Annotated in this window: 52 protein-coding genes (1 of these 52 running past the window's edge); 22 read left to right on the top strand and 30 right to left on the bottom strand. The window is 45.3% G+C overall.

The genetic code is table 11. The annotated features are described in order from the left end of the window. The 8 genes from hisC to LZ23_RS01215 all read right to left on the bottom strand — a co-directional run. Positions 1 to 58, bottom strand: the 5' end (the start) of a protein-coding gene (gene hisC / locus LZ23_RS01250) for a histidinol-phosphate transaminase (protein WP_045210888.1). It extends 1,043 nt beyond the left edge of the window; only the first 58 of its 1,101 coding nucleotides appear in the window; it begins with the start codon at positions 56 to 58; the stop codon falls past the left edge of the window. After that, positions 51 to 365, bottom strand: a complete 315-nt coding sequence (locus LZ23_RS01245) for a hypothetical protein (RefSeq protein ID WP_045210887.1) — start codon at positions 363 to 365, stop codon at positions 51 to 53. Before LZ23_RS01245 ends, hisC begins: the two co-directional genes overlap by 8 nt. A 41-nt stretch (positions 366 to 406) precedes the next feature. After that, a complete protein-coding gene (locus LZ23_RS01240; protein WP_052507012.1) occupies positions 407 to 2,173 on the bottom strand; it encodes a type IV pilus secretin PilQ in 1,767 nt (588 codons plus the stop codon). Positions 2,174 to 2,193: 20 nt separating this feature from the next. Continuing rightward, positions 2,194 to 2,694: a pilus assembly protein PilP gene (locus tag LZ23_RS22095; protein WP_052507011.1), complete on the bottom strand. Its 501-nt coding sequence runs from the start codon at positions 2,692 to 2,694 to the stop codon at positions 2,194 to 2,196. A gap of 2 nt (positions 2,695 to 2,696) precedes the next feature. Then, the gene (locus LZ23_RS01230) at positions 2,697 to 3,305 is read right to left on the bottom strand and encodes a type IV pilus inner membrane component PilO (RefSeq protein WP_045210885.1); all 609 of its coding nucleotides are present in this window, start codon (positions 3,303 to 3,305) and stop codon (positions 2,697 to 2,699) included. Continuing rightward, positions 3,295 to 3,873 carry a PilN domain-containing protein gene (locus tag LZ23_RS01225; protein ID WP_045210883.1) on the bottom strand — a complete coding sequence of 193 codons (579 nt, stop codon included), beginning with the start codon at positions 3,871 to 3,873 and terminating at the stop codon, positions 3,295 to 3,297. The genes LZ23_RS01230 and LZ23_RS01225 overlap by 11 nt, the downstream gene beginning before the upstream one ends. A gap of 448 nt (positions 3,874 to 4,321) precedes the next feature. Then, the gene (gene pilM / locus LZ23_RS01220; protein ID WP_157493070.1) at positions 4,322 to 5,377 is read right to left on the bottom strand and encodes a type IV pilus assembly protein PilM; all 1,056 of its coding nucleotides are present in this window, start codon (positions 5,375 to 5,377) and stop codon (positions 4,322 to 4,324) included. 10 nt (positions 5,378 to 5,387) lie between these two features. Next, positions 5,388 to 5,825, bottom strand: coding sequence for a universal stress protein (locus LZ23_RS01215; protein WP_045210879.1), 438 nt, complete (start codon positions 5,823 to 5,825; stop codon positions 5,388 to 5,390). 278 nt (positions 5,826 to 6,103) lie between these two features. Between LZ23_RS01215 and LZ23_RS01210 the strand changes: the two genes are divergently transcribed. After that, positions 6,104 to 6,310: an FmdB family zinc ribbon protein gene (locus LZ23_RS01210; protein WP_045210878.1), complete on the top strand. Its 207-nt coding sequence runs from the start codon at positions 6,104 to 6,106 to the stop codon at positions 6,308 to 6,310. A gap of 59 nt (positions 6,311 to 6,369) precedes the next feature. On the opposite strand, the gene fusA is transcribed toward LZ23_RS01210, so the two are convergent. Further along, positions 6,370 to 8,418 carry an elongation factor G gene (gene fusA / locus LZ23_RS01205; protein WP_045210876.1) on the bottom strand — a complete coding sequence of 683 codons (2,049 nt, stop codon included), beginning with the start codon at positions 8,416 to 8,418 and terminating at the stop codon, positions 6,370 to 6,372. After that, positions 8,418 to 9,338: a hypothetical protein gene (locus LZ23_RS01200; protein ID WP_157493069.1), complete on the bottom strand. Its 921-nt coding sequence runs from the start codon at positions 9,336 to 9,338 to the stop codon at positions 8,418 to 8,420. The genes fusA and LZ23_RS01200 overlap by 1 nt, the downstream gene beginning before the upstream one ends. Before the next feature lie 563 nt (positions 9,339 to 9,901). Here LZ23_RS01200 and LZ23_RS01195 point away from each other — a divergent pair. The 7 genes from LZ23_RS01195 (at position 9,902) to LZ23_RS01160 (ending at position 22,344) form a co-directional block, all read left to right on the top strand. After that, positions 9,902 to 12,292, top strand: coding sequence for a methyl-accepting chemotaxis protein (locus tag LZ23_RS01195; protein ID WP_045210873.1), 2,391 nt, complete (start codon positions 9,902 to 9,904; stop codon positions 12,290 to 12,292). Between the two features lie 212 nt (positions 12,293 to 12,504). After that, positions 12,505 to 13,926: a hybrid sensor histidine kinase/response regulator gene (locus LZ23_RS22090; protein ID WP_052507010.1), complete on the top strand. Its 1,422-nt coding sequence runs from the start codon at positions 12,505 to 12,507 to the stop codon at positions 13,924 to 13,926. Positions 13,927 to 13,987: 61 nt separating this feature from the next. Continuing rightward, the gene (locus tag LZ23_RS01185; protein ID WP_045210871.1) at positions 13,988 to 16,825 is read left to right on the top strand and encodes an intermembrane phospholipid transport protein YdbH family protein; all 2,838 of its coding nucleotides are present in this window, start codon (positions 13,988 to 13,990) and stop codon (positions 16,823 to 16,825) included. A gap of 34 nt (positions 16,826 to 16,859) precedes the next feature. Beyond that, positions 16,860 to 17,087 (top strand): hypothetical protein, encoded by a 228-nt coding sequence (locus tag LZ23_RS01180; RefSeq protein ID WP_045210869.1) that lies wholly within the window; start codon positions 16,860 to 16,862, stop codon positions 17,085 to 17,087. A 168-nt stretch (positions 17,088 to 17,255) separates the two neighbouring features. Beyond that, positions 17,256 to 17,657: a YdbL family probable chaperone protein gene (locus tag LZ23_RS01175; protein WP_045210868.1), complete on the top strand. Its 402-nt coding sequence runs from the start codon at positions 17,256 to 17,258 to the stop codon at positions 17,655 to 17,657. A gap of 439 nt (positions 17,658 to 18,096) precedes the next feature. Then, positions 18,097 to 20,262, top strand: coding sequence for a TRIC cation channel family protein (locus tag LZ23_RS01170; RefSeq protein WP_269745150.1), 2,166 nt, complete (start codon positions 18,097 to 18,099; stop codon positions 20,260 to 20,262). Positions 20,263 to 20,439: 177 nt separating this feature from the next. Continuing rightward, on the top strand, positions 20,440 to 22,344 hold the full coding sequence (locus LZ23_RS01160; protein ID WP_045210864.1) for an O-linked N-acetylglucosamine transferase, SPINDLY family protein: 1,905 nt from the start codon (positions 20,440 to 20,442) through the stop codon (positions 22,342 to 22,344). Between the two features lie 255 nt (positions 22,345 to 22,599). On the opposite strand, the gene LZ23_RS01155 is transcribed toward LZ23_RS01160, so the two are convergent. The 4 genes from LZ23_RS01155 to LZ23_RS01140 all read right to left on the bottom strand — a co-directional run bounded on the left by LZ23_RS01155 (position 22,600) and on the right by LZ23_RS01140 (position 27,030). Beyond that, positions 22,600 to 24,132 (bottom strand): PAS domain-containing sensor histidine kinase, encoded by a 1,533-nt coding sequence (locus LZ23_RS01155; RefSeq protein WP_045210863.1) that lies wholly within the window; start codon positions 24,130 to 24,132, stop codon positions 22,600 to 22,602. A 96-nt stretch (positions 24,133 to 24,228) separates the two neighbouring features. Continuing rightward, positions 24,229 to 24,633 (bottom strand): response regulator, encoded by a 405-nt coding sequence (locus LZ23_RS01150; protein WP_045210861.1) that lies wholly within the window; start codon positions 24,631 to 24,633, stop codon positions 24,229 to 24,231. Between the two features lie 88 nt (positions 24,634 to 24,721). Then, entirely contained in the window at positions 24,722 to 25,486 is a 765-nt protein-coding gene (locus tag LZ23_RS01145) for a hypothetical protein (RefSeq protein ID WP_157493068.1), read from the bottom strand. A gap of 8 nt (positions 25,487 to 25,494) precedes the next feature. Continuing rightward, the gene (locus LZ23_RS01140) at positions 25,495 to 27,030 is read right to left on the bottom strand and encodes a glycosyltransferase family protein (RefSeq protein ID WP_052507008.1); all 1,536 of its coding nucleotides are present in this window, start codon (positions 27,028 to 27,030) and stop codon (positions 25,495 to 25,497) included. Positions 27,031 to 27,081: 51 nt separating this feature from the next. Here LZ23_RS01140 and LZ23_RS01135 point away from each other — a divergent pair, with 51 nt between their 5' ends. The 6 genes from LZ23_RS01135 to thyX all read left to right on the top strand — a co-directional run bounded on the left by LZ23_RS01135 (position 27,082) and on the right by thyX (position 32,205). After that, on the top strand, positions 27,082 to 27,669 hold the full coding sequence (locus tag LZ23_RS01135) for an RlmE family RNA methyltransferase (protein ID WP_045210858.1): 588 nt from the start codon (positions 27,082 to 27,084) through the stop codon (positions 27,667 to 27,669). Between the two features lie 444 nt (positions 27,670 to 28,113). Beyond that, positions 28,114 to 28,863 carry a YebC/PmpR family DNA-binding transcriptional regulator gene (locus LZ23_RS01130; protein ID WP_045210856.1) on the top strand — a complete coding sequence of 250 codons (750 nt, stop codon included), beginning with the start codon at positions 28,114 to 28,116 and terminating at the stop codon, positions 28,861 to 28,863. Positions 28,864 to 28,881: 18 nt separating this feature from the next. Further along, a complete protein-coding gene (ruvC, locus tag LZ23_RS01125) occupies positions 28,882 to 29,400 on the top strand; it encodes a crossover junction endodeoxyribonuclease RuvC (RefSeq protein ID WP_045210855.1) in 519 nt (172 codons plus the stop codon). Then, positions 29,397 to 29,999, top strand: a complete 603-nt coding sequence (gene ruvA / locus LZ23_RS01120) for a Holliday junction branch migration protein RuvA (RefSeq protein ID WP_045210853.1) — start codon at positions 29,397 to 29,399, stop codon at positions 29,997 to 29,999. Before ruvC ends, ruvA begins: the two co-directional genes overlap by 4 nt. Before the next feature lie 424 nt (positions 30,000 to 30,423). Continuing rightward, complete coding sequence (gene ruvB / locus LZ23_RS01115; RefSeq protein ID WP_045210851.1) at positions 30,424 to 31,404, top strand: Holliday junction branch migration DNA helicase RuvB; 981 nt, start codon at positions 30,424 to 30,426, stop codon at positions 31,402 to 31,404. A 75-nt stretch (positions 31,405 to 31,479) separates the two neighbouring features. Beyond that, positions 31,480 to 32,205, top strand: coding sequence for an FAD-dependent thymidylate synthase (gene thyX, locus LZ23_RS01110; protein ID WP_045210849.1), 726 nt, complete (start codon positions 31,480 to 31,482; stop codon positions 32,203 to 32,205). On the opposite strand, the gene LZ23_RS01105 is transcribed toward thyX, so the two are convergent. Continuing rightward, a complete protein-coding gene (locus tag LZ23_RS01105; protein WP_045210847.1) occupies positions 32,151 to 33,152 on the bottom strand; it encodes a hypothetical protein in 1,002 nt (333 codons plus the stop codon). The genes thyX and LZ23_RS01105 overlap by 55 nt on opposite strands. 325 nt (positions 33,153 to 33,477) lie before the next feature. Between LZ23_RS01105 and ybgF the strand changes: the two genes are divergently transcribed. The 6 genes from ybgF (at position 33,478) to LZ23_RS01075 (ending at position 38,787) form a co-directional block, all read left to right on the top strand. Beyond that, positions 33,478 to 34,281: a tol-pal system protein YbgF gene (gene ybgF / locus LZ23_RS22085; protein WP_052507007.1), complete on the top strand. Its 804-nt coding sequence runs from the start codon at positions 33,478 to 33,480 to the stop codon at positions 34,279 to 34,281. Between the two features lie 34 nt (positions 34,282 to 34,315). Then, the gene (gene dprA / locus LZ23_RS01095) at positions 34,316 to 35,452 is read left to right on the top strand and encodes a DNA-processing protein DprA (RefSeq protein ID WP_045210846.1); all 1,137 of its coding nucleotides are present in this window, start codon (positions 34,316 to 34,318) and stop codon (positions 35,450 to 35,452) included. 162 nt (positions 35,453 to 35,614) lie between these two features. Further along, positions 35,615 to 35,995: a hypothetical protein gene (locus LZ23_RS01090; protein WP_045210844.1), complete on the top strand. Its 381-nt coding sequence runs from the start codon at positions 35,615 to 35,617 to the stop codon at positions 35,993 to 35,995. Next, complete coding sequence (locus LZ23_RS01085) at positions 35,995 to 36,831, top strand: HDOD domain-containing protein (RefSeq protein ID WP_157493067.1); 837 nt, start codon at positions 35,995 to 35,997, stop codon at positions 36,829 to 36,831. Before LZ23_RS01090 ends, LZ23_RS01085 begins: the two co-directional genes overlap by 1 nt. A gap of 131 nt (positions 36,832 to 36,962) precedes the next feature. Beyond that, positions 36,963 to 37,895 (top strand): GGDEF domain-containing protein, encoded by a 933-nt coding sequence (locus LZ23_RS01080; RefSeq protein WP_045210841.1) that lies wholly within the window; start codon positions 36,963 to 36,965, stop codon positions 37,893 to 37,895. After that, positions 37,867 to 38,787, top strand: coding sequence for a tyrosine recombinase XerC (locus tag LZ23_RS01075; RefSeq protein ID WP_045210840.1), 921 nt, complete (start codon positions 37,867 to 37,869; stop codon positions 38,785 to 38,787). The genes LZ23_RS01080 and LZ23_RS01075 overlap by 29 nt, the downstream gene beginning before the upstream one ends. Positions 38,788 to 39,260: 473 nt before the next feature. On the opposite strand, the gene LZ23_RS24480 is transcribed toward LZ23_RS01075, so the two are convergent. From LZ23_RS24480 to LZ23_RS01030, 8 genes are all read right to left on the bottom strand, one after another. Beyond that, positions 39,261 to 40,205: a hypothetical protein gene (locus LZ23_RS24480; RefSeq protein WP_198145871.1), complete on the bottom strand. Its 945-nt coding sequence runs from the start codon at positions 40,203 to 40,205 to the stop codon at positions 39,261 to 39,263. 65 nt (positions 40,206 to 40,270) lie between these two features. Next, complete coding sequence (gene trpS / locus LZ23_RS01060; RefSeq protein WP_045210838.1) at positions 40,271 to 41,263, bottom strand: tryptophan--tRNA ligase; 993 nt, start codon at positions 41,261 to 41,263, stop codon at positions 40,271 to 40,273. Between the two features lie 172 nt (positions 41,264 to 41,435). After that, positions 41,436 to 42,074 (bottom strand): site-2 protease family protein, encoded by a 639-nt coding sequence (locus LZ23_RS01055; protein WP_045210837.1) that lies wholly within the window; start codon positions 42,072 to 42,074, stop codon positions 41,436 to 41,438. Between the two features lie 184 nt (positions 42,075 to 42,258). After that, complete coding sequence (locus tag LZ23_RS01050) at positions 42,259 to 42,438, bottom strand: hypothetical protein (protein ID WP_045210835.1); 180 nt, start codon at positions 42,436 to 42,438, stop codon at positions 42,259 to 42,261. Between the two features lie 248 nt (positions 42,439 to 42,686). Further along, on the bottom strand, positions 42,687 to 43,082 hold the full coding sequence (locus LZ23_RS01045) for a PaaI family thioesterase (protein WP_045210833.1): 396 nt from the start codon (positions 43,080 to 43,082) through the stop codon (positions 42,687 to 42,689). Between the two features lie 666 nt (positions 43,083 to 43,748). Continuing rightward, positions 43,749 to 44,672 carry a nickel/cobalt transporter gene (locus tag LZ23_RS01040; RefSeq protein WP_052507006.1) on the bottom strand — a complete coding sequence of 308 codons (924 nt, stop codon included), beginning with the start codon at positions 44,670 to 44,672 and terminating at the stop codon, positions 43,749 to 43,751. After that, complete coding sequence (locus tag LZ23_RS01035; protein ID WP_052507005.1) at positions 44,669 to 45,307, bottom strand: DUF1007 family protein; 639 nt, start codon at positions 45,305 to 45,307, stop codon at positions 44,669 to 44,671. The genes LZ23_RS01040 and LZ23_RS01035 overlap by 4 nt, the downstream gene beginning before the upstream one ends. A gap of 41 nt (positions 45,308 to 45,348) precedes the next feature. Next, a complete protein-coding gene (locus LZ23_RS01030) occupies positions 45,349 to 48,072 on the bottom strand; it encodes a UPF0182 family membrane protein (RefSeq protein WP_052507004.1) in 2,724 nt (907 codons plus the stop codon). Between the two features lie 502 nt (positions 48,073 to 48,574). On the opposite strand from LZ23_RS01030, the gene LZ23_RS23850 reads away from it, so the two are divergent. Next, entirely contained in the window at positions 48,575 to 48,865 is a 291-nt protein-coding gene (locus tag LZ23_RS23850) for a hypothetical protein (RefSeq protein ID WP_232300337.1), read from the top strand. Positions 48,866 to 49,394: 529 nt separating this feature from the next. On the opposite strand, the gene LZ23_RS01020 is transcribed toward LZ23_RS23850, so the two are convergent. The 6 genes from LZ23_RS01020 to LZ23_RS00995 form a co-directional block, all read right to left on the bottom strand. Next, a complete protein-coding gene (locus LZ23_RS01020) occupies positions 49,395 to 51,200 on the bottom strand; it encodes a ferrous iron transporter B (protein ID WP_045210830.1) in 1,806 nt (601 codons plus the stop codon). Beyond that, the gene (locus tag LZ23_RS01015; protein WP_045210827.1) at positions 51,193 to 51,504 is read right to left on the bottom strand and encodes a FeoA family protein; all 312 of its coding nucleotides are present in this window, start codon (positions 51,502 to 51,504) and stop codon (positions 51,193 to 51,195) included. The genes LZ23_RS01020 and LZ23_RS01015 overlap by 8 nt, the downstream gene beginning before the upstream one ends. Positions 51,505 to 51,824: 320 nt before the next feature. After that, positions 51,825 to 52,490: a class I SAM-dependent methyltransferase gene (locus LZ23_RS01010; RefSeq protein ID WP_045210825.1), complete on the bottom strand. Its 666-nt coding sequence runs from the start codon at positions 52,488 to 52,490 to the stop codon at positions 51,825 to 51,827. 27 nt (positions 52,491 to 52,517) lie between these two features. Next, on the bottom strand, positions 52,518 to 53,531 hold the full coding sequence (locus LZ23_RS01005; protein ID WP_045210823.1) for a lysylphosphatidylglycerol synthase transmembrane domain-containing protein: 1,014 nt from the start codon (positions 53,529 to 53,531) through the stop codon (positions 52,518 to 52,520). Positions 53,532 to 53,550: 19 nt separating this feature from the next. Further along, positions 53,551 to 54,192 (bottom strand): methyltransferase domain-containing protein, encoded by a 642-nt coding sequence (locus tag LZ23_RS01000; protein ID WP_045210822.1) that lies wholly within the window; start codon positions 54,190 to 54,192, stop codon positions 53,551 to 53,553. Between the two features lie 145 nt (positions 54,193 to 54,337). Further along, entirely contained in the window at positions 54,338 to 54,778 is a 441-nt protein-coding gene (locus LZ23_RS00995) for a Fur family transcriptional regulator (protein ID WP_045210820.1), read from the bottom strand. Positions 54,779 to 54,861: 83 nt separating this feature from the next. Here LZ23_RS00995 and prs point away from each other — a divergent pair, with 83 nt between their 5' ends. Continuing rightward, the gene (prs, locus tag LZ23_RS00990) at positions 54,862 to 55,773 is read left to right on the top strand and encodes a ribose-phosphate diphosphokinase (RefSeq protein WP_045210818.1); all 912 of its coding nucleotides are present in this window, start codon (positions 54,862 to 54,864) and stop codon (positions 55,771 to 55,773) included. Between the two features lie 44 nt (positions 55,774 to 55,817). Here the strand turns inward: prs and LZ23_RS00985 are convergent, their stop codons facing one another. Further along, the gene (locus LZ23_RS00985; RefSeq protein ID WP_045210816.1) at positions 55,818 to 57,206 is read right to left on the bottom strand and encodes a sigma-54-dependent transcriptional regulator; all 1,389 of its coding nucleotides are present in this window, start codon (positions 57,204 to 57,206) and stop codon (positions 55,818 to 55,820) included. Positions 57,207 to 57,671: the final 465 nt, after the last annotated feature.

Raw genomic sequence — 57,671 nt, 5'->3', positions numbered from 1 at the left:
CCGGAGTGTATGGTTCAAACTCACGCACTTCCGGACGAATAAGAGTCTTGCTATCCATTTAATATTCCTGTTTGTCTGATTCTTGTTTGAAATTCTTTTTCCATGCGGATGACTTTAAGAAAAGTGCCGCGGGGCAGATACGGGGTAGCAGGGCCATGGATATTGGCCCAGACCGGCACTACCTGTATATTACCCCATTTGCTGTCTTCTATGGTGATGCTTATGGTCAGTTCCCGGCCCAGTTCAAAGCATTTTTCTCCCGGAATAAACAAGCCCTGACAGCTTAAGAAGTTGTTTTTCCATATTTTCTGGAAATCATTTAATGACGAGAGTCGAAGTTCCATAAGTACCTTTATCGGGAGCATTTCGCGTTTCTAAAAAGCTCCTCTTGCATGACTTGATTTTATCATATTATTTCAGGTCTGATAAAAATTAACAGCTCGTTTTTGCTTTCGCTGACATACTGGTTTTTAAAAAGCCAGCCCAGAAAAGGAATATTACCCAGGGCCGGAATTCTGTTTTCAACTTCATCTTCAGATGTTTTTTTGATCCCTCCAATGACTATGGTTTCTCCGTTTTCCACGAGAAGTCTGGACCTGACTGACCGGGTTTCTATAGCAGTTGCGCCAAAAGCTTCCACTGGATAGTCATCGCGCACTTCAATTGTCAGTAGTATATCATTGTCACTGGTTATTTGAGGTGTTACCAGAAGGCTCAATGTGGCTTCCTCGAATTGTGTGTCTGGTCCGTCGGTGGTCTGGGTTGTATAGGGAATCTGAAAACCCTGTTCTATGCGGGCTTCCTGGTTGTTGAGAGTTGTTATTCTTGGGGCAGATACTGTTCTGGACTTGTTTTGTGCTTCACCAAGGCGAAGTTCAGCATCTAATGTAAACATGGTGCTGCCCCATCTGCGGTCTAAGGTCCCCCCGAGAGCTCCGAAATCGCCGGGGGATCTGGGAAAATTCATGCTTTGATAATTGACTGAAGTGACCATGTCGCTGCCGGAAGTGAATGAATTCTGTTCAGGATAAAGAAAGCTCCATTGAATACCCATGCTCCGGCTGAAATCTTCTGAAGCATAGACTATGCGTGCTTCGATGTGGACCTGTCTTTCAGGACGGTCGAGCCGATTAATAAGGGCAGTTATTTGCCTGATATGTGCTGATGTGTCCTGCAGAATAAGTGTGTTGGTTCTGCTGTCATGGGTTACTTTACCTCTTTCAGATAGAAAATCTCTAATTTGAGGTAGTAATTCCCCTGCCTGGGAATAGTTGATCTGAATAAACTCCTGCTGCAGGGGTTCAAGCTGTCTCATGCTTTCTCTTGCTCTTGCCTCTGCCTCCCTTGCCCTGCGCGCCTGATCACGTTCTGCTTCAAGTTTCTGGGCAGTAGCAATGCGAATGATATCACCACGAAGCACCATGCCGAGATTTTTCTGAACAAGAACAAGATCTAAGGCCTGATCCCAGGGCACATTGATGAGTCGCAAAGAAATTCTGCCTGTAACATTTTCATCAAGTATCAGATTGTAGTCGGTTATGGATGTGATAAGTCTGATGACATGCTCTACTTCAGCATTTTGCATATCAATGGAAATGAGATCTCCTGTATATTCCTGCTTCATGCCCGGGAAAAGGGTATTAAACTCTAAAAAATCTTGCTGGGTTCCTGGTTGGTCTGTTGCAAGTTGCGCTGTTGATACCTGAGGCGAACTGGTTAGTGCAGGATCATCTAAAGGCGCAGATGCAGGGTCCACCCTGAAAATGATGGAGTTCTGACTGCCCACAAGATCAAAAGATTTTTTATTATACCAGGTCCAGGTCAAAACCAGGTTTTGATCTATATTCTGTACAAGCAGGGACTTAAGGCCTGATTCAAAGTCATCTAAGCGGTACAATCTTGCCTGGGATGGTCTTGCCTGAAATCCAGGGATTATTGCCCGTGTTCTTTGAGGACTTATTTCTTCCATTTCAGGTAAAGGGATGTCAGGGCCTGCAATGGATATATAGGTAGCTCCCATTTCATCCTGCCAGAAATCAATAAGCTCTATCCGGTCAGGCCCATCCATATCTGCAGCTCTTTCCTGGTCAGCCAGGGAGGCATTATCTGCGTAGCAGCATAGTGCAAGTGTCTGGAAAAAAATTATGATGAAAAATACTATATTCTTGTGCATCTTCAGTAATCCATACCTGACTAATTGTCCTGTCCCGGCCTGAGTTTAAGGGTAGTGTTCCGGGTTTCAGTTTCACCAAACATGGTGGTCACGGTTTCGGATACTATGACCTCCTGGGGCAGGATCATGACAACCTCTCCACGATTGCGGCCAACCCGGGTGCCTGTTTGTATAATCAAGCCTTTGCCGTCGGGCATTTCCACCATGGCTTTTGGATTAAATAAAGGATCGTCCCGCCAGATTATGCCCACAAGTTTGAGCTGGCTGATCTCAACTCTCTCTAAGGGAGTCAGAGGTCGGGGAGGTTCTTCATCCTGTTGCCTGACAGCTTCCTCTTCAATCCTCTGGCGAATAAAAGGAGTAAAAGGATCAACTCCTGGCCGTGGTTCATAAATATAGGGTGCTGGTGCCATCCAGTCAGGGTAGTCCCAGTCTTCTGGTGTATGATCATTCTGCGCTCCTGCAGGTGCCACCAGGGTTAAGTACGCAATTAGAGCCATGGGAACAGCCTGTCTAAGCATTGCTAATCCCTTTCCAGCTCTGCCTTAGACAATGACCTGTATACCAGAAGTACAGCCTCGGCAGACAGGACAGCCCTGTCCCTGTCCCGAACTCCGGTCAGAGGACTAAGCCGCAGACTTTGAAGGCTGACCAGACGGTCAAGGCGGGATAATTCATCAAAATAACTCATAAGGTTATGAAAGTATCCCTGCAGCCTCAGCTGAACGTTTCTTGCAGCAAAGTGCTCCTTTACTTCTTCAGAACCAGGCTGAAACATCAGAAAAGTGACCCCTCTTTCATCTCCAATGCGCTCGAATGAAGCCAGCAATCTTTCTAAGGCGTGAGCGTCTTCAGGCAAAAGCGTCTGGGCCAGCAAAAGTTCCCTTTCTCTGGCTGCGACTTCTTCTTCCATTTTTGGAAATTTTGCGGCCTGGGCTGAAAAGATATTGATATCCTGCTGCAGAGATTCAACCTCCTGCTGCATGCGCGAGATATTGTCACGCACTGGTGCAAGGTAAAAATACCATGCAGCCCCACATATTGCGGCCAGTATCAATACCTGGATCAATATCTTTTTTGTTCTGCTGAGTTTGTCAATCTCTGCTATTATGGCTTGACGGCTAATTTTCATTGGCATCACCACTAAAAGAGGCTGGGGGACCTGCCCTAATCTGAAACTGAAACTCTACCAGGCTCAGATTCTGAACTTCCCGCCTGGATGTTCTCTGAGTGCTGACGGATCTGATAAACTCTGAGGACCTCAAACTGTCCACGTAACCTGCAAAGGCCTGATTATCAACAGCCACCCCTCTTATGTCCATAACTCCGTTGCGATTCAGATTCAGCGCTTCGAACCACATTCTTTCTTCAGGAACACGAACAGTTGTTTCATCAACGTAGCGAACAGGAAGCTGCTGTCTGACACGAATATACTTGATAGCTTCGATATTTGCCTGGATTTCCTCAAATTTTCTTTCTAACTGATTTAGCCTGCCTACTCTGGTCAACAGGATCTGACGCTGAGACTCAAGGTCTAAGACCTCATCCTCAAGCCCTGAAAGATGCCCTCTCCACATGAGGCCTATACTTAAAATGGATGTACAAACTATTGTCAACAGAATCAGATACAGCAACAGATACTTTTCTGTATCAGATACTTTTGCTCTTTTGGAGTGAGGCAGCAGATTGATTTTAATCATGACATTCAGTAACTTACCGTTTTATTCCTGTGGAAAAAAACAAGAAGGTATTTTAACCTTGAAAGAGCGTAACAGTTTAGCGCTTATAAGTAACTACAATCGTTTTGCAAATAAAATCAGATGGTTATAATTTTCATGTTTTTACGATTTTTGCTTTGATTGATGCACATTTGCCAGAAAAGTTCCGTCAAAGATGGGAGCTTTGCGCCTGGCACAGGGACTGTCCCTCGCTGTGTAAATTTTTTCATTAAGCAAATTTCTTCCAGTAACCAATGCAGCATCAGTCTTGTTTGTAGCACCTCGCGGGGACTGTCCCAATTTTCAGAAAAGTGACAGACTCGTAAAGTTACTCACAAGTTCGGTCCCGGTCCGCCCGTCCCCGTGCCAAATGCAAAGGGTTAAACTGTTACAGAAAGAGCAATGATACCCAAGATCCTTATTATAACCATCAGGTAATGCCTCGCAGAGCAAGACCCGTGGCTACAGCGAACTGGGGTTTGACAGAGTCAAGATATTTCATGTCGTAATCGTTCATGGATACCTGAATATTTTTCCAGGGATCTAAGTAGTTAACTTCTATTTTGAGATGCTGTTCCAGAAGAGTGCTGATTCCGTTCAGCAGGCTTCCCCCCCCGGAAAGAAACAATTTTGATGCCTGTTTCATGTGAGGCTCGGATGTGTGATAGAAACTGATGAGCCTTTTTATTTCATCAGTCCAGTCTTTAACCGCTGTGACAATGCCTCGGGAAATATCAGGGTATTCATCCGAGTCTTTTGTGAGAGGTCCCTGAATTTTTTGCACTTCTGCTTCAGCTTTTCCAATATTTGAAAGCTCGGCTATGATGTTGGTTATGTGTTTACCCCCGAAAGACATCTCGCGAAAAAAAATTGGCTGGTTTTTTAAAAAAATGCTGAATATGCTCTGCCTGCCTCCAATATCCAATAAATAAACAGGCTCATCATGAAATTCAGGATAGTTGAATTCAAAACAATTGCTCAGAGCAAAGGCATCCACATCCACAATGCTTAGAGACAATCCGGACTTTTCAGCTACCTCCATCAGATCCTGAACAACTTTTATCTTGCTGGCCACCAGAATAACTTCCACTGATCCGTCTTCATGGCCGGGACCCAGCACCTGGTAATCCAGATATACATCACTTAAATCAAAAGGAATGTACTGTCCGGCCTCCTTATAGATGGTTTTCTCCAGCTCCTTGGGTGGGCCTGAATCAAAGTAGGCTCTCTTGACGATAACTGAATGCCCGGCCATGGATGAAATAATAACCTTGTCCCGCAGGCCTTGATGCTGCCACAGAGATTTAATTTTGGCTCCCTGATGAACAGCCCCATCCAAATCCTTACGGGACCAGGGTACTCGGGCAAAATTATTCAGTGACACCTGTCTGCCTTTGTAGGCTACCCTGACGGTTTTGGCCCAGGTGCTGCCCATATCTAAGCCGCATAAAGGGTTTTTGGATTGAAAAAGACTTAAAATGCCCAAGGTTAACCACTTAAGGCCTTATGGTCATAACCGGCATTTTGGCAGCCTTGACAATTTTTTCAGCCACAGACCCGAATAATACTCTGTCAATCCCTTTTCGGCCGTGGGTACCCATGATTATCATGTCGATATTTTCATTATCTGCAAAATTAAGGATCTCTTCGGCGGCATATCCGCTGAGCACCCTGCCCTCTACATTAACATCGCTGAAGTTTTCCTCTATGAAAGTATCCATGGTTTTTTCAGCACCAGTCACAATTTCACCAACAAAGTTTTCAATGGAAGTGGGCGGAACATGAAAACCAACATATTGCGAAAGGCTGGGTGCTACATAGATGACCTTGACAGACGCGTCTAAAGCTTTAGAAAGGATTTGAGTATAAGCAGCCACTTTGGCACTCATTTCTGAAAAATCAACAGCGCACATGATGTTTTGAATCTGAGCCATAAATCCTCCTTAGTAAAAAATGATTCTTTGCAGGTATTTGTAACAGTTTAGCCTTTATTAAGGAAAGCAGGGGGCAGGCATTTCGGGAGCGGCTTGAGCATCAACCGATGTTTTAAACGTCTCATTTTGAGTCAGTCAGGCCCCCGGAAGACTTAAGTTCCCTTGCCATATGCAAAAGGCGAAACTTTTACTGGTATTTAAGTTAGGGCAGGTGAGTCAGTCAAGAATTCCTGCCGGTTTTACTGAAACAATTAATCTACTTTCCCATAGGAGTCCGTATGCCTATCTTTGAGTATTATTGCACTGAATGTAAAGAAGTATTTGAAGAACTCGTGTTTAATCCTGATGAAATTGCTGCATGCCCGAGATGTCTGCTTACTGAAAACGTTCAAAAGTGTGTATCTGCAGCCCGCATAGGAAGAGGGGCATCAATGCCGTCGTCTGCACCTGGTGGCTCTAATTGCAGGCCTGGTCCATTTACCTGAGGCTGATAAAAGGCTTTGGTCCAAAGCCTTCATTAGTAACTTTAAGTTTCACTGTAACATTACTTTTTAACCGAATCAAATCGTTCAAACTTCATGGTCAAACCTGCCCGGCCCTGGGTTGCCGAGCGCAGATCCGTGGAAAACCCGAACATTTTGCTCATGGGGGTCAGGGATTTGATGATTTTATGTCCGTGCTGGTCATACATATTTTCAATCTGCCCCCCTTTTGCCCCAAGCAGGCTGACACATTCACCCACAAACTCCTCAGGAGTTGATATCTCCACCATCATAATCGGTTCAAGCAATACGGGCTGAGCGTCTGAAAGGGCCTGCTTTACTGCGTGAAATGCTGCCATCCTGAAGCCTACTGCATCAGCGCCTTCTTTAACGCCAATCTTTTTAACTCTGACCACAACATCCGTTACCGGGTAGCCTTTAAGTTCACCAGCCTGCAGGCCATCCTCAACCCCGTTATACAAAGCTTCCAACCATGCTGAAGACCACTTGTCCGGGTCAAGCTCCATAACTATCCTGTTGCCTTTTCCTCTCTCTTCCGGCTCAATTGCAAGTCCGGCCATGCCGTAATGAAAGACTTCGCCCAACTCTCGGGCGTATTCATAATCAGCCTCGGATCTGGATAATACTGATTCCTGATAAACAACCTGGGGATTGCCTGCCCGGAAATCAACACTGTGTTCGCGACGTATGCGGTGCAAACTGACATCAAGGTGCAGTTCACCCATGCCTGATAAAATGATCTGATCAGTATCCTTGTCTCTTTCAAAGAATAAAGTGGGATCTTCCTGGAGAAGTTTTTCCACAGCAAAGACAAGTTTTTCCTCCTCCTCGCTGTTTCGCGGTTCAAGCGCGAGAGATATGACTGGATTGTACTCACTGATTTTCTCTAAGATCAGAGGATCATCCATGTGACATAGCGTATCCCCGGTGCGGGCATCTTTGAGTCCGGCTATGGCCACAATCTGCCCAGCCACACATTCCTCGACTTTTTCCTTATGATTGGCATGAAGGACAAAAAGGCGGGCAGCCCTTTCAGATATATTTTGCGTGGCATTATAAATTGTTTGTCCAGCTGTTATTTTGCCGGAATAGATACGGGTAAAAACAAGCTTTCTTCCTGTTTCCACACTTACCTTGAAGGCCAGGGAGGAAAGGGGCGCTTTTATTTTGGCTGGAAAAGAAACCGGTTTGCGTGTTTCAGGGTGAATACCAGCGGCCTGGGGTACTTCAGCAGGGGAGGGCAGATAGTAGCGTACCGCATCCATGACCGGCTGTACTCCGATATTTTTGAGAGCTGATCCGGTAAGAACCGGCACCCCCTTAAGTTCTATGGTAGCCTTTCTTATGCTTTGCCGGAGCCTGTCCGGATTTATGTCCCGTCCTTCAAGGTAATCCTCCATGATTTCATCATCCTGTTCTGATAAAGTTTCAAGGAGATAGTTCCTCCACCTGGCAAGTATCTCAATCTCTGAAGGATCGGGTTCAGTTAAGATTATATCTTTTCCAAAGCTGTCCTGGTTGAAAGTAAGTTTTTTTTGCTCTACGAGATCTAGAATTGCGCTGAAATCTTCACCCTGGCCAATGGGGGCGTAAATTGGCAAAGGAACAGTCTGCAGCTTCTGGCGCATTGCCTCCAGCACGTGTTTATAGTCGGCGCCGGGGCGATCCATTTTATTGATAAAGGCAATCTTGGGTATATGGTATTTTTCCGACTGGCGCCACACGGTTTCGCTTTGAGGTTCAACTCCGCCAACAGCGCAGAATACAGCAACAACACCATCCAGCACCCGAAGAGACCGATCAACTTCTATGGTGAAATCAACATGGCCGGGAGTATCAATAATATTGACAGTTTTGTCCTTCCATTGACACGATGTGCAGGCAGAAGCAATAGTAATGCCTCTTTCCTGTTCTTCAGGCATGAAATCCATAGTGGCTGTACCGTCGTGAACCTCACCCATTCGGTGAATTTTCTGAGTATAGTAGAGAATTCTTTCGGTGAGGGTGGTTTTACCCGCGTCAATATGAGCAATAATGCCGATATTACGAATGTTCTTGAGGTAACCTGATGGGACTGCAGGCGTTTTCATTATATTCGTGTCTCCTTGCAGAAAAATTTCTTGGATTTAAAAAAAGATTGATCAAGCTCTGGCCAGATCCAGGAAAATTCCAGACCAGGAGTAAAGCCGCGACTGGCATTAACTTTACTGAACAGCTCCCGGGGACCAAAAAAAATGTCCCATTCCTGTTCAAGGAGATGCTGGTCAGGTTTAGTGTAATCAAAATCTGGAAAACTGCCGATAAACTCCCCAGCAACGGTGAAAGCGATTTCGGGATGACATGCAGCAATAAGCTCATAATTCCATGACAGCTTGGAATCGGCCCAGATAAGGCCTTTCATAGGCTCAAGAGAACCGAGCCATATGGATTTAAGTTTAGAGATATATGAAAAAAGCAAGTCACTGCTGTAGGGTTTGTCGCAAAAATCAATGATAAGACCGGATCTGTGGTGCAAGTCAGGGTCTGAAAGTAAGTTTTGACGATGCGGGATTCGATAAATAAGTTCGACACCCGCCAGTTCCAGAGCGTTAAGTGTTGCAGAGTCAGGGACTGTTTTGCAGGGGCCGGTAAAAAAAGCTGCAATGTCTGCAACACCTGAAGCTGCTGCTGGAATTACAGCTGCCAGCAGCCTGTTCCACGCATTGAACTCAAGATCCAGCAACACGCTCAAGCTCTTTGATGGAGTATATGATTTCAGATGGGTGTATCCGGTGTTAGTATTAACAGTTTGTTGTTCCTGGTACCCGGGAGTATGGCCATAAAAGTCCAGCAGCAAGGCAATATGCTTTTTCATGAGCGAGCGCTTATAGTCCCCGGTTTGGTCATAAGCCTCGGCAAGCAGTTGCTCAGAAATCAAATACTGATCCAGATTTGAGGGGTGGTTATTGTTGTGCATAAAGAGTTCAATAGTTAAAAGTCTATTGGCGTAGCACATATTTAAAACCAACATGGTTCATGGCTACTCATCATACTGACTTGAGAGTTAAAAGTTATCAGTTAATTGTTATTAGTTGAAGAAAAAAATATCATGATTTCAAATGGTTAGGCTTTGTAAAAGTCTGGGTATCTAAAGCTTGTAAAATGGCAATCAATCCAAGGAGTTGCACAAGAACTTTTGACTGTCCAGATACTGAGATAAAAAGTTTAAATGCAGGCGCTATGTTGTCAAGTAAAACATGGGAAAATCTGCATTTCATAAAAGTGTAAATTGACTTAGTTGATAACTGTAATTTATTTTGGTACGATTAAAGGCATTAAAAAAGCCTTGCTTTGGTATGAAATTGTTGATAGCTTTAGTTCACTATTTCACAAGCGATCATGCTGTCATGTGCCTCAATTGGGTGGCAGGGACCGAACCTGTGAGTAACCGTGCTCATAAGTGGAGCCTGCATGCTGCAGGCTCCACAATGATTTGAGCCGGAATATAAAATGCACTTGACTTTCATCAGGATAAGGCTGATTGCGAGTAAAGGATTAATATTCACAAATATTGTAATTTCGGGAGTTTAGGTCATGAAAATTTCAATTTTCTGGAAACTGATGGGCATGGTTGCCATAACCGTTATCTTGCTTGGATCTGCAGTTTTTTTTACCACAAAACACTTTGTAACCCAGGGGTTTGACGAGGAGTCAGCCAGAAATATTGAAAACTTCCAAACGGCCATGGCTCATGAGATCTCTGATTTGGAGCATTTTTACAAGAGTATAGCCTATATTGTGGCTCAGGACCTGGAAGTAGCTTCAGGTATTGACTCCGGTACGACTGTTTTTCTTCGTGAATATTTAAAAGAAATCATGAATGAAACTGGTGCTGAGTTTATAACTCTTTCCAATACTCAGGGCAAAGTAGTGGCAAGAGGGCATTCCGACAAAAGTGGTGACAGTGTTCTGGATCAGTATAACGTGCAGCAGGCCTTGCGGGGGCAGCCCACTGTCGGGATAGAAGAGGGTACTGTGGTCAAGTTTTCCCTGCGTGCAGGATATCCGGTAAAAATGTTTGACCGGATCATTGGAGTGGTCACTTTGGGAATGGACTTCAGTTCCTACTCTTTTGTAGATTCCTTCAGGGAAAGACTGGGCGTAGAAACCACAATCTTTGAAAATGACACCAGGCTGGCTACGACCATCAGGCGAGACGGCCAGCGAGTGGTAGGGACCAGAATGGATAATCCACAGGTCATCGAGACCGTGCTCCGAAGATCAGAAACCTTTCTGGACAGGAATGTGATTCTGGGCCGAAATTATGACACTGCCTACTGGCCCATTAAGGATATTCAGGGAAACACTGTGGGCATGTACTTTATTGGCGTGGAAAGACAAACCCTTGAAAATGCTATCTGGGCAACTCTTTCATCAATTCTCTGGATGAGTCTGATCATCGGAGGTATAATGCTGGCAACCGGATACTTTTTTGCCAGAGGAATATCAAAGCCCCTGAGCAGGGCAACTGCATTTGCCAAAGATATCTCCAACGGCAAGCTTGATCACAATCTGACCATCAAAAATAAAGATGAAATAGGAGACGTTGCTGCTGCCTTGAATCAGGTTCGCCAAAGCATAACCGGAGTAATTGATGATCTCGGAGAGGTTACCGACAAAATCAAGACCGGTCGTATTCTAAACAGGTGCGATACAGCAAAATACAGTGGCCAGTATGCGTCCCTTGTGGCGGATGTAAATAATATGGCGGACGTCCTTGTCAGTTACATCGACAAAGCTCCAAATCCCATCATGATCATCGACAATGAATATAATGTGCTGTATATGAATAGCGCCGGATTAGAGGCGAGTGGCGGAGACAGGTCAGCCATTTTGGGGCAGAAATGTCATGATATTTTTAATACATCCGACTGCAACACCCCCAACTGTGCATGCGCCAGGGCCATGTCCTCCCAGGCAGTTGAAACATCCGAAACAGAGGCCCGCCCTCAAACCGGAAATTTGGATATCAGTTATTCTGCCATGCCTGTTTTTGATCATGACGGAACAGTTGTAGGCGCTATGGAATTTATTACGGATATGACCGCCATTAAAGCAGCACAGCGCAAGATGGTGGATGTGGCTCAAAGCGCCAACGAGGTGTCTGAAAGGCTTTCATCTGCTGCTGAAGAGTTGTCAGCACAAGTGGAGCAATCCAGCCGAGGGGCTGAGGAACAGAAAGAAAGAGCCTCTGAGACAGCTACAGCCATGGAGGAAATGAATGCCACAGTCTTAGAAGTGGCCAAAAATGCTTCCAGTGCAGCTCAAGGTTCGGACCAGGCTCAGCAAAAGGCCCGCAAAGGTTCGCAGGTAGTAACGCAGGCAGTAACAGCGATTAATCAGGTTCATGAACAAACAGGGAAAATGAAAGCTGATCTTGATGATCTGGGCAGGCAGGCTGAACAGATTGGTAAGATTATGACAGTCATTGAAGATATAGCAGACCAGACCAATCTCCTGGCATTAAATGCAGCTATTGAAGCGGCCAGGGCCGGTGAGGCGGGCCGGGGATTTGCTGTGGTTGCTGACGAGGTGCGCAAGCTGGCTGAAAAGACCATGAATGCCACCAAGGAGGTTGGGCAGTCCATATCCACTATCCAGGAAGGAACAAAGGCCAATATTGAAGGCATGGATAAAGCGGCTCAGCTGGTGGAAGAGGCCACCTCGCTGGCCAATGAATCCGGTGATGTTCTAAGTGAGATCGTGGGATTGGTGGAAGAGGCTGCAGATCAGGTACGTTCCATAGCTACTGCTACAGAGGAGCAGTCAGCTGCGAGCGAAGAAGTAAATAGAAGTATAGATGACATAAATCGAATTTCAGCAGAAACCAGCGATGTTATGAATCAGTCAGCCCAGGCCATAGGAGATCTGGCCCGGCTTGCCACGGAGCTGCAAAATCTTATTGAAAGACTGAGGGAGAATTGATAGCCTTCTTACTCACCGGCAACATGGGTAACTGAAGCGGGCTATGACTTTTGCCCGGGTTCCCATGCTCTGCGTGGGAACCCCTTTCTGACGCTGTGCGTCCGAAAGTAAACATAATGAGGTGGAGCAGATACTTATCTGGTTGGCAGCGGCAACCTATCACCAGTCCGGTACAGTCTTGCAAATGTCTGTATCCGGACTTTTTTACTACCATGAATCACTCACATGATCAGCTCAAGAAAATGACCGTTCTTCTTGTTGAGGATGATCCAGCAACACTGGTCTCGCTGGCAACCTTTATCAAGCCAAGGGTTAAAGAACTTTATACAGCGTCCAACGGCCGGGATGGCCTTAATCTATACGATACCCGGAAGCCGGATATGGTTATGGCTGATATGATCATGCCTGTTATGGATGGGATCGAAATGGCCATAGGTATAAGGGCGATAAATCCTGATGCCATCATTATCCTCATAACCGGGCTCAGTAATGAATATTCCCTTAGAAGAGCTCTTGAGCTTATTCCAGACGCTTTTATTGAAAAACCAATCAATTTCAAAAGATTAAGAGGTGTCATGGGCCAGATGGCAGCACGCATTAAGGCGTCCATGCAGGTCCGAAAGGAGCGTGAACTCAAAGACCTTATTCTCAACAGCCTGCCATTGCCAACAATGCTGGTCAGCGCCGCATCTGAACGTGTTATTTTTGCCAATCAGATGGCTGAAAATCTTGGCATCAAAAGTGGCGATGATCTTTCCGGACCTTTCTTTTCCCCTGAAATAGTCCAGGATATGAAGCCTTATCCTGAGCAGGAATGCTGCGAGCAGTCTTTTGGCGAGGAAGTTTATGCTTTTGGCAAGCCGTGGCAGGTGAAGATTACGCCGGTCAATAAGCAGATTTTTCTGTTTACCGCATTGGATATTACCTGGCAGAAAAAGCTTGAGAACCTCAGGGAGGATGTGGACCGTATGACCAGGCATGACCTGAAAACCCCTCTTAACGGGATTATTGGGTTGCCCGATATTTTACTGCATGACTCAAACCTGACAGACGAGCAGCGTGAAATCATCGAAATGATCAAAAAGTCAGCTCTGAATATGCTGGATATGATCAATCTCTCTTTAGATCTGTTTCGTATGGAGCAGGGTAACTACGAAGTAGAGCATCAATCAGTGGATATTGTAAAAATAGTTGACTCCATCAAAATGCAGTTAAAGAACAGCCTTGATTCCAAGGCAATGAAAATTATCATCAGGAAAGAAGGTAAACAGGTAGAGAATCTGGACAGTTTTTTTGTCATTGGGGAGTATCTTCTTGTTTATTCCATGCTGGCCAATCTCATCAAAAATGCCATAGAGGCGTCTCCGGAAAATGAGTCTATTATAGTGGACATGTGTCGAGACAAGGAATACTCTGTAATTATAATCAATAACAAGGGCATGGTACCGGAAAAGCTGAAGCATTCGTTTTTTGAGAAATACACTACATATGGCAAGGTTGGGGGCACAGGACTTGGCACCTATTCTTCCAAGCTTATAGCCCGTACCCTGGGCGGCAACATAACCATGACATCTTCAAAAGAAAGGGGTACAAGCATTCGAGTAACCCTGCCCGGCGAAAAGACTTTTCACTAACGCCTGAGACTCATGCCGGGCTTCTAAAGTGAGCGGGTCTTTCTGTGAGTGTTTACTAACCATGAGTAAGGATAATGAAGGCAACAAAAATGGCTTAAAAAAAGTTTTAATAACAGGGGCAATCTTTGTGCCCCTTATGGTTGCCCTTTTTTTGCTGTTTGCGCCGACTCTTGTGGAAAAGATCATCATGAGTCAGATGCGTGCTGCCGGGCTGATTAATCCCCATGTTTCGGCCCTGTCTATTAACCATAAGGGTCTGCATCTCAAAAATCTTTCTACACAAACACCTTCTCTTCACATCGATTTTGTTTCCATTACCTATTCCTGGCAGAGTCTGCTGCAGGGGAAGGTTAATGAAATATTTATTGCCGGGCTTGTTTATGATCTGAAATACGCTGAGGGTCAGATTGAGACCGGCCTTCCTGATCCTGCTCCTGAAGATCCCACCCTGGAAAAAAGCTTTTTCCTGCCTTTTAATACTCTGCAGCTCAATTCTTCGTCTCTAAGGTTTGATTATCAGGGGGCTGTGGTGTCGTTTCCTGTGGATGGTACAATTGCAACTACAGACAACCACATTGTAAATCTCAATGCCCGGACCGAGGTAGCCCATGTTCCGATTATGATCAATGGTCAGGCGGATATCAATACCCTTGAAGCAGACCTTGCCGTGCAGATTTTTTCCAGGGATCTTTTTGATTCAGAAGCTTTTGTTGAACCGGATATGTTTCAAGCCGGTTTTAAGCTGAATGGACACCTTGATGCCGATGGCCGATGGAAGGGCAAAATCCAGGCCGGGCTTCAGGCCCGTAATCTTGATTTTACTGCCGGGAAAACTGAACTTGGTCTTGAAAAAGGGTCTTTTCTGGTTGAGGCAGTTATAGATGATGAGTTTTATTTTGAAGAGTTAGATATTGATCTGCGTCTCTACGGGCTGGTCGTGGGTGAGTATATGGCAGAGCATATTGCGCTGGCCATTGCTCAGCAAGGGGCTGTATTGTCTGCTGTCTGTGGGATAAGTAAACCATTCAAGGCACATCTGAACCTGAACGGAGAGCATGGCTCAATAAATGAACTGTTTGATTCTGGATTTCATGGTCGTTATGAATGGGAAGCCGGTCTTGAGGCAGGCCAAGAGTTCCTGAGTCGATTTGGTCCTTATGCTGCAGGGGTTTCAGGCAATCTTGAAGCCAGCCTGCAAGGCTCTTTTGAAGGGCACTACAAGGGGGCGAACTTTGCTGATCCTGGATGGGGAGTTGACGTAAAGCTTAGCCGGATGGATCTAAAACCTATTGATATAAATTTGCCTGATTATGGCTTGCGGATATCTGGTTTAAAAATCAGCGCACCCCTTGAGGCAAAGGTCGGCCCGGATATATTAAAGACTCAGCTGGGGTCCCATGTTTTTGTTGATGCTCAGGAAATCCAACTGCACCAGGCTTATCAGGATTTCACTTTGGGCAGCATGAGCTTTTCAGTTCAGGGCAATGCACTGGCATCGCAGCAAGAAGATGGTGATGCAATGATCTGGGATGTGACCTGGGAACTTGAGTCAACAACCGGCGTCCAACTTGATGCGCATGATATAAAGGGGCGCATGAGATCTCTGAATATTGCAGGCAATGCATTTAAAAAGCCCCATCATGCTCTGGCGGTAGACGCAGAGGTCCGGGCCGGGATTGATGAGCTTGCGCTGTCGGACTATGATATTCGCCTTGAGAACATCAAAGCTCATATCCCTGTGGGACTGGGTGATGTACATAAACGCTCAGGTACGTTTTCTGCGGGGAACATTATTCACGCCGGAATGGACTGGCCAGGTCCTGCAGGCCATGCTTCTGTATATGATTATGAACTTCAAGCCTCGGGAAACTGGGAATTTCTCTCAACTGCCGATATGGACTTCACCTTAGACTTAGTGGCACAACCGGGCAAGGTTATGACGGGAAATGTGCAAGCCACTATTCCATGGTTTGAGTTTCCGGACAAGGCTTTGCTGGACTCACTGGTCCCGGCCTTGAAGGACTATAATATCACCGGGCAGGCCATGCTGGAGGCTGCCATGATATTGGACGGGGCGCAGATTAAGCCTTATGCGGTTATTATGGTTCGGGATGCATCCATAAACAACAGGCATATGGATCTGGATGTATCAGGTATTGGCGGCAAGGTGGTTATAGATGATTTTTTTCCCTTGACCACACCGGGCAATCAGCGCATAGATATAAACAGGCTCAGTATGGGGCAAATTACCCTGAAAAATGGTTTTGTAGTCTTCAGGTTAGAATCACCCGAAAGACTGTTTATTGAAAAATCTACCTGGGAGCTTTTGGAAGGCGGATTTGTGGCCACTTATGCATCCAGATTTGATCTGGAAGCCATGAGTGCTGATTTTGAGCTGATTTTTGAGGATATTGACCTTATAAAACTGATTGAAGACTTAAGTGATCAGAAAGTAGTGGGCAGCGGACTTGTGTATGGGAGGGTACCCCTGCAGTATACCGATGACAGAGTAACTATTGGCCGTGGATACCTGAATTCTGTGCCGGGGAAGGGACGACTCGGCATCCGGGATGAGGAATGGCTTGATATGCTTCTGGGTTATGTGCGCGAGGCCATGGCTGGGCACGAGTACCTGAGTACAGTCACACAGCGCTTAGAAATGGCTTTAAGGGATTTTGAGTATAATTTTTTGACGGTTGGATTGATTCCAGGCATTATTGATACCAGAGCAAGGATTGAACTTCGCGGGACAGGTCTTAAGGGAGATCCGCCCCAGGAAGTGGGCAGCCTGGTCATAAATGTCAATGATCTTGGCGAGATTGTTAATCGGGTCCTCCGGTTTCAATTGACTAAGGATGAGTCCATTGAAAGGGCTTTGGATGATCTTTTTGATTTTTGATTTTATGCCCAAATAATACAAACAGGAGAATACCATGCGAAAATTTATCGTTCCAGGGATAACAGGCATGCTGCTTATGTTTTTAAGCGCGTGCACTCAACATCATGTTACTGCTGATACCACACACAGGGTTGAGATAGCGCCCATTCACGTGACAGTGGACATTAACCTTAAGGTTCAGAGAGCTTTGGATGATGCGCTGAGCTTTCAGGGTGATATGAGCGATATCTTTACTGAAGAAGAACTGAAGATGCTGCAGTAATCTAATGTGGGCTGGGCCCGCCACCCAATTATCTTTTATTTGTTAATTGTTATCAGGGTAAGGCAGTGAATTCAGGCTTTTGTTCTTCAACAATTAACAGTTAACAATTTCTTGTTTTTTATGACAGGGTGTCAAGAGTAAATAACTAATTATAAAGAGAGGTTAGTGATGAAAAAAAATCTTTGGAAATATTTCTGGGCTGGCTTGCTGGTATTGTTTGTTAGTGTAACCATGAGCGCGTATGCTCAGAATAAGGATCAGATCACAGCAAGTATGCGTGACAGACACCCCAGCCTGCTTGATGCCAAGAACAGAGGACTTGTGGGAGAGGCCTGGACCGGGCTGGTGGCACTTGTTGATGCTGGAGCTCCAGGGGATGTGCAGGCTCTCGTAAATGCCGAAAATAATGACCGTCGGGCATTGTTTCAGATTATTGCAGCTGAAACAGGTACCTCGGTTGAAGAAGTTGCCCGGCAAAATCGTATCCGCATGTATCGCCTGGCTGAAGACAGCCATTTTATCCAGGACCAGAACAGACAATGGGTAAGAAAACGGGATATAGGCAATTAGTATTCACCCGGAAAGTCATTCTTTCCGGGTGAATACTACTAATGCGGGCTGTGCTCACAACCCCAAAAAAAGACATTTTAACCGCCCGTTCGAAGACTCACTCAAGACGCAAAGAGCGCAAAGGAAGAAAGAAGTTTTTTAATTTGCCGGGGAACCCAGTTAAACCCGTCTGCGACGGAGACTACGTCTGTTCAACAAGGCATGCGGCAAATTAAAAGGCAGTCTTTTTGAAAAACTATGCCCCGTTTTCAGAAAAAATATCTTCTTAATTGTCTTTAACTTTGAATCCTTCGCGTCTTTGCGGTTCATTTTTTTGTTTTTATGACAGGGTTTCAGGAGTAATTTCAAATTATGAATCTCAGTACTTCTTCTTTCCCTGCCTGCAGAACATGGCTGATTACCAGCCTTCTTATTTGCACACTGTTTTTTTCCATTACTTATACCTCCTTGCCACGCTCAAAACCCCACTCCAGTCAGAGAACTCGCCAGCGCGTGGTACAATCGTCCTCCCTATCAAATGCTGCAGCAACGTGGCGGTTACAGCTTTGTTACCGGGCTTGAAATCCAGGCCGCTCAGGAAATTTTCGGCAATGCCGGGTATCAGATTGTCTTTGACAGCTTGAGCTGGTCGGATATGCTGGCCAAGCTCAGGACCGGCAGCATCGATTTTGTCATGGGTGCTTATTATGACAAAAAAAGAACTGAGTACGTTCATTACTCAATTCCGTATCGCTATGAGAGAAACGCGGTTTATGTTCATGAAAGCATTGCCCGCAAGGCTGACAATGTCGACACAATGGATGGGCTTCTAAAGTTTTTGTCTGCAAACGAGCTTAGGATGGCTGCCATTGGTGTAATTGAAGATTATGTATACGGCTCGGATGATTTTGCCCGGTTTCTCAGATCACCACCGGATCATTTAGAGTTTGTTCCGTCCAGAGGCTATAGCGAGAGCATGAATCTTATTCTGCAGGGATATGCTGATTTTTTTGTAGCCAACCCGGTTATAGCCGACAGAATTCTGGCCGAAACAGGTGCTGGTAAAGAAATTACAAGGCTCCCGGTTCAGTTTCCTCAAATCCCTGTTCACGTGATGTTCAGCAAGGCAACCATCACTTTAGAGGAAGTGGAGAGTTTCAATCAGATTATTGACTCCATGGTGCAGGATAATCGTTTCAGATCGCTGCATATTGAGTTTCTCCTGCCTGTTTACCTCGCCATAACCATGGACCAGTCCTGGTTTCATCTGCTGACCATGCTGGGGATTGCTGCCTTCAGTTTTTCCGCGGTACTTCTGGCCCGTAAAGAACGTTACAATCTTGTGGGAGCCCTTGTTCTGGCCATCCTTCCAGCCATTGGTGGAGGTGTGCTCAGGGACATCTTTCTCGGGGCCGACAAGGTTTTTGTTCTCCATACTCCTGCCTTTATGCTGGTGGCTGTTGCAGTGGTCATATTGTCATTTCTATGTTTTAAAGCCTATGACTGCCTGATGCTCAAGTTCAGAAAGAATTACAGCAATTTGGACAAGCTCACCCAGAAGCATTTGGAAGGCATGTTTAATCGTTTGTTTAAATTTTTTGATGCCTGGGCAGTGGCTACCTTTACCATTGTCGGGGTCAACGCGGCAGTGGAAAGTCAGGCTGGGCCATTGTGGTTGTGGGGACCTGCCATGGGCGCTCTGACTGCATCAGGCGGGGTAGTTCTTCGGGATATTGTGCGGGCTGACTACAACATTGAAATGCTCAAGCAGGATTCATACGCGGAAATATCAATTCTGGGCGGCATTGTTTATACAGGTACGCTGCTGCTGATGCCCTATGAAATAAATCCGGGGGATATTTTTTACCTGACCATGTTCATGATCGCACTGCTTTTTGCGGCAAGATTTATAATATTATGGATAGGATTTAACAATCCTCTTCAATTTGGTGCTGCTCATACTCATCCTGATGCCCGCATGAAAGAGTTTGAAGAGCTTGAGCCTTCATTATGGAAGCTGATGACTGAATATTTTACAGAAGACAGTGAAAGCAGGGCCATGCCCGTCAATTCGGCCCGGGCAGAAAGTTTGCACAATCAGTTTCTTTATCTTGGCTCCAACTTGAAGGAATCACTGGCAAAGGCAGCAGCAGAGCCATTAAGCAACCAGAGCATGCGCAATTATATTCAGTGCAGGGCGCGTTTGAAGATTGCACTGGATGCAGAAAATATTGTCTACTTGTATGTTACGCAAATGCTGGATGCTGGAAACCAGGTGTCTGATAAAGCCAGGCATTTTCAGCAGCTGATTGATGAAAGTCTCAAGGGTTTGATTGAAGCTGCTCAATGGGCCATTGAATCAGGAGAGCCTCTTGATTTTACCATGCTTGAAGGTCTGACACTCAGTCATCATAAACGATTTAATGAGATACGGTCCAGATATGGAGAAGGCGACCCTGACTACCGTGACCACTCCCTTCAGACTGCACTGCGAGCCACCCATAAGATTGAAAGGATTACTTACCTTTTGGGAGATTATGTGCTTTTACGTCTTTCCAAAAAAGAGACAGGAGCTGGTGGCGTATCCAACAGGAAGGTTCACAATATGTTGTCAAAAAACACATGATGGTCAATGAGGAAAGCCTCATCCTGCCAGCTTAAACAAAGTGTCTTAAGGGTGATGCTGGATGAGATCCGGTGGCTTCGGTGGGGAAAGGATCCATCCTGGTGGTGCAGGGGCTTTGTCTGAGTTTTGGGATCGGAATTTGCAAAAGCTTTGTAAAACTTTACAAGGCAGGCAAATATGTCCCAGTCTAACATTTCAAGATCTTTTCTACATAGCACAGTTGCTGACAGCGAGAGAATAGTCCCTTTTCCAGGAAATTATCCACAGGAAAGCAGAGTGGCCCAGCTTAAAAAAATGAGCATGCTCATCTGGTTTCGTACCAATGTTGTGGATAATCTTTTGCAGCTGGGGGTTAACCTTCATCAAGCCGGAAGGCTGGCAGAAGCAGGCAGCGCTTATGAAGCAATCTTGTCTTTTGACCCTGAGCATCCTCATGCATTGCATCTTTCAGGTGCGCTGCTCAGTCAAACCGGTCATAACAATGCCGCTATCAAACGCCTTAAACAGGCCTTTTTATTTCTTCCGGAAGATCCCGGGGTGTTGTCCAATCTGGCTGTGGCCTATAAATGTGCGGGCCGTCTGAAAAAAGCAGTACTTCATTATCAGCGGGCACTGTGTTTACGTCCTGATTTCCAGCCGGCATTAAAAGGACTATACCGAGTTTGTGTCATTCTCGGGGATATGGCCCATGAAAAACATCGACGCAGAGAAGCCCTGGCATGGTATGAGCTTGGTTTGAAATTCACAGAGGATAAGACTCATCTTCTTAACAATAAAGCCATAATTCTTCAGGAAATGGGCTGTATAGACGAGGCCCTGGAATACTTTCGCAGAGCTCTCATCGAATCCTCAAGCAATCCACAAATATTCAGCAACTACCTCCTGGCTGTACACAATCACCCTGAAACAAGGCAAAAAGAATACTTTAGTCTGGCAAAGAAGTATGATCAGGGCAGGAGCTCAAACTATCAGCAACAAGGGTTAACAAAGACTTATAAAAAATATCCCATCAAACTCGGATACATTTCTGGTGACTTCAGCGATCATGCTGTAAGTACATTTATTATGCCCCTGTTGCAAATGCACGACCCTCAAAAGGTTAAAGTAACCATTTTTTCCAACGGGATTATGAAAAAGTCTGATCTTCGTCCCTTGCGCCGCCTGAATATGACAATACATGATATTCATCACTTATCTGACCATCAGGCTTTAAGCCTGATACGCAATCAAAAGCTTGACCTCCTTGTGGATCTTTCAGGGCATACTGCCAGAAACCGTTTGCCGGTGTTAGCCAGGCGAGCGGCATCCAAGCAGGCTGTTTGGCTTGGATATTTCAATACCACGGGATTGCATGCCATGGATTATCTGCTGGCAGATGAGCGGTGTTGCCCTGAAGGCAGTGAAAAATGGTATTCAGAAAAAATTATGCGTTTGCCTAACAGTTTTTTCTGCTATACACCCAATAATTCCGGTCCTGCACCTTCTCATTCCCCATGTCTTGCTGGAAAACCATTTACATTTGGGTGTTTTAATGAAACAAATAAGTTGAACTTAGAGTTAATAAAGCTCTGGGCTGAAATACTGAATCGCGCGGAAAACTCTCGCCTTTTGCTTAAGGCCAAACCATTGGCAGACAAGAGTGTGGTCGGGCGATATCGTAAAGCCTTTGCCTCATTTGGAATTTCGTCAGATCGACTAATGTTTGAAGGTGCAAGTCCGCATAAGGCATATCTAAAAAGATTCAGGGATGTTGATCTTTGTCTGGATCCCTTTCCCTATAATGGTGGGACTGTAACCTGTGACTCCCTGTGGATGGGAGTGCCGGTTTTAAGCCTTGCCGGCGAAATGATGGTCAGTCGTATGGGTTTTTCATTGCTGCACGCAGCAGGCCTTAGAGAATGGGTTTGTTTTTCGAGAGAAGAATACATTCAAAAGGCGGTATACATGGCTGCAGCACCTCAGATGCTGGAGCGCATGAGAAAAAATATCCGACAAACCATGGCTTCCTCACCATTATGTAATGGCAAGCAATTTATGAGGGATTTGTTGCGCAGTTATTGCAGCATGCTTGGCATGCCATGACCCCTGAGTGCGAGTTTAGAGGCGCACCTGATAAAACTTCCGTTATCAAAACTATTGAGCATGTTGCCAGGTGAACCTGCATCCTGATTTGTTTTCTGTTGCTGCAAACCCCCCACATGAACCAGAAAGTCAATTTCTTGTTTTTTATGACAGGCTTTCAGGAGTAAGTTACTTAGATTCAGGATTAGATAACGCTGATGATCAGTAAACCGCGAAATTTCATGCCATTCTACCCGATGCAAAGGAACTTTGGAATCAGTAATCCTCTCTAAGCGGGAGTATTACATAGACTGCCGTGCCAACTCCGGGGCTGCTTTCAAGGCAAATGCTTCCATTCATAACTTCCACCAGGCTTGCCGCAAGAGAAAGCCCAAGTCCTGCTCCTTCAGAATTCTGATAGTTTTCAGACAGCATGAAGGGCTTCAAGAGGTCATACTGTACCTCTTCAGAGATGCCGATGCCAGTATCAGTAATGCTGAAAAGGATATGGGCAATACCGTTTTCAGACTCAAAAACAGGAAATATTTCAACACTGACAGACCCTGTTTCTGTAAAATGTACAGCATTATGCAGTAAATTGTATAAAATCTGCTGGATACGTTCAGCATCTCCCACAAGTTGGTCAGGGATGGACTCATCAATAGAGCTCTCTATGATCAAATCCTTTTTTTGGGCGATATTTCTTAGTTGATGGTAAATATTGTCGTAAATTTCTGAGAAAGTGAAGGTGGCTTCGTCAAGTTCCAGCATGCCTGATTCAGCCAGGGATAAGTCAAGAAGATTGCTGAACACTGAAACCAGGCTCTGGGCTGTAATCATTGCAGAAGTCACATGCCTGGCCTGCTCGGGGCCGACAATTTCTTTTTCCAATGCTGCGAGTCTGTTCAAGGTTTGCTGTGTGGTTAACTGCATTTGCTGCAGCACACCCACAAGGAATTCAGACTTGGTCCTATTGGCGCTTTCTGCCTCTTCTCTCGCTGTGATTAGCTCTTCTTCAGCATTTTTAATATCAGTGATATCGCGAATAATGGCCAGGTAATGTTTGGGACCGCATGGGGCCATTCTGCTCTCATAGTGTTTTAACTCATTTCCAAGAGGAATTTCGTAAAAAAAAGGTGGTGTTGCTCCTGTGATAGAGATGGTTTCAATTTGCGTCATGGCAATTTCAGCGATTTCAGTGGGTAAAACCTGGTGGACTGTTCGGCCCAGAAAAAAAGCCTGCTCAGCGATTAATGGGTGTTCCTTGCCGAAAAAATCAATAAATTTACCATTATCATCCAGCAGGAATATGATGTCAGGCAGGGCACCTAAAAGATTTTTATATCGAGATTCCTTGAGAACAAGAGATGCCTGATCCTTTTTGCGCTGAATAATGGATGAATCAAGCATGCTTTCTGTTCTTTTCTGTGAGCTTACATCGTGAAAGAAATACAGGCATGCTGCCTGACCGTTCCAGAGAACAGGCACACAGGATGAATCGAGCCAGATTGATGCTCCAGACAAGGAAAATGCTCTGAAGGATAAACGGGTTTTGAGTCCTTGTCCTGAATGATGTCTGTTCAGAGTTTTCTGAAATTCAGCAAGATCGTCAGGGTGAACAAAATCGTCAAGTTTTCTAAATGTCAGTTCGATCTGGGAGTGGCCCAGCACTTTGCTGAAATAATTATTGCAGTAGACAATTTTTGAATTATGAAGGATGGCAACAGCTTCATAGGTTCTGTCAAAAAGATTTGTCAGCACTAAATCCTGCTGGCCGTGAGAAAAGTCATAAATAGCAGAGTTTTTCATAATATCAAGCTCGCTGGAGTAGACAGATATCTGAACTACATCGGATTGTCCTTATCCGGCAGGGGCGAAAAAGTTTCGTCCCTGCTGGATGCTGGTTCAGGGCAACTCCAGAAGGTGCAGGTCCTGAAGAACCTCCAGTACCTTATTTTTAGAAAAGGGTTTGGTAATGTAACCATCAGCCTGGCCACTTGAGAAGGCTTCAGTGATACTTTTGGAGTCAGACAGGGATGTGGTCATGACAACTTTGATTTCTTGACCAGGAGGCACCTGGAGTTTGCTTTCAATCTCACGGATGGCCATTAGAGCGCTGTGTCCATCCATGATGGGCATCATGATATCTAACGCTAACAGGTCATAGGGTGCCTGGTTTTCATGGGCCTCGCGAAAAATGTTGACTGCTTCCAGTCCGTTTTCCACGCTATGGCACTGAAAAAAGGGGGAAAGAATTTTTTCCAGCAGCATTCTACTGGTTAAATCGTCTTCAACAATAAGTGCTTTCATAACAACTCCATTGAAATTATCTCAGTAGGGTTTCAGGATTTCCAGGTAAACCACCTTTTTCTATATCCTGATTATTTTGCAGCTTTATTTATTGCATCAAAAACTCAGAAAGCCTGCCCTGCTGACGAAACGGGGTAGTTTGTCCAGCCAGAGTATAGCTGCCCTGGACCAGATAAACTGAAGCCTGTAGATTGTCATAGTTGAGGGCAACATTGCCGGCCAGGGAAAAATCAACGGGTCCAGTGCCTTCAAGCTTTGCTATTTCCAAACGTGCTTCATGCAGTTTTGCATCGAGATCAAAACTTGTAAGCACAGGATCACTGTCTATATTAATACCCTGCTTGCTACCCGCGCTGATACTGCCTTGAACAGGCAGCCACGTTTCTTTTGACACCAGCATGTCAATATCAAACCATACATGGCCACTTAACTCCCGGTCAATAAAAATTGTTGCAAGATTTATTGCTCCTGTGGATTTGATAACAGGACCGCGCTTTAATGCTATTTGAAGTTCCGGGCCGGAATCTACGGTGATGTTTGCAAGAGGAGAGAAACCCAGGCTTAAGCTGACCCTGGGAAGGACAAACTTTTCTCCTGCTATATTGAGTCTGACATCCAAAAGCCTTGCAGAGAAGAGTCCGGCTTCATCCAGATTGTAACTGCTGATAATGTTTAGCTCTTGAACGTGCAGGCGATTGAAAAGATTTTCCCAGATAATGTGTTTTGGAAAAAACAAGGTCAGCCCCAGCAAAAGGCCTGCACAAAATATGAGAAACCCTTTAATCAGGGCTGCTGGAGACAGTCGAGATGAAGAAGACTTGGAAGTGGGGGAATGGACTGATTTGTTTTTCATTGGAGCTATCATTTTGTTTGCAGACTGGATGAAGCACACTGGATGTCAAGGTGTTTCAGTACAGTAGCAATCCTGTTGGCGTAAGTATGTTCTGCTCTGATGATGCGGTAAAATTTCCGTCCGAGTTGTGCTCGGTATTTCTCATCGTTATATGTCCTCTTCATCTTGCTTAACATTTCATCAATTGTGGAAAAGCTTATTTCAGATGCCAGGCCTTGTGGAAAAATATCAAGACCTGGTGTTTTGTCCGTCAGAAGCGTTCCTCCAGCTGCCCAGACATCAAAATGGCGCTGGGTCAATCCTCCTGGCATGATCATGTTAGTCAGGTTAAGGACGCAGCGCGCAGAAGAGTATATGGCCGACAATGGCCCGTAGTAATCAACCTCGCCCCTTAAATGGATTCTGTTAGAAACAATGTCTTGCCATCCCTTATCTCCAAACACGGTCAGGGGATAGTGCCTGGCCAGCATATCAAGGCAGACTTTTTTCCAGTGCAGTCCGCTTTGCGAAGCACCCAGGCCGGTTTGTCTGATAAGATTGCCGGGCCAGCAGGGTGCATTTAACTTATCATTCCACCAGGCAAAGTCAGGACGTTGCCCCTTGAGCATGATGTCTCTCGCGATATTTTCAAGCTCAGGATTTCTTTGCACTGCAGAAAAAAAAGAATCGTGTTCAGGAAACGAGCTTCTGCCCACAAACACAATCTGTTGATTGAGATCTGTTACTGCTGGTCTTTTGGACATATAGAATCCTGGTGCAGCCGCGAGAGGCAAATGGCAGGTGTGCTTTGCTCCCAAATCTTGAAGCGGTGGGATAAACCACTTGTCAGTAACGAAAATATGGGCTCTGGTCCAATAGCTGCCTCTGATCCTGGTGAGCAGGTGAAAGGGATTGTCTACCATCCAGATGGCCATGGGAATACTATGTCTGTCTAAAAGGGCAAAGTTTTCACCATATGAATCCATACCCTGCAGATTGACACTCAGTGCAAAAGCTGGTTCGGTCTGGCTAAGAAATATGTTTAAATTCTCAGGAGAAACAGCGGAAGGCAGAAGTACAGGCTCAAAACCCATGCTGCCCAGTTCCCAATAAAGTTCAGGAATGAGAAGCGATTGCTTTTCTCCAAACAGGATGACCTTGCCAGGAGCGGGATTGACGGATTTGGATTTGTTTGCGGCTGTCCTGATTTCAGCCAGAATATTAGTCCAGAACCATGGAAAGCATTTTAAACCGGGTGTGTAGAGAATTACTTTCAGATGGTTCAGGGGTAACGAGGAAAGCTCGCCGGGTTGCAGGCGGATGAGCCATGAAGGTATTTGTTCTGTCCAGCCCTCAGGCATTGCTGCAATAAATTCAGGACACTCCAGATAGTAGCCTTTTTGCTCAAAATTTTTGGATAAAACAGTGGCAGGTTCGGGCCCAAGACCAAGATACAGGGGTACACTGCCTTTAGAGAGGGTTTTGAAGTTGCCAGGAGCGGAACTGACGCTTCTATGGATTCCGATCTCTGTTTTTATCTTTACAGTTGCTGGTCGGTCAGGCATAATAGTGTATTGGTGATTTCCGTTGTTTGCTTACTCAAGGGCTTTAATGACATGAAAAAATATCAGGATCAATACTTTAAAAAGGCCAGGAAGGAAAATTATCCTGCCAGGTCAGTGTACAAACTTAAAGAAATGGACAAAAAATTCCATCTTTTTTCCCCTGGACTTAAAGTTCTGGATCTTGGAGCAGCACCAGGTTCATGGACATTGTATGCTGCTCAAAAGGTGCAGGATAAGGGCCTTGTTGTAGCTGTAGACCTGCAGAATACGGACGTGTCTTTTCCAGGGTATGTTGTATTTATCCAGGGAGATGTTTTTGATCCCCAAGCTGAAGCCGCCAGAATCATTGCTGACCATGCGCCGTATGATCTGGTAATGAGTGATATGGCACCCAGAACTACGGGCATAAAATTTACAGATCAGGCCAGGTCATTCAATCTGGCTATGGAATCCCTTTACGCAGCGAGACAACATCTTGGCCAGAGTGGATCATTTATTACCAAAATTCTGGAGGGACCTGATATTCAGGAGTTACAGAAAGAAATGCGCTCCAGCTTTAATAAGGTTAAACATTTTAAGCCCAAAAGCTCCAGGATGGAAAGTAAGGAAGTTTTCTTGGTAGGCTTGGAGCTTATATGAAATGTGCTTCCAGGCTGAGGCACGGGGACTGTAGCAACTTGACTGTTAACAGTTATCAGTTAATTGTTATTACTGGACAGTCAAAAGTTCTTGTGCAACCCCTTGGATTTATTGCCATTTTACAAGCTTTAGATATCCAGTCGTTTTCAAAGCCTAACCATTTGAAATCATAATGTTTTTTTCTTAAACTAATAACAATTAACTGATAACTTTTAACTCTCAAGTTATTAGTATATGAAAAAAATACATATGATTTCGGGTGGTTATGCTTTACGGGTGTCTGGATAGCTTTAGACCTGAAGAAGACCAGTAAATCCAGAGTGTTGCAATATAATTTTTGACTGTCCAGATCATAAATAAATAATTGAAAAAAATTGAAAACGCTAAGCGCCTGAAATAGTTTAAGTAAAATTGTAGTTATCTATATGATTCAAGGAGGAATGCATGGCAGGACATAGTAAATGGCATAATATTCAGCATAGAAAGGGCAGACAGGATGCCAAAAAGGGCAAAATATTCACCAAGGTGACCAAAGAAATTTTTCTGGCAGCGAGAACCGGTGGTGGAGATCCGGGTGCCAACAATCGACTGCGATCTGCCATAGACGCTGCCAAAGCTGTTAATCTCCCCAAGGACAAAATTGAAACCGCCATTAAGAAAGGCACTGGAGAACTGGCCTCGGAAAGCATTGATGAAGTGTTCTATGAGGGTTATGGTCCTGGCGGGGCAGCCATGCTCGTAGAAGCAGCTACGGATAACAAGAACCGGACGGTAGCTGAAATACGCCATCTTTTGAGTAAAAGCGGGGGTTCCATGGGAGAGTCAGGCTGTGTAGCCTGGATGTTTGATAATATGGGTGTGCTTTCCTTTGAAAAAGAAACTTATGGTGAAGAAGAAATTTTTGAAGCCGGCCTTGAAGCCGGTGTTGAAGATATCATAGATGACGGTGAGGTGTGGCAGGTGCGCTGTGCTCCGGAGAATTTTGCTGATGTAAAAAAGGTTTATGATGACGCAGGACTGAAATATGTTGAGGCCATGGTGACCATGGTACCCAAGAATACTGTTCAGGTGGACGTAGAAACCGGTCATAAGCTTATCAAGCTTTATGAAGCCTTAGACGATCATGATGATGTACAGAACGTATATTCCAACTTTGACCTGCCTGATGAAATTCTTAAAGAGCTGCAGGACTAAGGCGGGCCTGTTGCCTTTATGGGTTCTCAAGATAAAGACAGGTCAAAACTTGTTCTGGGCATTGATCCTGGATCGCGCTGTACTGGATATGGTATAGTACATGATGAATCTGGAAAACTCTCACTGGTTCAGGCTGGTACCATCAGGACTGAAACACTTGAGGAGATGAGCCTGAGACTGGCCAAAATTTTTCATGATATTGTCAAGGTAATCGGCGATTACAGGCCCCAGGAGGCTGCTGTAGAAGAGATTTTTACTGCCAGGAATGCTTCTTCAGCCCTGAAACTGGGACAGGCGAGAGGTGCTGCTGTGGTTGCATGTGCTCACCTGAATCTGCCGGTGTTCTCATACACGCCCACTATGGTCAAGAAATCCATAGTAGGAGTTGGCAGAGCAGATAAGGAGCAGGTCGCCTTTATGGTATCCAGGCTGCTGGGTAGCAGGAATAACTGGGCCAGGGATGCCAGTGATGCTCTGGCTGTGGCTGTCACTCATCTTAATCAGCGCAGGCTGGCAAAGCTTAAAGGCTGGAAATGATCGCATACATTCAGGGTACTTTACTCAGTACCAGAGAAAAATCATGTATAATCCTGACATCATCCGGCCTTGGTTATGAGGTGTTTCTGACTTCCCAGGGCATGAGCGAATTGCCGGGCAGAGGAGTGTCAGTAGAATTTTTCATCAGCAGCGTTATCAGGGAAGATTCATTTGATCTATATGGATTTTTAACTGAGGAGGAGAGAACAACCTTCAATGTGCTGTTGAATACACCCAAGCTTGGCCCCAAGACAGCCCTGGCCATTCTGAGCATCTACTCTCCGGACAGGCTGAAGACTGTTATCGCCTCTGAAGATGAAAGGATGCTGGCTCAGGTTCCGGGCATTGGAATAAAGTCGGCGCGCAGAATTTTAATTGACCTCAAGGACAAGCTAAACTTTGTTGCAGCTGATCAAGCTGCACCCAAAGCCCCTGTATACAAAGGATCGGTTCGCCAGGATGTCCTGGCCGGTCTTGTAAGTCTTGGATACACTACAGGCGAGATTACACATATTGTTGAGGCTGTTCTGGAAAATGAACCCGATCTTGACGTCAGTGCGGCTATCAGGGCAGTGCTTAAAAAAAAGGCTCAAGAATGAGGTGTTAAGCTTTAAGGCTGAAGGCTGAAGGCTGAAGGCTGAAGGGGGAAGGCTGAAGGCTGAAGGGGGAAGGGGGAAGGTTGAAGGGGGAAGGTTGAAGGGGGTTAAACTGTTACCAGTTTAATTCAACAGACTGTCATTTTGAAGAAGCGGCTGGAGCCGCAAGAATAAAGCGTCCTTAGGCTGGAGCCTGGGAACGAGAGGGTAAACCGGGCATCGGTTTTCAAAAAGGCTGCCTTTTCATTTGCCGCATGCCTTGTTAAACAGACGTAGTCTCCGTCGCAGACGGGTTTAACTGGGTTCCCCGGCAAGTGAAAAAACTTCTTTCTTCTTTTGCGCCCTTTGCGTCTTGAGTGAGTCTTCGAACGGGCGGTGAAACTATCTTTTTTTTGGGTTGTGGGTACAGCCTGCATTAGCATATTTTATGTCAAGTACAATAACCGATGACCATATCAGACCACAAACTTTAGACCAGTTTATCGGTCAGGACGATTTGCGCGCTAATCTGCGGGTTTATCTTGATGCTGCCAAAAGCAGAGGGCAGCATCTTGATCACTCTTTGTTATATGGTAATCCAGGTCTGGGCAAAACCACCATGGCCCAGATAATGGCCTCGGAACTTGGTGTGAATATTGTTTCCACTTCCGGGCCTGTGCTGGAGAGAAGCGCTGACCTGGCAGCCATACTGACCAACCTGAACAAGAATGATCTGCTGTTTATTGATGAAATACACAGAATGCCAGCAAGTGTGGAAGAGATTCTCTATCCGGCCATGGAAGATTTTAACTTAGATCTAATCATAGGCCAGGGGCCTGGAGCAAGAACAGTAAAGATCGAACTGGAGGCGTTCACATTAGTGGGAGCAACAACCAGACTTGGTTTACTCACATCCCCCTTGCGAGATCGATTTGGGGTCATATGTCGCTTGGAGTTTTATTCACCCCAGGAACTGGCTTTAATTGTCAAGCGATCATCCGGGGTATTCAAGGTCAAAATAACAGATGATGGTGCTTTGGAGATTGGGAAAAGGGCACGTGGCACCCCGCGCATCGCCAACAGGCTGCTGCGCAGGGTGCGTGACTTTGCTCAAATGGATGGTCAGGAAAAAATTGACGCCAAAACAGCTTCTGCGGCTCTTGATAGGATGGATGTTGATGCCTATGGGTTAGATCATATGGATCGCAATATACTTAGCTGTATCATCAAGCAGTTTTCCGGAGGTCCGGTGGGAGTTAAGACTCTGGCAGTGGCCTGTTCAGAAGAGGTGCGTACAATCGAAGAAATTTATGAACCATATCTGATTCAATGCGGATTTTTAAAAAGAACCCCAAGGGGCAGGGTTGTCACCCCCAGAGCATACAAGCATCTCAAGATTGTGAAAAAGGGCATGGTTTCTCTGGTATGATACATTGCAGCGAAATTAAAACAGCTGCGTCGCGGACATGGTCCACGTTTGACAGAGGTATAAAAAGGAATTCAGATGCCTGAATCAAGATTAGAAGTAAAACTGCTCAGCGGAACTCCCAGTGCCGTATCCCTTATTTATGCTGCTTTCAGGCAGTGCTACAGTCCAGGTTTTGCAGGTGAATTGTGGCCTCAACTACTAAGTGGTGATGTCTCTCAGGAAAAGCAGGCGGATTTTATCGGCAAAATTTTAGAGTCCGGGCATGACAGCCCTGTGGAGCATGTCTGCTATACTTTTGCGGTGCAGGGGATATCCAGAGCTTTGACTCATCAGCTGGTGCGTCACCGCATCGCTTCTTATTCACAGCAAAGCCAGAGATACGTTGATGCCCAGGATTTTCAATATATACTGCCCCCGGCTATCGCTGCTGTTCCAGAAGCAAAACAAAGATTTGAACAGTTTATGGGCGAGGTTGGCAGGGTGTATTCTGACCTGCAGAGCATGCTCACAAAAAGTGGGCGCGGTGCCAAGGCCAATGAAGATGCCAGGTTTGTGCTGCCCCAGGCCGCAGAATCCAAGGTAGTAATGACCATGAACTGCCGGAGCCTCATTCACTTTTTTGAGCTCAGGTGCTGTCGGCGCGCGCAATGGGAAATACGAAAAATGGCCTGGAAGATGCTGAAAATTTTGCGTATGGAGTTGCCGGTAATCTTCAGCAAGGCTGGTCCACGATGTGAGCGTCTAAGCTATTGCCCTGAAGGCAAGAAATTTACCTGTGGAAAAATGCCTTTAAAGTCCTGAAAAGTAAGCGGCCAGTCTCTTATGAAGGTGTGGATGACTACCTCACCCTGGTCCATATTGGTAAATTCTAAGTAAGAAACAAAGCGGGCAACAAAAATCAGCCAGATAAACAGCGGACAGATGATGATGGCAAGCTTGTTGCGCATGGGTTGTTCACTTCTGCTTATGCGCCAGAGTATTATGGCCATGATAATCAGGCTTAGAGAATAGACAGCCCCGGGTATGGCAATATAGTCATAAGTCAGTGCGTCCTCCATAAGCATGAACAGCCAGAGGCAGGTCAATGGAGAAAGAGCTGCAAACATAATGCCCCAACGTGCCCCAAAAGCCAGAGCAAAGCGGTAGTAATCGCGGCCAAAATCATCCCTGCTGCGTCTAAGCAGCAGATAAAGCATCCCTGTTACTGCTGCTGCAGCCAGGCTCAGCAAAAAGGCCTGGGCTGCAAGAGGAAGAAATATGGAGTTCAGGTCCGGGGCTATTTCAGGCAGGATGAGGAGTTCTCGATAAAAAGCCCAGCCCAAAAGTATCAGAAACGCTGTAGCACAAATATTGGCAAGGATGCCGATGGTCATGTGTAGAGCTTTGATTTTGCTGAGCGCTTTCCATGTAAAATAATATATGCTCATTAAAACAGAAGCAATAACAGACAAATAAAGACTGAAATCCCAGAATATTTCATATTCTATCCAGAAACCGCTGATATCAGGCAGAAAAAAATCCAGGATGTAGTGGGAAGCGGCCCAGGCTGCAGCTACTGCAAGGGTGACGGCATACACGAAAAGCAGGCCGATTCTGGCATATTGCTGGGCAAATTTGTGCATGAAAACTTTTTTGCGCAGGATTCCAGCAGCCTCACTAAGTAACGCCAGCGCCGGGAAGCCTGCAGCGCAGCCCAGCAAGAGTGCGGCAAGGCCGGTGAGCAGACCGTCATAAAGCGTATATTCCAAAATAACATTCTCCTTTTACTCAAAATCTGATCTAAGCCGTTAATTATGCCTTAAAACCGATTATCAGGCAAGAATTTATTCTTGAGGTATTTTGAAAGCTATGGTGTGGGCCTTGGAAAATAAGCTCGTGAGCAGCATAAAGAGTTATTCTCTGGACAGTCAAAAGTTTTTTTGTAATCTTTTGCTTTTATTGGCTTTTTGGCAGATCAGAATATCTTTTGGACCAGACCAGGTATCAATGTAAATTTATTGATATTTTTTCTTAGAACCAAGAACGAAGAACCAGGAACTTTGAACTCTCAAGTAAGCTAATTGGAGCTTTATTATGTATTCCAGGATGGTTATTTTTCTAATTTGTGCGGTATTTACCTACGGATGCACCTTGTATCCCGGAGGTGAAATAAGATCACACAAGCGTATGATTGATTCCCTTGAGGATCAGGTTCATGGCCAGCAATCTGCGATTGACTCCATCTGGGCTGAGTTAGAGGAACTCAGTACAGAGTTAGATCAGCTCAGAGATGAATCCGCCAGGCGGTTCATGTCCATCTGGAGCGAAGTAGAGTCACTTCAAACAAGTGTTGAGTCTCAGAGAACCGACCCTGTCAGCGAGTATATTAATTTGGGAGTAAATCTGGACCGAGAGCCAGCTCAAGCACCACCAGTGATGCAGTCCATGGCTGAAATTCAAGATCGAACAGAGAAGACTCAGGAAGTGCCACAGCCACAACGCAGCCAGGCACAACTGGGAGAATCAGAACTATACAGGAGTGCGCTTGATCTTTACTTTGCCGAGCGACCCGAATCTGCCAGGCTTGAATTCAGAGATTTTCTGGACAGGTTTCCCGAGAGCGCCCTTGTTCCAAATGCCTGGTACTGGCTCGCGGAAACCTATTATTTGCAAAATGATTATCCCAGGGCTATCTTGATGTTCAGAAGAGTTCTGGATAAGTTTCCTGAAGATCCCAAGGCTCCAGATTCACTATTTAAGATCGGCCTTTCATACCAGAGGCTTGGGGATGCAAGAAACGCCATGTTTTACCTTGGTATTTTGACTCAGGACTATCCTGAGTCAGAATCAGCAAGGCGTGCAGGTCCCTTGAAAGAGCAGTTAAGAAGCGAAACTTAGTTGATCCCAAGACAAATTTATAAGTTAAACCAGGATGACAGCTTATTCCAGAAATGATCAGATTTTTGCCTGCTTTGCCCTGCAATCTATAAAGGGCATTGGCCCCCGGACCTGGTGTAAAATTTTAGAGCACTATTTAAGTCCGGCACATGCATTGGCTGATAAATCCAGGTGGAAAAGCCTTGGGTTAATCAAGAAAAATCAGGAACGCGGTCTTGCTTCATCAGACTGGGAAACAGCTGCTCAATCCCAGTTAGAAAGAGTGCTCAGCAAAAATCTCAACCTGGTACTATGGTCGGACCCCCAGTATCCTGAAATGCTCAAACAGATTTACGATCCGCCAGTTGCTCTTTATTATAAAGGTGATATCAGCCTGTTGCAAAACCATGGCATTGCTGTAGTGGGCTCAAGGCAAAGTTCAGCTTATGGCCAGGAAATGGCCAGAAATATTTGCAGTGAACTGTCTAAGGCCGGCCTGACAATTATTTCCGGGTTTGCCTATGGGATTGATCGACAGGCTCACATGGCTTCAGTAGACAGTGCAGGAGGTACGATTGCTGTTCTTGGAACAGGAATTGATCTTATTTATCCAGCCATAAACAAGGACTTGTGGGTCAAGATCGAGGATTCCGGATTGATAATCAGCGAGCTTGAACCGGGATCCAAGCCTGAGGCGCGTAACTTTCCCTTTCGCAACAGAATTATCAGCGGCCTGGCGTTGGGGGTGCTGGTGATTCAGTCAGCACTGAAAAGCGGCAGTATGATTACTGCCCAGTTGGCTTTGACTCAGAATAAAGAGGTCTTTGCAGTGCCGGGTGCTGTGAATATGGAAAATTATGACGGATGTAATGAACTTATTCGTCAGGGTGCACATCTGGTAAGCAGAGGTGATGATATTCTGGAAGTTCTGGCCCCGGTTCTTAAGTCAGCTTTTTCGCACAACAAACTTAAGCCTTCTGAAAAAAGTCCGGGCAGACCTCAAGTGCCTCCGGATCTGCCGCAGGATGAGTCGCAACTGCTTAAGGCTTTGAGTTTGGATAAGCAGGTGCATATTGATGAGTTGACACAGAAACTTGACTGGCCCAGCCATAAGGTCAGCCAGGTTCTGGTTCAATTGGAAATTAAAGGTTTGATCAAAAGGTTACCTGGAATGTATTACTGCTCCAGGTAGACATATATTAGTTTTCCATTATGGGGTTGTGGAATCAGTACGCTTTATTTTTTTTGCCTGCTCAATATGTCTTTCGGGCCAGGCCGAATATCTGCCTGTATTTATTTCATGCAGTCAGGAACGAAGAACCAGGAACTTTGAACTCTCAAGGGAGTATATACCTTGCAGAAAATACCGCTTGACAAGGCCAAACCCGGAATGGTTCTGGCCAAGCCTATACTGAGAGATAACGGCATGGTGCTCGTGGCTGAAGGTACTGAAATTACCGATACCCTCATCACGCGTCTTGAAAACATGGATATCCCGTCCGTGGTTGTGCAGGGTCATCCTGTTGAAATGGAAGGTGTTGATCCACCTAAGACTTATAAGCAGCGTGTGCAGGAAATGGATCACCTGTTCAGGAATTTCAATGATGATCAGTGGATGACCAGAATGAAGCTCTTTTTAAAGGCATATTTCAAAAAAAAGATGGTTATGGAGGCTGCCCAGACCAGCACTTCACAACAGCCTGAAACTGATTCACCCTCAAAAGAGCAGAAATAATGCAGGATTTATATACTGAAAATAAAAAAATGGTCCTGTCGGTCAATGATTTGCCGACTCTGCCTACTGTGCTTGATGAGGTTACTGAACTTGTCCAGGATCCAAGCTCTTCCACGGATCAGGTTGCCAAGGTTATTTCTCAGGATCAGGTGCTTTCTGCCAAAGTTCTGAAGATGGTCAATTCGCCGATTTATGGATTTCCCAGAAGAATCAGTACAATACAGCACGCACTTGTACTGCTGGGTTTTAATGTAGTACGTGGTCTTATTATCAGTACTTCGGTTTTTGATGCCATGGCTGAGTCAATGATGGGGCTGTGGGAACATAGTCTGGGCTGTGCAGTGGCTTGTACTCAAATAGCAAAAGTAGCAGGCTTTAAAGATCCGGAAGAGTATTCTGTTGCAGGCTTGTTGCATGATCTGGGTAAGGTGGTTTCTGTTGTTCAGTTGCCTGATGTCAAAAAGCAGGTTGATGAACTGGTTAAACAAAAAGATATGAGCTATTATATGGCTGAAAAGGAAGTGATGGGTTTTTCCCATGATCGGATCAATGCCTGGCTGTCTGACCACTGGAATCTTCCATTGAGACTACGGGAAGGCCTGGTATGGCATCACAGACCCAAGTCAGCTCAGCATTTTCCTGATATGGCTTGTGTGGTGCATCTTGGTGATTTCATGTCTCGAGTTTTTCAGGTGGGCAACAGCGGAGATGATCAGATCAGTTACCTTAACAGGTACGTCTTCAAAGTATTAAACCTGAACCAAAGCGGTATCGTCAAGATTCTGGATGAGCTGGACAAAGAGTATGCAGACCTCAGCGGTTTTCGGCCTGATTAAGCCACGAGCTATCAGCTACGAGCCACGAACTACCAGCTACGAGCTAAGAGCCACCAGCTACCAGCTATAGGCCACGAGCCAGATTCCAGGGATTTTCATAGCCTTATAGCAAATGTGGTGAACAGTTACAAATGAATAAAGAAAAACACTTTTTTCTCATATCAGATGATGCAGATCTGTATCAAAACTTCAAGGATATCTACACTCAGGCTCAATGGACTGTTTTTGAGAGGGGTAGAGGGGCCATTGAGTTGATTTTCAACAATCCTCCTGATTTGCTCATAGTTGACAATAAACTTCAGGATATGGGGGGGATGGAACTTATCCGTATTTTCAAAAGTGAAAATGTCTACCGTCAGGTGCCGGTGATTATTTGCTTAGATATTGATGACTTAACATCTGAGCTTAATCTGACCCAGATAGAAGTTGATGATTTTCTTATGAAGCCCCTTGATCGTCAGCAGACCAGAATCCGTTTAGACCTGGTCCTGGCAAGAGCAGCATGGGAGTTGGATGCCAGTCCATTGACCAAATTACCTGGAAATACTTCAATTATCCAGAAAATACAGGATATGATGGACAGGAAGCAGAATTTTGCACTGGCTTATGCAGATCTTGATAATTTTAAGTCTTACAACGATAAGTATGGCTTTTCGCGAGGTGATGAGATCCTCATGATGACTGCAAGAATCATTGTGAACACCATCAGGGCCTTTGCCGGCATGGAGTCTTTTGTAGGGCATATTGGTGGTGACGACTTTGTGTTTATTGTGCCTCCGGATCAGGCTGAAAACGTTTGCCAGATACTTATTCGTAATTTTGACGGCATAGTTCCAAACTTTTATGATCCCGAGGATCGGGAGCGGGGGTTTATCAGATCCACTGACAGGAAAGGAAGTATTCAGGATTTTCCTATGATGAGCGTTTCAATCGCAGTGGTCTTTAACATTGACGGAGAGCTGAACCACTACGGTCAGGCTTCAGAAATTGCCATGAACCTCAAGAAAGTAGCCAAGAAAAGCCCTGGAAGCGCATATGTCCTGGACCGTAGAAAATCTTCCTGAAGAAATTCAAGCCTTTCTGGCTCATTTAGATATTGAAAAGGGATATTCCACCGCCACTGTTTCAGCATATGGCAGTGATCTGAGTCAGTTTGAACAATTTCTTAAGGAAAAGGGCAAAACTTGCGACAAGCCGCATGAAGTTGTGCGCAAAGATATCCATGGGTTTTTAACCAGCCTGCACAAATCAAAACAGTCCAAGTCATCCATGGCACGGAAACTGTCTTCGTTGCGGTCCTTTTTTGTTTTCCTCCTAAAGTATAAAAAGATTAGTGACAATCCATGCCAGGGTATCTCCAACCCCAAACAAGACAGACCGCAGCCGAGTTTTCTTAATGTAGACCAGGCAATTAATCTTATGGATGCTGAAGGCGATCCATCACCACGCTGGCTGAGAGATATAGCACTCGCTGAAATGCTTTATGGTTCAGGACTGCGGGTCAGTGAGGCCGTTGGTCTAAATATGGATGATGTTGATCAGTCCAGAGGTATGGTCAGGGTGCTGGGCAAGGGAAGGAAAGAACGTCTTACACCCATGACTGAAGCGGCAGTTGAAAGAGTCAGGCAATATATTAGGCAACGAAGTGCATTTAACCCTGATCCGAGAGAACAGGCGCTGTTTCTGGGGCTTCGAGGCAAGAGGCTAAATAGAAGAGAAGCGGCGCGAATTATTGACAAGCTGGCCGGAGAAGCCGCACTTCCGGAGAGAATCAGTCCCCACGGACTCAGGCACAGCTATGCAACCCATATGCTTCAAAGCGGTGCTGATCTCAGGAGTGTGCAGGAACTTCTGGGGCACAGCCGAATCTCTACGACCCAGCGTTACACACACTTAAATTTAGATGAGGTAACCAGTGTCTATGACAAGGCCCATCCCAAATCAGGAAATAAATAATCTGGTAATAGTTTAGGCGCTTAGCGGAAATTTCAAACAAACATGTTGTTTCATTTTCAAAGAAAGCCAAGAGGTTTTGCCCACGGAACACACGGAAGGACACGGAAAATGTCTCTTTTCTTTATTCAGTGTTTTTCCGAGTATTCCGTGGGTAGTCTCTTTTGCCCCGAAGGGGCCACTTTTTCCGTGCAGGGTCGCGGAAAAAGCTTAGTAACTTACCGCTTTATTCCTGTAGCAAAAAACAAGAAAGTTTTTTATCCTTGAAAGAGCAATAATGCCAAGGAACCTTATTCTTCAGCCTTCAGCCTTCAGCCTTCAGCGTGAAAAGTCCAGTTATAGCCACAACTTAACGTTGCTTGTTTAATTTGGGTTGCGGGTACAATCCGCGTTAGACCTTTGGATGTGGAACGGAGACTGGTTCTTGCGGGACCACTTGCCTCAAAGATCTTTGAAAAACTGCGTAGTGGGTATTATCATAAAGAAGTGGCTAAGATAACTGATATTATTGTTACCAATTGGGCAAAAATAAGACCTGTGGTCCAGCGCAAAACTTTTTGATTTCCCAGATAGATTTCTTTTGTAAGCTCAACTTTTACTTCTTCCACCCGCAGTCTGACCTGCTCAATATCTTTTGAAAGATCAGTTCTGAGCTGCTCGATATCTTTTGAAAGATCAGTTCTGACCTTTTCGATTTCTTTTGAGAGATCAGCTCTGACCTGCTCAATATCTTTTGAGAGATCAGCTCTGACCTGCTCAATATCTTTTGAGAGATCAGTTCTGACCTTTTCGATATCTTTTGAGAGATCAGCTCTGACTTTCTCAATATCTTTTGAGAGATCTGCTCTGACCTGCTCAATATCCTTTTTCAGTTCCGCTTTTACTTCTTCGACTTGCAGTCTGACCTGTGCAATATCCTTTTTCAGATCTGCTTTTACTTCTTCGACTCGCAGTCTGACCTGCTCAATATCCTTTTTCAGTTCTGCTTTTACTTCTTCGACTCGCAGTCTGACCTGCTCAATATCCTTTTTCAGTTCTGCTTTTACTTCTTCGACTTGCAGTCTGACCTGCTCAATATCTTTTCTCAACTCTGTTTTAGACAGTTCAATATCTTTAATCAGATCAGTTCTAAGCTGCTCAATTTCTTTTCTCACTTGTGCATTAGACTGTGCGATTTCAATTGACAGGTCAGCCCTGATCTTCTCAATATCTTTAATCAGATCTGACTTAATTAGTTGAATTTCCTTCTGCAGGCGCAGTTCTGACTGGCGAACCCCGCTGGCAGTTGCCATATCTTTGAGTTCCGGATATCGGTCTTCTAAGCTTTCAAAAGCATTGGCAATAATTCTGGCTCTGGTGCGATCGTCCTTGGCCTCAATAAGGCTGTCATAAAGGTCGATTACGAAAGCAGTCTGAGTCATAAAACTCCTCCATTGCTGCACGCAAAACAAAGTAATGATGATGTGCGAAGAATGAGCAGCAGTCCCTAAAAATCAAAATTCAGCTTCCTGCGAACAAGATCCATGGTTTTACCTGCTTCTTCGGCAGCACGCTGATTTCCTGCTGCAAGAATATCCTGGATAAGGTCTGGTCGATCATGGAGTTCTCTTCTTCTTTGTTGTAGTGGGCCGAGAAATTCTTCAAGATGGATCAGCAGCAACTTTTTACAGTCAACACATCCCCATTTGGCCTGAGTGCAATTTTCCCTTATCTCATCGCGTTTTTCTTTGGGAGTCATCAGCTGATGATAGGGATACATGTTGCAGATGTCAGGGTTTCCAGGATCAGATTTGCGCATGCGATTGGTGTCTGTAAGCATGGACATGACCTTGGGGCGGACTGAATCCATTTCTTCCCCCATATAAAGACAGTTGCCGTAGCTTTTGCTCATTTTGCGGCCATCAAGGCCAGGTAACTTGGAAGTTTCAGTAAGCTTGGCCTGGGGTTCAGGAAAAAAATCGCCATAAAGATAGTTGAATCTGCGTGCTATTTCCCTGGACAGTTCAAGATGTGGTAGTTGATCATGGCCTACAGGAACAAATTGCGGGCGGTATAAAAGGATGTCAGCAGTCTGCAGTACAGGGTATCCTAAAAATCCGAATGTGTTCAAATCCTTGCTGACCAGTTCCTGCTTTACTTCTTTATAAGTGGGGTTTCGCTCTAACCATCCCAGTGGGGTAATCATGCTGAGCAAAAGGTTCAGCTCAGCATGATCCTTGATCTGAGACTGCTGGAAAATTACGCATTTTTCAGGATCGAGACCGGCAGCATACCAGTCCTTGACCAATTCTCCAACAAAACTCTTTATCTTGTGCGGTTCTGCATATTCGCTGGTCAGGGCATGCCAGTCCGCTACAAAGTAATAGCATGAATAGTCTTTTTGAAAATCGACCCAGTTGCGAAGCACTCCAAAAAAATGCCCGAGATGAAGTGGCCCTGTAGGCCTCATGCCTGATACAACGCGAGTTTCCTGACTCATATGGTTAATCTCCGATTTCACTGCTCCCTGGCTATGATCACTGAATGACAGATCAAAAGATTCAATTTTAGCTTAAGGTCGCAAAAATTTAGAATTTATAAGAAGAGTTTCGAGCTTGGTATGAAATTATTTACTAATGCCTGCATGCAATTGAAAACTATAGTACAATCCGTCAAAGTACCAGTTTATAGACAAATTGTGCAACATGACTGAAAAGTCCTCGAAAAACACCGAGAAAAATCAGCAGGATGAGAATTATAAATCCATACTTTTCTAAGCTCATGTATTGACTGGCCAGCCTTCCTGGAAGAAATGTTGCCAGCATTTTACTCCCGTCCAGCGGGGGGATGGGAAAAAGGTTGAATATACCCAGTATAATATTGATGAGTATGCCATAAAAACATATGAGCATGGCCGGCCCCAGAAAGGCATCTGCGTAGCCTGCGCTCATAACACCCTGCATAAATCTGAATATATCAAAAAGCAGGTAAAAGATGACAGCCAGACCAAAGTTTGCCATGGGCCCAGCCAGTGATACCCAGAAAATGCCCTTCCTGGGATTTTCAAAGTAGGAAGGATTGATGGGCACAGGTTTAGCCCAGCCTATCATCCTGGTAACCACCAGAACGATGGTGCCCATGGGATCCAGATGCTTAAGGGGGTTAAGTGTTAGACGGCCTGCGTTTTTGGCAGTCGGGTCTCCAAACCTGTAAGCGACATAGCCATGGGCTACTTCGTGCAGTGTTATGCCTGCAAGAAGCGGAACTGCTACAATGGCCAGTTCCCGGAGTATTTGTGTGATGTCAAACATAATTTTGTAAAATTATCATCAAGAGGCTTCATGGGCAAGAAAAAAGTGTCGTCAGGTTTTGAGGTGGAGCCTGGAGCCTGCAGGCTATTAAATTACAGGCGGCTGGAAGCCGCCTCCACCTTGAAGAACTGTCCCATAGCTGGAAATTGAGACAGTCCTCGCAATGAAAAGTTAAAAAGTTTGATCAGCCCTTTTTCTTGGCCTCAAGCATGGCCTTTATGCGATTACGTTCCATGGTGGTTTCATTGATTTCGTGCTGGATGGCCTGAGATTCATCCCCTGACGCTTCAGCAAAATCTTTTTTCAGGCGCTCTAACTTTTTTTCAAGGCTGTATAGTTCAAGGGCAATCTGTCTGATGGACATGGTGTTTATCCTTTTGGCTGAAGCATTACACATTTCTGAATAGTTAATTAGAAGGTCTTCAGCCTGGCGGACCGGGACCTGACCTGTGAGTAACTTACATCCAGCAAAACCTGGATTCCGGCTTTCGCCGGAATGATGGTAATAAGCTACATTTTGCTTTAACCGGCACCACGGACTCGATGCGGGGGCCAGTTTTTTTAGAAGTTACTTAGAAAACGGTCCCCAGGCGATAATCAGTGTCTAAACTATTACGATTTAGTAAGCTTGTAGGCTGTTGACTGCAGTACAGCCACAAGCTCATTATCCTGGTTGTGAATTTCTATCTGATATCCTGCCAGTTTGCGGTTGGAGTAGATTTCTCTGGCACTAGCAGTGAGTACATCACCTTTAACTGCCGGGCGTATATAATTTATGGATGCATTAACCCCAACTGCTGTTTCCTCTCTTGAGTTGGCAGCAGCTGCAAACGCCAGGTCTGCAAGGGTGAACAATGCACCTCCGTGGGCCATTTCAAGACCGTTAAGGTGTTCCTGTTCAACAGTCATGCTGACCCTGGCAGTTCCCGGTAATACTTCAAGCAGTTCAATGCTGCAATGCCTGGCAAAAATGTCTTTTTGAGAGATGAATGATTTAATGTCGTGCATAATTATTTCTTTAACGTATAAGTATCTAAGAAGCTCCCCACCCGGGCGGACCGGGACCGAACCTGTGAGAAACTGTCTTTAAAGTGGAGCCTGCATCCTGCAGGCTATTTAATTCCAGGCGGCTGGAAGCCGCCTCCACATTAAAGAACAGTCCCATATTTGGAAATTGGGACAGTCCCCGCGAGGTACTATAAAAAAGATTGATGCTGCATTGGTTCTTGGAAGAAATTTGCTTTAATGATGAAATTTACATAGCGAGGGACAGTCCCCCTCCGGGCTGTAAGCCTCCGGGCAGGAAGCTGTGCCTGGCGTAAAGCTCTCATCTTTGACGGAATTTTTCAGGCAAATGTGCATCAATCATAAGCAAAAATCGTAAAAAAATGAAAATCATAACAATTTGAAATCATTGACATAAAAATGTAGTTACTTAGAAGCTCCTCACCCGGGCGGACCAGGACCGAACCTGTGAGTAACTTACACCACTCGTTCCCAGGCTCCAGCCTGGAGGCGTTTAGTTCTTGCGGCTCCAGCCGCTTCTTCAAAATGTGGCTGGAGCCACAAAAAAGAGGTGTTCCCAGGCTGGAGCCTGGGAACAAGAGCAAATATACTGAAATTTGTAAGTATTTGATTTTATTGCCAATATGATTCTGGTTACTTGTAAGTAAGTCAAAAGCCCGGACTAAAGTACAATGTAGCTCCAAGGAATGATATAATCAAGGCACCCGCAAGTGCAGGTACATGAAATAGTCTGGGGCTGATGGTAACATTAGTAGCAGCCCTGGCCAGTATATTGCGTGCAAAAATTGAAGCCAGGGCAAATGATATAGTTGTCAGGGCCAGACCTGCGGCAAGAAAAAGCATGGCGATCAGACCCGCGTTAAAGATATCTAAGCTTATGGCAAAAAATAAAATCAAAGCAGCACCAGGACAAGGAATCATTCCAACTGCAAGACATAACGAAAGCATGCCCTTGTTATCGGCACTTGCCTCGCTGCACTTGCAGCTTTCAGCCCTGCCTGAAATCGCCCGGATAGATTTCCATGCCAGAAACAATCCAATAAAAAAAATCAGTGCAGAGCTGATTTTCTGCATTTGTTTTTCTGCCTCATCCACAGAACTAAGTGATCCGGATTGAGTCACAAAATAAAATATTAATACTAAGGCTACTGCAGACAAGACATGAAGAAAGCTCATGAGACCGCCCATAAGCAGACCCTGACGCAGCTTGGCTTTTGTACTTAAAAAATATGTGCTGACAAAAACCTTGCCATGCCCTGGACCCAAAGCATGGATTACTCCGTAAGCAAAGGCCAGCCCAATAAAGGACCAGAATGACGCACCCCATGGGTTTTCCCGGATATCCCTGGCATAAACACCAGCCTTCTGCCGGATCTGGGCCTGCCATGCAATAATCTTGACCATGGCTTTTCTGCCCTGCTTCTGGATCCATTCAGGCATTAGATCACTGACAGAGAATGAGTCATCCCTTGTTTCTCTTTCAGCTGGTGCGGCACCTTGAAAAGGGTTTTGAGCCAGGGAGTATTGAGGACAGCAGGTAAGGAAAAGCAGCAGAAGAAAAAAGTATTTCATAAGGGATTTATTGACAGTCTGACAGCAACAGGAGTTACAAAACCGAAATAGTAAGTCAGATCTTCCATTTCTACTGTATCCTGTTCAATCGACCATTCATCAACAGCACCGTTTAATTCAACCACTCGAGGAGGAAAGAAAATCTGGCAGTAGAAATCTTCATCATAAACTGCGATGAACACTTCATTTTGACCTGATTGTCGGGAAAGTTTCAAGTCAAGAGGCATAAAAAAGGAATAGGTGACCATATTGTCACTGACACTGACCGTAAAGTTTTCAACTTTTTCTATTGGATGCTCATTGGTACCCTGAAACACTCTGGTCCAGTAGCCATAATTTTTAAGATTTTTAAAGGCTTCCTGGAACAAATGATCAGTTTCCTCCTGTGAAAACTTTCCGTCCCTGTTCTTGTCATATTCATCTATAACCCAGGAACTGAAGAATTCATCAAAGGTCCATTGCTGCTCAATTCCTTTTATTCCGTTTTTATTGAATACAACCGCAAGACTCGATTCAATAAAGACGTGAGGATGAGCTTGGATTGGTCCTGCAGAAAAGATAAGCGCTGCCATCACCAGACTTGCAAGCAAGGTTCTAAGCAATGGCAGCGTCTTGATTATTTTTAAGTAATACATACAAGTATGTATAATATCCCTGACTGTCAGGGTCAAGGGTGTTAATTGACCAATTTTTTAAGTTCGTTTAAGGCATCCTGCAGCTTGTCAATGGCATCTCTGAGCCCTTCCTGGATTCCATTGGTTATTTGAGGAAGTATGCGTGTTGTAACAGGTTCTACAGGATCATCCTCTTCAACAACAGGTGCCACAGCAGGCAAAATTCCCACCAGTGCATCAATGGATTGATCCAGAGTCTGATGCATGACCACCTGCCTTGAATCGGCAAGAATGATTCTTCTCAGTTCCGGAAAGTCAAGGTTGTCAGGTTTGAGAAAGACAGGTTCAGCGTAGAGCAGGGCATCTCCCACTGGAATAACCAGGAGAATCCCTCGAAAAACTTCTGAGCCAACCTGACCCCAGAGAGTAAACTGTTCCGAGATAACCGCGTCATTATCAATGCGCGCCTCAACCTGATTGGGACCATCAATGTGTCGTCCTGTAGGAAAGCGATAAAGGGTCAGTTCACCATAGTTATCGCCGTCACTCCTTGCTGCCATCCAGCCAACAAGGTTGTGCCTGTTAATGGGAGTAAAGGGCTGAATCAGCAAAAATTCTTCCTTTTCTTCACCAGGCAGGCGCGCTACAATATAATACGGCCTCAATGCTTCAGTTCTTCCAAAGGAATGCTGTACAGGAATGGACCACTGGTCTTCCTGGTTATAGAATACAACAGGATCTTCCATGTGATATTGCAGGAGCATTTGAGTCTGTACTGTGAAGATGTCAAGAGGATAACGTAAATGCCCTCTCAGATAGTCAGGCATTTCTTCCATAGGCTTGAAAAGATCGGGAAAAATAGCCTGGTAGGTCTGAATAATGGGATCATCAGGATCAGATACATAATACTCAATTGTACCATGGTAGGCATCAACTACAGCTTTGACACTGTTTCGTATGTAATTGAAACCGTCCTGCCAGGGAGTAGAATACGGGTAGCGTCTTGTTGTAGTGTAAGCATCCTGTATCCAGAACAGACGTCCATCAGCAACTACACTATAGGCTTCTCTGTCGCGTTTCAGAAAAGGAGCGATGGTGGTAAATCTTTCAGGCACTGTCCTGCGGTACTGAATCAAGCTTTCCGAGGTGATTTCGCCTGATATGAGTATATTTATATCCCGGAACTTCCAGGCATACATCAGTCTGCGAAATAGTGAACTGAGCTCTACTCCTCCATCTCCCTGGTAGTGAGTATAAACGGGGCCATCTACTCCAGGATAGTTGAATTCCTCCATTCTGGTCCGAACAATTAAGTAATTCAGGCTTTTGAGGCCATAGTATATCTCCGGTTGCTCGAGAGGAATCTCACCCGTAGGGGGAAGGTCCCTTATAAAGAAACCCGGCCTGCCGCCTTCCTCCACCTCAGTTACAGGAGTCATGGCTACACCGTAACCATGAGTAAACTGCAAATGTCTGTTAACCCAGCGTTGCGCTTCTGAAGGAAGTTTGTCAGCAGAAAGCTCACGGGTTGAAAGCATGACCTGACGCAGCCTGTCATCTACAACATACCTGTCGGTGTGCACTGCCAGAAAGTCATAATACAGTCGGAAAAACTGGATCTGGTTATAGCTTTGCAGCAGAGGACCTTCATCCCAGAGACGGATGTTTTCCACTGTGCCAGCATTGTTTTCCAGGGTAGCCCTGTCCATCTCGCCTCTTGCGGGATGGCTCCGGGTGTTCATATTTTCAAGTCCAAATGCACTCCTGGTATGAGATATGTTTTCAGCCAGAAAAGAGCGTTCCCGGGCAAGTTCGCTGGGCTCAACGACTAACCTTTGCACAAGTCCAGGAGCGACACTGGTGACGATAAAATTAAGGGCAAACCATACACCCACTGTCCAGAGCATCATTTTGCTTCCACCAGAATAGGCACCATACGCAATAGCTGCAGCACAGGCCAGCGCCACAAAAGTCATAAGAGCCAGGCCGGGCAGAAGAACGTGTTGATCAGTATAGCCTACTCCATACACTGCGCCCATATGCGAATACAAAAGGTCATATCTCCCAAGCCAGTGTCCTAAGGCCACCAGAACAAACACCACAGCGCCAAGGCCTGCAAGGTGTTTCATAATTCGACCGCTGAAAGAAAAAAGCTCGCCCCTGATAATGCTGTTCAGGTAATAATAGGCTCCAACGATGACTATAGTGGCGATAAGTACGGCCAGCATCCATGAACGCATAAAGTCCAGTGCAGGCAGAGTAAAAATGAAAAAGGAAAAGTCATTGCCAAATACCGGGTCACTTTCTCCAAAAGAGACCTGGTTCATGTACTTGAGAATCATCTCCCATTCCATGGAAGGTGCTCTGCCGAGAAAAAAAGCTGCAAGAGCTATCACGCCCATGGCGCCCCATGTCAGTAGTCTCCTTGCCGTCTGATACAGGTGAGCAGGTACACTTTGATTCAAAAGACGAAGTTTTGAAGTGGTTTTGTAGGCAAAGTAGAAGTTGGGCACTGCTATGGCCAGGACCAGTCCTACTCCAAAGAAAAAAAGTCCAAGCTTGGCAGTTATGACTTTTATTAGGACTGATTCATAACCTAAGCTCTGATACCAGAGCCAGTCAGTATAGAAGGACTGGCACCAGCTTATGCCCATCCAAACAAACATGAGCACTATGGCTGCAAGGGTTAGCTTTACAAAAAAGTAGATTTTTCCCAGGTCGATGTCTTCAAGCCTGATGGGCCTGTCCTGATTAATAGGATCTCCTGGTCCGAATTGTTGAGACATTTAGCACCTCTGTTGTCTTGATTTAAAATCTGGTAAATGTTTATGGATATATGGATCCAGCCCGCAGTTTACATATTACACGATTAAAGGGAAGACCCTGTCAGAACCACGTTCAGACGTGAGTTTGTCTAAAGCCATCAAGTCCCTGTGCTGCGAGCGAACCATTTGTCTGCTTCTTAAATGTAAAATTTCACAAGGTCAATGTTTTTAGCTCTACAGCGACACTTTACGCCAATTGTCGCCTCGGCCACCTGGGACAGGCACTATTGCCGACCTCAGGCCGTATAGATGCCTGGCACAAGATAGGTTGTGCTGCAGAGCTGAATGACTGGCAAAGAAGTACAACCTGACAAGTGATACTTTACGTTGCCGAAGTCTGGATGAAGGTGTTTCAGTTAACTGGTTCAATCAATGCAAAGCTTGCAAACTCATGATTTTGGACTTAAGTAAAAAATGTCAGACAGACGGGGGCATTGATCATAATTTAAAGGAGACTTTTATCATGGAGCGTATATTCAACAATGCCGGGCCCACTGTCCCCAGGGATCACTATCATATTGATCCATTGCACCGCCTGGACTGGGCAGAAATTCAACTTAAGATTTTAAGAGGAGATCTGGAACAGACTATCCAGACGGGCTTAGAGCAGACTGTTGACTATGCTGACCGTGCAGGTGCAGACGAAGCCCATCTTATTATCTTTAACCGGGATAGAACAGTCTCCTGGGATGAGAAAATATTCAGGCGGGAAGAAACTTTCAATAACAGAAATATCATTGTATGGGGTGCCTGAACTTTCTGACGCAAGCTGTGCCCGCAACCTACCTGAGGCAGTGATCGTTAAGCCGGAGAGATACGATACATTTAAGGCCAAGGGCCAAGGGACAAGAAGCAAGGTCCAAGGTGCAAGAAGCAAGGGCAGAGGAGTAAGGTTCAAGGTGGGGAAGTTCCGATACTTTGACCTCTTAGATCTTTGCCCATAGACATCAGACTTGCGACCTTGGACTTGGGGCCTTCGGTCTTCTAATTAATTAAAACCAAATTAGTAATAAATTCAGAGTATTATGGTTTTACCTTACAGATTGCTTCGGTCGCTTAGGCTCCCTCGTTGGTGACAGGTTTTGAGCAACCACATCCCTGACAGCTCAGGTGTCATTGCGAGCGAGTCTTCGAGCGCGGCAATCTCAAACGCGCTAAGGCTATTTCAAGTTACTCGCAAGTTCGGTCCCAGTCCCCCGGGGTGAGGAGCTTACAAGTGACCATAATTTTCAGTCAATTATTTCAAAAGGTAACTTAAACTTAGATGCTCTGAACAGATATATTTAAACAAAGATTCTGGTTAGAAAAGTCATTCTGGCAAAGAGGCCGCCCACAATAAAGGCTGTAGAACTGGTGAAAATGAGCATGATAAAAGCTGTTCTGACGTTGAATTCCCGGGCCAGGGTGGCAACAATGGCTATGCAGGGCACGTAAAACAAACCAACCACAGCACCAACAAAAAGCTGCAGGGTTGTCAATTGCATTTCAATCAGCGGAAGAACAGCAAGCTCCCGGCGCATTATGCCCAATACAAGGGGGATGGAGGCTTCTTCCGGCAGCCTGAGCCAGTGAACCACCAATGGACTGAGCAGTTGGCCTACAGCAGACATTATCCCGGTCTCATAAAGAACAGCAGCTATACCCACAGCAACAACCATAGGCAGAGCGCCATCTGTCACATACCTCTTGAGCCTTACCCAGATTTTTTTGCTTAAAACATCCAGCCTTGGCGGCAAGAGCTCTGGAATTTCAATAATGGTCAAAGGGCGTGGACCGCGCATGAAGCGATCCATAATTATTCCCGCAAGAATAAGGGCCATGAAAGAAACAGTGAAAACCGCCACCACCACGGTTACAGACCTTTCCGACAGCATGGCGATAAAAGCTCCGGTCTGGGAGATGCAGGGAATGGCCATGCAGATCATGGTAGCAATCATTATTCTTTCCTTGCCTGTACTTAGAGCCCTGGTAGCCAGAATGCCGGGTATGCCGCAGCCATATCCGAGAAGCAAGGGAATAATGCTTGAGCCCTGAAGCCCGATTTTGTTCAGAAGACCATCTAAAAGTACACCCAGGCGGGGCAGATAACCGCTGTCTTCCAGAACAGCCATTACTCCGTAAAATGACAGCACATAAGGCATGACAAGTGTAAAAGGCCATTCAATGCCTTTAACCAGAAATCCGTATTCCCCAACCATAATATTGCGGATAACACCTGGATTTATAAGGGCCTCCACCACGCTCACTATCTGAGGGATAATCAATCCTCTGAAAATGGGCAGCAGCACCAGTTGGCGCAGCTGCATACCGATACCGACAATGAGGGCAAAGGCTATGATCAGGATAACAAATGCCAGAGGCAGGCCAGGCCATGGCTGGATAAGTTTTTCGCCCCAGATCTTTCTTTTGGATCGAACTGTTTCTTTGAGTTGAGAGGTGACTTCTCTTGTGATTTTTTCGGCTTTGGACCACAGGTCTGTCTGACCCGGAGTCCATGATACTTGAGGTTCAACTGGATGGTGGAGAGTATTGGCTACAGCTTCCTGCAGAAGGTTGAACCCTTTTTTTTCAATGGCCACCATGGGAACGAACCGGACACCCAGAAGAGACGAAAGTCTGTCAATATTAATTTCAATATTCTTGTCACGGGCAAGGTCTACCCGGTTGAGGGCCACAATTGTAGGCAGCTTGTATTCTAGAACCTGTAACAGCAGGTACAGGCTGCTTTCCAGGTTGTTGGCGTCTACAACGCATATTACTGCTGAGGGTCTTGAGGAAAGGTCATCTGCGCAAACTTCAGTATCGTCCTGGCAATGAGCGCAACCAGCTCCAGATCCTTCCTTACGTTCTCCACGGAGCATGTCCACAGCGACCTGCTCTGCCTGGTTGGTGGCGCTTAAGGTATAAGTTCCGGGGACATCTACAAGGTTGGTTTCAATGCCGGCAAAGCGCGCTTTGCCGGCGACAAAGTCTACAGTAGTTCCTGCATAGTTGGCACAACTGACATTGAGCCCTGTCAGCTGATTGAAGATTACACTTTTACCTACATTGGGAGGGCCAATTAGTAGAACGTGGTTTTGTTTACTCATGCCCTATGCATTCACCACTGTGCTTTCTGAGTCGTATCTGGCGGGCAACGGAGCGAGACAAGGCAGTGTGACGGCCCTCTATTTCAGCGACAAGTGGACCGCCGAATCTGGTTCTGCAGCGCATGCATACCCTTTTGCCAGGTCTGAAGCCAAGTGCCTCCAACATAGTCTCGCCGGGCACCTGATCTATTTCGCCGAATTCTTCAGGGTTCAGGCAGTCAAGTGTTCTGACGGGATGATTATCCAGAAGGTCGGTTTTGTCCAACTCTGCAGGGCTGCCTTTTCCAAACCACTGTTTAAACATTATTACTGCTCCTTAATTATGATATTATCTGTTCAGCTCTATGAATGCTGTATGGGTTTTGACCATTGGTTTTCAAGGGTTCTAACAGATTAATGTAATGAAGTATTGATTTTCAGTTTCACTGTTTGGTTTTAAAAAAAGCCAAGGGGTTAGCTTGACATTGAATGTGGTTATCAAAGTATATCCTGGATGAAATGTCAAGTCTTTTTTTACAAGTGACTTGTCTGAAGTGCTACGTCGGGACGCGTCTAAGATTGATAGCCGCAGGGAGCATTACGCGTTTCTGAAAATTCAGTTGGGAGCAGTCACTGTGCAAGTCGTCATAATTCAGTTTTGCTGCGGGGAGTGCCAGCATCAGTTTTGTGCAGAATAATACTTTTTTTGCCAAGAGGCTGAATAAGTTCGTATCTGTTAATGTTGCCCACTGTGTGATATCCTGGTGCCTCATAAAACCTGGCAAGGTTGCCTCTTGCAGTTCGAAAAATAAGTCTGCAGCCCGGATCCATGGTTTGAAATGTCTGCATCAGGGTTTTGTCTAAGGGATGAACATGCAGTGAGATCCAGACAGCATTAAACCCAGAGCAGTCAACTTTCGTACCTGAGCCGCACAAGACGTTTATGTTTCTTTCCAGTCCGAATTTTTTTACTACCAGCTTAGCCTGCTGGACTGAATGACGGTCTATATCCATGGCAACCACTCTGGCCCCAAGATCTGCAAGAAACAGCGCAGTCATTGGCAAAGGCCCGCAGCCTATGTGCAATACTTTCTGGCCAGGCATAAGTTCTGCCTGTCTTGCTTCTTTGCAGAGCATGGACTTGTAGAAAAGCCAGGCATAAATTTTTCCAAAAACTGGTATTTTTGCACCAATTAGCTCCAATTTCTGTACAGACCATAAAAAAAATTGCTGAAAATTATAGTTGGTTGAGGAAGGTCTATAGCTCTTTGAACAGTCAGTCATGCTTGAAATTTTTGCTTCGGTTTTCATTTTTACTCTCGTCTAATCTGATCTAATTTAAGGTGATGCAGTCTGGGCGAACAGGAAGTTTTTTCTGCGCATGAGCAGAATACAGGAGCCTGCGGACAGCATCAGGGGGAACCAGAAAGTTGTAAGTCTTGATACAAGCGCTATGGCCAGCCCCTCTGCAGGAGTCAGACCGCCCAGTGTAAAAAACAGGGCCATGCCGCCTTCGTAAGTGCCGAGTCCGCCAGGCAAAAGTGGGGCCATGCTGAGCATATAGGCAAAAAGTGTGGCAAGTCCTATGAGTACCGGGTGGACATCAAAACCGAGAAACATACAGGCAAAATAGACTTTTACTGGATAGAAAATCCAGATGCCAAGTGAAACTGTAAATATTGAGGTGATCTGCTTCCAGGTAAGCAGTTGGGCTGCTGAAGTTCGGGCATTGCGGAAAAAGTCCAGAGATCTGGTTAAGTAGCTGTTGTCTTTGACCCCGGGGCATTTTTTGTCAATGTCTTCAGCACCTGTGCCGGCAGGGCAGTTACTTTTCAGGGCAGCACCTGGTTTTAAACAGCAAAAGTACGCCAGCAGGATACAAAACAGGATAAGCAGCGCCAGAGCGTAATACAGGTAGACAGGCAGTTGGAAGTAGTTTGGTGCCGGGAGTATCAGCACTATGCACAGCAACATAAAGGGGGCCATGGTCAAAAACTTTTGCACCATCATAATGCCGGTAAGCTTGTGGTAAGAACTTCCTGTATATTTTCTGAAAAGAAATATTTTGGCAGCCTCTCCTCCGAACTTGACCGAAGGTGTAAGGCTCTCAATGAGACTTGCAGACTGGTTAATCAGAAACACTGAGCCAAAATTTATCGCTCCTGTTCTGTTTAGTAAGAAGTGCCATATCCATGCCCCTGCAAGCAGTGTCACAATCTGCAGGCTGAACAGAAAGGCCACCTCCATAATTGACAGTGAACCCAGGGCATCAGTTACCTGGTCAAGCCCGAAGAAAGCTGCCAGTCCAGTAACGCCCATAATCCCTGCGGAAAATAAAAGTAACTTGTACATCTCTCGCTCTCTCTTTCTCTTAAATCTCAGCTGCAATCAATGGCCGGGAAGAAACCGGCCTGTCCATGACAGGACTGTGCCCGGGCCGAACATGAGGTGGCTGGATGGTCCCTTCACTGCTTTCAAGCAGGACAGAGCGATCAAATGTGGTCATGGGCTGCAAAGTAGCAGCCTGAATATAGTGATCTGTTATAAGATTATCGTAATGATCCCTGTATGCAGGGCTTGGAAGCCTGAATACCAGACGGACATCTTGTCCTGATGAAATCATGGCCTCCAGAATATTATTTTTGGGAGCCGCCTGCAAAGCTATAACTGCCACTGAAAAATCCTCTTGAAAACCCGTGGCTCCGTCTCCATGTAAGACATCCACTTTATGGGACAGGTCTGTTTTGGAGACACACTTTTCAGCAAGCTTTACTGCCTTTTTATCTATATCCATAGCATAAACGCGGGCTCCTGTGATTGTGGCAATATATAGAGCTGTAAATGGTACAGCTCCGCAGCCTACATTGAGCACCACATCTTCCTCAGTGATGCGAGCAAGATGGATCTCGTTTTCAATGACTTTTCTGTAAGGCCTGGAGTACATCCAGGTGAGTGTTTTAGATGTACTGCTTAATTTTTCCCAGGCTGCAATTACTGGTGGAATCCAACTCATTTTTCCCTTCCTGGCGATTAGAGCTTTGAATTTCAATATCAACATTGACTCATAAAAAAATGTCGAACGTGTCGACACTCATAAAAAAAAACGAAGAGGAAATCCTTCAACCACTTTAAGCAGGGAAATGTCAAGAATTATTTTATTATGCCTGCTTACTTTCCCTGCACTCCCGGCATTGCCCGAAAAGATACATACTGTGACTGTTCAGGGTGAAGTCATGTTTTTTGGCCAGTTCTTCCTGCAGTTGTTCTATACGTTCATCCACAACCTCGAGGCGTTTGTCACATGTTTGACAGATAATATGGTCATGATGGCTTTGCCCGTAATAGGGTTCATACCTGGTAACACCATCTCCAAAATCTACCTCGCGAGCAATTTTTGATTCAGACAGCAGTTTCAGGGTGCGGTATACTGTGGCCTGCCCAATGGAAGGATCTTTTTTCTTGACCAGGCCGTAAAGTTCTTCAGGTGAGACATGATCTTCAACGCTCCAGAAAACATCAAAGATAGTTCCACGCTGAGTGGTTGATTTCAGCTTTTTTCTGGCCAGATAATCAAAAAATTTTTCTCTTGCTTCCTGCATAGTTTTTTGTGTTTGATGTTAAAGATGAACTTATATATATAGTTATGAAGAGAGTTGTCAACATTATTTATGAAGGAGATGCGATGATTACATTATTTTCCAGTCCATGTTCCCATGATCTGGCTCGAAGCATTTGCCTGGCAAACCCTTCATTTCTGCGGGGTGATATATCCTGGCTCAGATTTAGAGATGGTTTTCCAGACCTGAAAATAAATGATGCCCTGAATCTAACTAACCGGCATGTGGTATTTCTTGCATGTCTGGAGAGCTCTGATGAAATTTTCCGGCAATTGTCAGTCATTTATGAACTGCCAAGGCTGGCAGTTAAATCTCTCAAGGTCGTCCTGCCCTATTTTCCCACCGGCACCATGGAACGTGTGGATGAGGAGGGAGAGGTGGCCACTGCAGCCACACTGGCCAGAATGCTGTCCATAATTCCGGGCACCATGTCCGGGCCAGTGGAGATATTGATTTATGATATTCATGCCCTCCAGGAAAGATTTTATTTTTCAGACCAGGTTATACCCAGGCTGGTAACTGCAATTCCTCTGCTTCTGAAAAGAATCAGAGCTCTGAAAAATGTAGCCATTGCATTTCCTGATGATGGATCTTTGAAACGATTCGGTAAAATGTTTGAAAACTATCCGATTATCACGGCTTTGAAAATCAGGGATAAAGATTGCCGCAAGGTAGTCATTAAAGAGGGTGATCCGCGCGGTAAACATGTGATTATAGTTGATGACCTTGTCATGACCGGAGGCACATTGCTGAGATGTCAGGAAGCACTGAAAAAGGCCGGAGCTTCAGAGGTAAGTGCTTTTGTTACCCATGGTGTTTTTCCGCAGCAGTCATGGAAAAGATTTGTTGATCATGGATTTACTAAATTCTGGATGACTGACTCCTGCCCAAAAACCGTTGAAATGGTGAAAAACTACAAACCGTTTGAAGTGATCTCTCTTGCTGAGGATATTGCGGCTAAGGTTTTTTGTGAATGATTAGTAATTGAGTCCACTGACTTCTAACTTCTTCCCTCTGATTCCTATGTCTGCTCCAGCTTGCGGTAGAGTGTACGACGGCCGATGCCGAGGATTGATGCGGCTTTGCGTTTGTTGCCGTCCACACTGCTCAGCACATGTTCAATGTATTGTCGTTCTACTTGATCCAGAGTCATCAGGGGGGCGTCTTCACTTACCGGAATAAAGCCGTGCTGCGGTAGTGATGTGCTGGCCTGGACATGGGCTTCCCTGATTCTGGCAGGCAAATGTTCCGGCTTGATCATGTGACCGTCACAAAAAGTTACAGATCGTTCCACCGCATTTTTTAATTCCCGAACATTACCCGGGTAGTTGTATTTTTCAAGCATACTCAAAGCTTTTTCATCAAAACCTTTTATACTTTTGCCTGTTTTGACCTGAAACGTCTGCAGAAATTTGCCCGCAAGCAGTGCAAGATCTTCGCCGCGCTCACGTAAAGGCGGGACTCGCAGGGTAAAGGTCTCCAGACGAAAGAAAAGATCCTCTCTGAACTTGCCTTCTTCAATTTCTTTTTCCAGGTCGCGGTTGGTGGCAGCAAGAATGCGAACATTGGTTTCTTGTTCCTGGTTTGCACCTACAGGGCGAATCTTGCCATCCTGCAGGGTGCGCAAAAGCTTGGCCTGTAAAACAATGGGCATTTCAGAGATTTCATCCAGAAGCAGGGTTCCGTTTTGAGCTTCTGCAAAAAGTCCGGATCTGGATTTGTTGGCACCGGTAAAAGCTCCTGCCTGGTGACCAAAAAATTCGCTTTCCAGAAGGTGTTCAGGAACACCAGCACAATTTACTGCGAGGAAAGGACCTGAGCTGAAATTACTCTCCTTATGCAGTGCCCTGGCAACCAGCTCTTTGCCGGTTCCTGACTCTCCAACTATCAGAACCGGACCTTCTGCACCAGCCACTCTCTTTATTTGATCAAAAAGAAGACGCATACTCCTGCTTTTGCCGAAAATGCCATGAAATCCGTCATCATCAAGCATGTTTTTGATCATGCTGACCTGGGCTTTCAAGTTTCGATGACGCATAATGCGGTTGACAGTGATTATGAAGTGATCCAGATCTAAGGGCTTGGTCAGAAAGTCTTCAGCTCCTGCCTTGAGGCATTCCACAGCTTTGGATATGGTGCCAAAAGCAGTTATGATTAAAAAATCAGGAAGATTGTCCGCGAAATCACGCTGAGCAACCTGCAGCAGATCCAGTCCGTCCATGCCGGGCAATCTCAAGTCTGTAATCACCATGTCCGGGATTGTTGTGGACATGATGGACAGGGCCTCTTCAGCGTTTCCTGTCCACTGGCAATCCATACCATAGTCGCGCACTTCTTCCATAAGAAGCGTGCCCAGTTCTTTGTCGTCTTCAACAATTAACACATTGGCTTGTTGATTATCCGTATGCATATAAGCACCTTGTTTCCTCATTAGTAACTGCATTTTTATGTCAATTATTTCAAACCGTTATGATTTTCAGTTTTTTACGATTTTTCCTTAAGATTCACTTACAATTACCAGGAAATTTCCGTCAAAGATGGGAACTTTGCGCTTGGCACAGGGACTGTCCCTCGCTATGTAAATTTTTTCATTAAAACCGATTTTTGCCAGAAACCAATGCAGTATCAAACTTTTTAACGTTTCCTTGCGGGGACTGTCCCAATGTCCATAGAAGAGACTCATTTTCAGTTGCTCGCAGGTTCGGTCCCGGGCCGCCCGGGTGAGGAGCTTATTAGTAACTTACCGCTTCAATCCTATAGAAAAAAACAAGAAAATTTTATTTATTGACAAGACCAATAAGGTCCACAATCCGAATTCTTCAGCCTTCAGCCTTCAGCCTTCAGCCTTCAGCCTTGAGCCTTCAGCCTTCAGCCT

This window comes from Desulfonatronovibrio magnus (assembly GCF_000934755.1).
Lineage (GTDB): Bacteria > Desulfobacterota > Desulfovibrionia > Desulfovibrionales > Desulfonatronovibrionaceae > Desulfonatronovibrio > Desulfonatronovibrio magnus.
The sequence above is the reverse complement of the archived record's forward strand: the minus strand, read 5'-3'. Positions and strand labels throughout refer to the sequence as shown.

Excerpts from the sequence above, each read along its gene's own strand:
- LZ23_RS01245 (WP_045210887.1), bottom strand. The coding sequence starts at position 365 with ATGCTCCCGATAAAGGTACTTATGGAACTTCGACTCTCGTCATTAAAT.
- LZ23_RS01240 (WP_052507012.1), bottom strand. The coding sequence starts at position 2,173 with ATGCACAAGAATATAGTATTTTTCATCATAATTTTTTTCCAGACACTT.
- LZ23_RS22095 (WP_052507011.1), bottom strand. The coding sequence starts at position 2,694 with ATGCTTAGACAGGCTGTTCCCATGGCTCTAATTGCGTACTTAACCCTG.
- LZ23_RS01230 (WP_045210885.1), bottom strand. The coding sequence starts at position 3,305 with ATGAAAATTAGCCGTCAAGCCATAATAGCAGAGATTGACAAACTCAGC.
- LZ23_RS01225 (WP_045210883.1), bottom strand. The coding sequence starts at position 3,873 with ATGATTAAAATCAATCTGCTGCCTCACTCCAAAAGAGCAAAAGTATCT.
- LZ23_RS01215 (WP_045210879.1), bottom strand. The coding sequence starts at position 5,825 with ATGGCTCAGATTCAAAACATCATGTGCGCTGTTGATTTTTCAGAAATG.
- LZ23_RS01210 (WP_045210878.1), top strand. The coding sequence starts at position 6,104 with ATGCCTATCTTTGAGTATTATTGCACTGAATGTAAAGAAGTATTTGAA.
- fusA (WP_045210876.1), bottom strand. The coding sequence starts at position 8,418 with ATGAAAACGCCTGCAGTCCCATCAGGTTACCTCAAGAACATTCGTAAT.
- LZ23_RS01200 (WP_157493069.1), bottom strand. The coding sequence starts at position 9,338 with ATGTTGGTTTTAAATATGTGCTACGCCAATAGACTTTTAACTATTGAA.
- LZ23_RS01195 (WP_045210873.1), top strand. The coding sequence starts at position 9,902 with ATGAAAATTTCAATTTTCTGGAAACTGATGGGCATGGTTGCCATAACC.
- LZ23_RS22090 (WP_052507010.1), top strand. The coding sequence starts at position 12,505 with ATGAATCACTCACATGATCAGCTCAAGAAAATGACCGTTCTTCTTGTT.
- LZ23_RS01185 (WP_045210871.1), top strand. The coding sequence starts at position 13,988 with ATGAGTAAGGATAATGAAGGCAACAAAAATGGCTTAAAAAAAGTTTTA.
- LZ23_RS01180 (WP_045210869.1), top strand. The coding sequence starts at position 16,860 with ATGCGAAAATTTATCGTTCCAGGGATAACAGGCATGCTGCTTATGTTT.
- LZ23_RS01175 (WP_045210868.1), top strand. The coding sequence starts at position 17,256 with ATGAAAAAAAATCTTTGGAAATATTTCTGGGCTGGCTTGCTGGTATTG.
- LZ23_RS01160 (WP_045210864.1), top strand. The coding sequence starts at position 20,440 with ATGTCCCAGTCTAACATTTCAAGATCTTTTCTACATAGCACAGTTGCT.
- LZ23_RS01155 (WP_045210863.1), bottom strand. The coding sequence starts at position 24,132 with ATGAAAAACTCTGCTATTTATGACTTTTCTCACGGCCAGCAGGATTTA.
- LZ23_RS01150 (WP_045210861.1), bottom strand. The coding sequence starts at position 24,633 with ATGAAAGCACTTATTGTTGAAGACGATTTAACCAGTAGAATGCTGCTG.
- LZ23_RS01145 (WP_157493068.1), bottom strand. The coding sequence starts at position 25,486 with ATGAAAAACAAATCAGTCCATTCCCCCACTTCCAAGTCTTCTTCATCT.
- LZ23_RS01140 (WP_052507008.1), bottom strand. The coding sequence starts at position 27,030 with ATGCCTGACCGACCAGCAACTGTAAAGATAAAAACAGAGATCGGAATC.
- LZ23_RS01135 (WP_045210858.1), top strand. The coding sequence starts at position 27,082 with ATGAAAAAATATCAGGATCAATACTTTAAAAAGGCCAGGAAGGAAAAT.
- LZ23_RS01130 (WP_045210856.1), top strand. The coding sequence starts at position 28,114 with ATGGCAGGACATAGTAAATGGCATAATATTCAGCATAGAAAGGGCAGA.
- ruvC (WP_045210855.1), top strand. The coding sequence starts at position 28,882 with ATGGGTTCTCAAGATAAAGACAGGTCAAAACTTGTTCTGGGCATTGAT.
- ruvA (WP_045210853.1), top strand. The coding sequence starts at position 29,397 with ATGATCGCATACATTCAGGGTACTTTACTCAGTACCAGAGAAAAATCA.
- ruvB (WP_045210851.1), top strand. The coding sequence starts at position 30,424 with ATGTCAAGTACAATAACCGATGACCATATCAGACCACAAACTTTAGAC.
- thyX (WP_045210849.1), top strand. The coding sequence starts at position 31,480 with ATGCCTGAATCAAGATTAGAAGTAAAACTGCTCAGCGGAACTCCCAGT.
- ybgF (WP_052507007.1), top strand. The coding sequence starts at position 33,478 with ATGTATTCCAGGATGGTTATTTTTCTAATTTGTGCGGTATTTACCTAC.
- dprA (WP_045210846.1), top strand. The coding sequence starts at position 34,316 with ATGACAGCTTATTCCAGAAATGATCAGATTTTTGCCTGCTTTGCCCTG.
- LZ23_RS01085 (WP_157493067.1), top strand. The coding sequence starts at position 35,995 with ATGCAGGATTTATATACTGAAAATAAAAAAATGGTCCTGTCGGTCAAT.
- LZ23_RS01080 (WP_045210841.1), top strand. The coding sequence starts at position 36,963 with ATGAATAAAGAAAAACACTTTTTTCTCATATCAGATGATGCAGATCTG.
- LZ23_RS01075 (WP_045210840.1), top strand. The coding sequence starts at position 37,867 with ATGTCCTGGACCGTAGAAAATCTTCCTGAAGAAATTCAAGCCTTTCTG.
- LZ23_RS24480 (WP_198145871.1), bottom strand. The coding sequence starts at position 40,205 with ATGACTCAGACTGCTTTCGTAATCGACCTTTATGACAGCCTTATTGAG.
- trpS (WP_045210838.1), bottom strand. The coding sequence starts at position 41,263 with ATGAGTCAGGAAACTCGCGTTGTATCAGGCATGAGGCCTACAGGGCCA.
- LZ23_RS01055 (WP_045210837.1), bottom strand. The coding sequence starts at position 42,074 with ATGTTTGACATCACACAAATACTCCGGGAACTGGCCATTGTAGCAGTT.
- LZ23_RS01050 (WP_045210835.1), bottom strand. The coding sequence starts at position 42,438 with ATGTCCATCAGACAGATTGCCCTTGAACTATACAGCCTTGAAAAAAAG.
- LZ23_RS01045 (WP_045210833.1), bottom strand. The coding sequence starts at position 43,082 with ATGCACGACATTAAATCATTCATCTCTCAAAAAGACATTTTTGCCAGG.
- LZ23_RS01040 (WP_052507006.1), bottom strand. The coding sequence starts at position 44,672 with ATGAAATACTTTTTTCTTCTGCTGCTTTTCCTTACCTGCTGTCCTCAA.
- LZ23_RS01035 (WP_052507005.1), bottom strand. The coding sequence starts at position 45,307 with ATGTATTACTTAAAAATAATCAAGACGCTGCCATTGCTTAGAACCTTG.
- LZ23_RS01030 (WP_052507004.1), bottom strand. The coding sequence starts at position 48,072 with ATGTCTCAACAATTCGGACCAGGAGATCCTATTAATCAGGACAGGCCC.
- LZ23_RS23850 (WP_232300337.1), top strand. The coding sequence starts at position 48,575 with ATGGAGCGTATATTCAACAATGCCGGGCCCACTGTCCCCAGGGATCAC.
- LZ23_RS01020 (WP_045210830.1), bottom strand. The coding sequence starts at position 51,200 with ATGAGTAAACAAAACCACGTTCTACTAATTGGCCCTCCCAATGTAGGT.
- LZ23_RS01015 (WP_045210827.1), bottom strand. The coding sequence starts at position 51,504 with ATGTTTAAACAGTGGTTTGGAAAAGGCAGCCCTGCAGAGTTGGACAAA.
- LZ23_RS01010 (WP_045210825.1), bottom strand. The coding sequence starts at position 52,490 with ATGAAAACCGAAGCAAAAATTTCAAGCATGACTGACTGTTCAAAGAGC.
- LZ23_RS01005 (WP_045210823.1), bottom strand. The coding sequence starts at position 53,531 with ATGTACAAGTTACTTTTATTTTCCGCAGGGATTATGGGCGTTACTGGA.
- LZ23_RS01000 (WP_045210822.1), bottom strand. The coding sequence starts at position 54,192 with ATGAGTTGGATTCCACCAGTAATTGCAGCCTGGGAAAAATTAAGCAGT.
- LZ23_RS00995 (WP_045210820.1), bottom strand. The coding sequence starts at position 54,778 with ATGCAGGAAGCAAGAGAAAAATTTTTTGATTATCTGGCCAGAAAAAAG.
- prs (WP_045210818.1), top strand. The coding sequence starts at position 54,862 with ATGATTACATTATTTTCCAGTCCATGTTCCCATGATCTGGCTCGAAGC.
- LZ23_RS00985 (WP_045210816.1), bottom strand. The coding sequence starts at position 57,206 with ATGCATACGGATAATCAACAAGCCAATGTGTTAATTGTTGAAGACGAC.